Raw genomic sequence first — 57,671 nt, forward strand, 5'->3', positions numbered from 1 at the left:
ATAGGACTTATATTAATATTTTTAAGGGGAAGAAACTCTAAAAAAAATAGAATTAAAAAACAGACAAAAATCATTTTGATAACCAGTATTATAAGTTTTGTTTTGGGAGTAACAACAGATGTAGTTTTGCCAGCAATGGGTATCATCGTTTTTCCTTCAGCGGTTATAATGGGGTTAATAATAATTGTTGGAATTTATTATGCCATAAATAAGCATAGGATGATGGCTATTACTCCTAAATTTATGTCAGAATATATTTTTAATGCTGTTAATGAACCTATTTTTATTTTGGATGAGGGTTTTGTTATAAAAGATTGTAATCAGGCATCTTTAAATATAACTGAACATAATTATGAGGAATTGGAACAACAAAATTTCAATACATTAATTAATAACAAAAATTTCCAATTAAAAAATGTAATTAAAGAAGGTTATGTTAATAACATTGAAATTAATTTGCAAAAAAAGAGTAAGGATTATGTTGCATGTGAATTATCAGCAACAGTTATATACGATGAATATAAGGATATACTAGGGGTCATTATTTTATTACATGATATTTCTGAGAGAAAGCTAATAGCGGAAATGGAAAGAAATAATACTTTGAAATTAGAAAAATCAAATGCAACACTTAAAAATCAGATTAGGGATAGAATACGTGCAGAGGAACAAATACGTCACTTTGTATATTATGATGCTCTTACAGAAATTCCTAATAGAAAAAAAATGTTAGAAAATATTAATAAATTATTGGATAATGGAAATGAAAAATTTGCAGTTATTTACATAGATTTAGATGATTTTAAAAATATAAATGATAAATTTGGTCATCAAGCTGGGGATAATATTCTTAAAACGGTGGCAGGAAGATTAAAAAATATTATCAGTGAAAATGATACAGTTAGTAGAATAGGTGGAGACGAATTCATAATTATAGTAGAAAATTTAAATTCATCTTTACAGGCTGAGGAAATAGCAGCGGACATTGAAAGAACATTAAGAGTACCATTCATTTACAATGAAGAACATTTATTTATTGGAGCGAGCATAGGCATAAGTATATTTCCAGAACATGGCACAGATGCTGATACTTTAATTAAAAATGCTGATTTAGCCATGTATGAAGTTAAAAATAGTGATGGTTATGGATATACTTTGTATTCTTCAAAAATGAATGAAAAAGTTATGGATAAATTAGAGATGAAAATAAAATTAAATAAAGCAATGTTAAATAACGAATTTATAACTTATTATCAACCGATTATAGATTTAAAATCAATGAAAGTGTTAAATACAGAAGCTCTTATAAGGTGGAAACAAGGGGATATAATTATTACACCTATAGAATTCGTTCCAATTGCTAAGAGTATAGGTGAAATGGTAGCCATTGATAATTGGATGTTAGAAAATGCATGTATACAGTGTAAAAAATGGCATGAGCTTGGTATGAAAGATTTGTGTATATCAGTAAATACATCATATACACAACTAAAACAAATATATTTTGTTGAAATAGTGGAAAGCATACTGAATAAGAATTCGCTACTTCCAATGTATTTAAATCTTGAAATTACGGAGGACGAAGCTATTGAGGATCCTGAATCAATTATATATATATTGACACAGCTGAAAAAGCTTGGTATTAAAATTTCGTTAGATGATTTTGGTACCGGATATTCTTCTCTTAGCTATGTGAATAAATTGCCTATTGATATAATAAAAATTGATAGATCACTTATAATGAATCTAGAAGAAGATTCTAAAAATATATTGATTATTAAATCAATAATAATGATGGCACACGGTTTGAATATTAGAGTTGTTGCAGAAGGAATTGAAACAGAAGAACAATTTAATATATTAAATGATCTTCAATGTGACTTAATTCAAGGATATATAATTGGAAAACCTATGGATGCATCAGATTTTCAGAAAAAGTTCATATTAGGCATTTGAAAAGAAATAATAATTCAAATCACAATTGTGGAGTGGGTTATATTTTTATTTAAAATGGCTGCATCACATAGAAATTTTTACTATGTGATGCAGCCATTTTCATATTAATTTTTGGAACATTTTATTATGCAATAAAATCTTTATCAGAAGAATCTTTTATTTCTTTTTTTCTTTTTGATGATATATTTTCTGATAAAGAAATTAAAGCAGGAATAACTATTGGTAGAAGAATACAACTTAGCAGGAATAATCCTGTTACTACACAAATAGCGAGTTCCATTAATATGTGGATATTTGATGGATATAGTGTGGCAAAAGTACCTGCAAGTATCAGAGCCGCAGACATTACTACTCCCCCAATGTTTCTAGCTGCAAGGACTATAGCTTCCTTTGGATCTGTATCCGGATATTCTCTAAAACGTGTCATAAGGAATATGCTGTAATCAACCCCTAGGGCCGCTATTACTACAAAGGAGAAGAATGGTACATTCCAAGACATTCCACCTACATCACTAAATAATTTTGATGTTAAGAAGGAGGTTACAGAAATAGCGGTATAATAGGCTACTAATAAAGATCCTACTATATATACTGGGATCCAGAAAGATCTTATTACTAGTACTAGTAATATAAATATAGCTGAAAGCACTATTATTTGTGTAAATGTTATATCATGAGTTGCTATATTATTTAAATCATTAGTATTAGCAGTTGGACCAGATATTCCAAACTTAGCATCAGAAAGGCTAGTACCTTTTAATTGATTTTCAGTTATGGTATTCATTTCATCTATAAGCTTTATAGATTCTGGAGCATAAGGATCTGATGTTAGAGTTACAGTAAGTTTTGTTATCTTTCTATTCTTTGACATATATGCATCAAACATTTTATTTATATCAGGAGTACCTAAAGCTTCGTTAGGTATATAAAATGATTGTGTATTTGTTAATTGTGTTAAGAAGCCATTAGCTTTATTTATTCCAGTGTTTATTGTTCCTAGTCCATCACTGCTTTTGCCTATACCATCTTTAAGTTGTGTCATTCCACCACTTAGGGCAGTAAGGCCGGTATATAAAGTATTTTGACCATCTTTAATTTTTCCTGCTCCTGCTTTTAATTGAGCCATACTAGAAATTACTGTTTTTTGACCTGCGCTTCCTTGTCTAAGTCCTGAAGCTAGACCAGCTTCACCTGTTTCAAGTTGAGCTAATCCCGTTACTAACTTAGAATTTGGACCAGTAGCTTCTATGCTTTGTTCTAAACCACCATTTAGAAGAACTAGGTTCTTATTTAAATTATCATAATTACCATTTAATTTGTCAATATTTTGTGATACTCCACTCAGCAACATTGAAAGACCTTTTACTTGTCCTTTTAGTTTGGCAACATCTGGATCATTGGGGAGCTTAGCGCTAATTAAGTCTATTGTAGCATTTATTGAGTCAATTGAACCATTGATTTGGGCCACTACCGGTCCAGAAGTATCTATTATGGACTTATAACCCTGGCCAAGCTGAACATAACCTGATTGAACTTCAGTCATATTGTCTGATATTGTTTGTAAACCTGCATTTAGACTAGCTATGCCAGCTTTTACTCCAGCAATACCAGCAGTAAGTTTATCTGCACCACTCGCACCTTGATCTATACCAGCATCAATTTTAGTTAGTCCATCAGTAATTGATCCAATACCAGTCTCAAGAGTTCCGGTACCATTGGCAAGATCTTTAACACCAGAAAAATCAGGGGTATTAAGACTAGTGCCGATTTTCTTTAAACCATCGTTTATTTTGCTGACACCATCATTTGCAGAACCAAGTCCCGTTACCACAGTTTTAGTTTGAGTATTTGTATAAAAACTGTCTATGGGGTCTCCCTTTGGTTCAGTTACACTGGCAACTTGTTTAACTCCATCTAACGTTTTTAGTTTTTTTGTTAATGAATCAACAACTGCTAAGGATTTATTGTTATCCATTGGGGTTTTACTTTCTAGTACAATAGTAGTTGGCATAGCTTTTCCTCTGCCAAATTTATCTGAAACTAGGTTAAAGCCTTTTACTGAAGGTGTATCAGGACTTAAATCCTTAAGACTATCAAAGGATAATTTTGTGGTATTAAATAATATCACTGGGGTTATAATAGCAGCAACTACTAGTAAAGATATTGCAGGATGCTTTACAGAAGCTGAAGTTACATTTGCCCATATTTTACTCTCTTTGTGACCTGAGGAATCATGTGAAGGCCAAAATAATTTTCCACCAATAAGTTTCATTAGAATAGGTGTTAACGTTAAGAGTTCTAATAAAAGTACAGCTATTCCAATAGCTACAGCATTAGCTGAACGATAAATTGGAAATTGTACAAAACTAAGGCTAGCAAAAGCCATAAATACTGTCAGTCCACTGAAAAACACTGTTTTTCCAGCAGTTTTATAAGTAGTAACAATTGCATCTTCAATAGATAATCCATGACCTAATTCTTCTTTAAATCTATTAAATAGGAGTATGTTATAGTCTGTGCCTATACCAAATAATACAAGAATCATAAACATTTGAGTTAAACTGGTTATTGGGAAGTTAAACACATTTATTAAAATTCCTATTATTCCCAAAGAACATAGGTAAGCAATTCCAACTGCGAATAGGGATATAAAAGGTGTAACTACAGAGCGGAACATTATTATAAGTACCAATAATATAAATATAACGGTTAAAATTGCACTTTTTGAAACACCTTTATTTGTAGCTACTAAATAATCATTGTTTATTGCTAGTGCACCTGTTATATAGTGAGTTGTTTTAACGCCTTTTACTGCATTTGTAAATCCATCTATTATAGTTTCACTATCTCTAGTTCCTTTGTCATAGGTAACCTGAGTTATTAAGGTAGTACCATCTTTCGATATAAGTTGATCTTTAGCATCAGGAGTACTAAAAGGATCTACTATATTATTTATTTTTAGTGAAGATTTACGGTTACGAAGGGTTTCTATACCTTTTTGGATATCTTTCATACCGGCGTCAGATATTTTTTTGGGATCATTAAAAACGAATATTGCGGTATCACCCTTTGAGGTGCCCATTTTGTTTATCATATCAGCTGCAAGTAAGGATGGTGAATCTTCACTAATGGTAGCTTGACCCTTTTGGTTTAATATTTGTTTTAGGTTAGGTTGGTTTAATGCAAATATAACAGTAACTACTACCCATATAGCTAACAAAACCCAACGAATTTTTAACATTTTTCGCATATTCTTCTGCCCCTTTATTTTCCTCGATTTTTACTTAAAATTTCATCTATGGCTTTTTTTACTTCATCGCTTTTATAATTTATATTTAAAGCTTGAAGATTATAAATAGTAAGTGCATAGGCACAATCTGTAAGACTATTTGTGCTATTAGTTTGAAGCCACTCCATTATTACATTGTAAAGAGTTCCTATAAATGCTAATGAAAATATTTTTACATCAGGTGTACTTATATTGGAGCATTGCTGCATTTCTTGAAAATATCCTGCGGTGTAATTAACATATTTTTGAGTAACCTCGGCTCTTTTTCTTTCGAAATTTGGATTTAAGCCCACAGCCTCTATAAGTAGAATTTTTGCCAGTGGACTATTCAATTCTATAACTTTTAAGAAGAAAGCTATTGCTCTACTAAAACCCAAGTCGATTTCTTTATTTATGTTTTCCATGGCGGCGCAAAGTGCATTATTAAATAACTCTTCTGAAACCTCATCATAAAGTATCTCAAACAAATCTTCTTTGTTTTTAAAATAAAAGTAGAAAGTTCCTACTGATATATCAGCTGCTTCCACCACATCTTTTACCGTAGTAGCATGATAACCTTTTATGGAAAAAACTTTAATAGCAGTGCAAATAATATGTTTCTTTTTCAAATCTTTTCTTTCTTGTGTTGCTTTTGAACTTTTATAAACCATTGTATCACCTCGACTCAAGCGTAGAACGACGTCTCATTTTATATTTATTATAAAGTGATTCATTATAAATGTCAATAAGGTGCAAATGTTTATGATTAACTTAGTTATAAATAAATTTGTAAAGAAAGTGAATTGAACATAAAGCTTGACTATTACCTTGGGTAATACTGTATAATCATTATATACGTAATAAATTTAGAAAGGAATAGTAAATATGGGTAAACTAAGTAGTATTTTAAAGCTGAGGCCGTATATAAAAAAACACAGGTTAATTTTTGTGGCAGGGATTATAGGTATGTTATTAGGTTCAATTGTTTCCACTCCAGTTCCGTATATTATCGGAATCATTATGGATAAGGTACTCATAGCGAAAAAAGGATATAATCTTTTATATATGTATGCTAGTGTAATAGCCATATTATATATTTTACGTTATGTTATTTCAATTGCTTCAAATTACATGTTTGTTAAGATTAATAATTTGGTAGTCAATGATCTTAGGTGTTCTGTAATGGATAAGGTTATGGAATTACCAATGAATTATCTTGCTAATACTGAGAAGGGGTACGTTCAGAGTAGAATAGGAGAATGTAGTTCTGTTGGGAGTATCTTTTCACCAACTTACATAGGTATAATCTTGAGCTTAACCGATGCTGTACTTGCATTAGTAACAATGTTTGCTATAAATTATAAGCTTTCCATAGTAGTGCTTATATTGACGCCTTTGTTTTTCTTTGCCACAAAGATGTCTATGGGTAACTTCATGAAGAATACAAAAGAAATGTTAGAAAATAATGCAACGTTAAATGGAGAATGTTTTGAAATAATCAATGGCATTGAGGATATAAAAATACTTAATGGAAAGCAGAGTCATCTCAAAAAGTTTAATAAAAAATTATCTAAACTTGTAAAGAGTAGTTTAAAACAAAGCAAATCCACGATTATGTTCATGGGCAATATAACGGTTATTAATAATTTTGGCACTCTTTTAGTACTACTGGTTGCAGGAATTCTAATTTTAAAGGGACAGTTTACCGTTGGACTATATACATCTTTTTCTTTGTACATAGCTAAGGTTTTTAGTAGCGTTCAAGGAATAGGGACTTTAGGAACTATGATAAAACCAGTATGTCTAAGTATTGAGAGGCTTTACGAACTTTTAGATATGGATGATGAAAATACTGGTAAAAATCAATTTTTAAATGATAAAATCAATAATATCAAACTAGAAAATGTAGTTTTTAAATATAAAAACAATACAAAAAACGTGCTAAATAATATAAATTTCGAAATAAATCAGGGTGAAAAAGTTATTATTAAAGGAGAAAATGGTTCTGGTAAATCTACAATTATAAAACTGCTACTGGGATTGTATAAGCCAGATGAAGGTAAAATATTATGTAACAATATAGATATTTCTGTGATTAACAATAAAAGTTTAAGGGAAAGAATAGGAATTGTATCTCAAAGTATATTTTTATTTAGAGGAACTGTTTTAGATAATATATTGTATGGACAAAATGAAAAGAAACTTGAAGATGTGGAAACACTTATAAAAAAATTGGGACTTGTGGAGTATATAAATAGATTGCCGAAAGGGTTAGACACTGAAATTACACAAAATACTTCCGGAGTTTCAGGTGGACAAGCGCAGGTAATAGCTTTTATAAGAGTAATTCTTTCTAATAAGGATGTAATAATTTTAGATGAGCCCATTTCAAATGTAGATGCTCTAACAAGAGATTTAATTTTAGGTATTTTAAGGGATGAAGATTTTGAAGGAACATTAATTGTTGTTTCTCACGTGGTAGAAGGCATGGATTTTATTAATAGAGTTATTGAAATAAAGTAGAATTTTCAAGTATTTTAGTCTGACCAAGTGATATTGGGACGACTAAATTTTTTTATTTAAACAAAAACGTTATACTTTCGTTATAATTGCCTGGTAAATTATTAATTGTACACAAATTAATGATTTACGAAAGGGTGAATAAAATGCAAAAATATAGTTTAGAAACAAAAAACTTATGTAAACACTTTGGAAAGCAACAGGCAGTAAATAATGTTTCACTAAAAGTGCAAACAGGAACTATTTATGGATTGCTTGGACCAAATGGTGCAGGAAAGACTACAACATTAAAGATGATATCAGGTCTTCTACATTCAAGTTCAGGTGAAATATTAATTGACGGTGAAAAATGGGAACGAAAACATCTTGAAGAAATAGGTGCATTAATTGAAGCACCAGCTCTATATGGTAATCTTACAGCCAAAGAAAATCTTTTGGTTCATACAAAACTAATGGGTTTATCAAAAAAAAGCATTAATGATGTACTTGAAACAGTAGATTTGAAAAACACGGGCAAAAAACTGTCATCACATTTTTCAATGGGAATGAAGCAAAGGCTTGGAATGGCAATATCACTTCTTGGTAATCCAAAGTTACTCATACTAGACGAGCCAACCAATGGACTTGATCCAATAGGCATTCAAGAATTACGAGAAGTTATTCGTTCATTCCCCAACAAAGGTATTACAGTAATTGTATCAAGCCACGTATTAACAGAAATCTCTCAAATAGTAGACCATGTGGGAATAATAAGTGATGGACTTCTTAGATATCAAGGCGCATTAAGTCAGGAAGAAGACCTTGAAGCCTTATTTATGAAGGTTGTTAGGGAGGCACGAAAATGATAAATATAATAGAATCAGAATACATTAAATACAAAAGGACATTCACTAGAAAATTAATTATAATTGCACCGATATTTTGTATACTCATGGCATTGTGTATGCCATGGAAAATGTTTGTTCAACAAGCATATAGTTTGTGGGCAGTAAGCATTATACCTATTGGAATAGCATTATTTGCAGCAATAGCAGGGATGCAGGAAAAGAAAGCAGGAAATTACCGAAATTTATTAGTTCATAATATATCCCCAGCTCGTATATGGATAGGAAAAATTATAGTTATGTCAATTAATTCATTATTATCTATTATAGTTCTTAGTGTTGCAACCATTATTATATTTCCTATTGTGAATAAGGGTGGAATTCCATGGACTAAGATTTTGGTAGGAAGCAGCATTATGTGGTTAACTTCTCTTGCAATAATCCCTCTTCAACTCTTTGTAGCTACATTGAGTGGTATTTTGGGAAGTATGGCACTTGGTTTTTTAGGGCTTATTGCTGGAATTTTTGCTTCAGGTAAATCATACTGGATGTATGTACCATGGAGCTATGCTACCAGGCTTTTGTGCCCAACATTAGACGTTGGCACCAATGGAGTTCCTTTACAAGCTGGTGATCCTTTCCTAAATGCTTCTGTGATACCAGTTGGGATAATTGCTTCAATCATATCGTTAGTAGTATTTACTTGTATTACCGCATTATGGTTTAATAAAAGAGAGGTGCGATGATGACATTTATAAAAATATTATCTGCAGAGTGGCTTAAGACTAAACGTACACCTATGAGATGGGTAGTTTTTTTAGCACCTATTATATTTTCAATATTTTTCTTAGGGTATTTTTCTTTAAAAAAAATAACGCCTACCATTCAAATATCCATATTTCAGATGTTTTTTGGAACCTTTGCAACAATGGTTATACCGATTGTGGTAGGATTAATTTCAGGATTTATTATATATGAAGAAGAATTGGCTGGAAGTTTTAATGGCTTTTTAGGGTGTAAATTATCACGGCTAAGTTTGTATCTTGGGAAACTTATAATGCTAATAATGCTAACATCAGCAAGTATTATAATTGCAACATTTGTTCTTGTAGTTGGCTTAACTTTTTTTATGAATATAAAAGTATCATGGATGATTTTTATTAGAGCGGCATTACTTATGGAGATAGGTACAATTCCATTGCTAGCTTTTAATCTATGGCTAAGTTTAGCCTTTGGAATGAGCGCTTCACTTGGTTTTGGATCAGCGGGAATTGTTATATCAGGTATAGTAGCTATTGTTGGAGATAAGGTGTGGCAATTTGTTATATGGTCATGGCCTGAACGTTTATCTAGGGTGCAAATGTTTTATTTACCAAATGGAGGTATAAAAAGTCATACTTATATTTTCCATGAAACAATAAAGGGAATAGCACCAGTTACCGGCTCATTCATACTCATATTAGCCCTAGGATTAATATGGTTTAACAAGTGGGAAGGCAGGAAATCATATGATTGATGATGCCTAGCTAGAAGTTGGAGGTATATTATAATGAGTAAAATTTTGATAGTAGACGATGAAGAAGACATTATATCTTTATTAAAGGATTCTTTAGAAAGTAGAGGCCATGTTGTTTTCAGTGCTTCTAATGGGGAAGAGGCTTTAGAAAAAGCAAAGAAAATGCCGAAACTTATAATACTGGATATAATGATGCCTGGCATGGACGGATATGATGTTTGCAGAAATATAAGAGATAGGGTTCAATGCCCTATAATATTTTTAAGTGCAAAACAATCTGAGACAGATAAGGTAAAAGCACTAGCTTTAGGTGGAGACGACTATATAGTAAAGCCATTTAGCATTAAAGAACTAATGGCAAGAATTGATTCTCATCTAAGGAGAGAAAAAAGGGCGATTTTTCTTAACGAGACTGGAAAAAGAGTTCTAATTAATTTTGGAAATCTCACAATAGATTTAAAAGGGCGTCAGGTGCAAATTAATAATGAAGCGATAGCGTTTGCAAAAAGGGAATTTGATATAATCGAACTTCTTTCATTACATCCAGGACAGGTATTTTCTAAAGAACAAATATACGAGCATATTTGGGGATATGATGCTGAGGGTGATTATTCTACGGTAACAGAACATGTGAAAAAGATCAGGGCAAAATTAGCAAAAATAGACGCTAGTACTCAATATATCTCTACTGCATGGGGTATAGGATACCGTTTTGAAAAAATCAAGTAATAGTATGAAAAACTTTTGCTACATTTTGGGAGGTAACAAATGCTAGAGAAAAAACCTTTAAGAACGCAATTTAGAATAATCTTTATACTAATTATTGTGACAAGTATAATGGCAACAATTGTTACATATTGTACTGGGTTTGTTATTTATGGAATTATTCAATATAAAAAGATGTATCCATCCAACTACTATGAAAAGAAAATTCCGGATATAAAAAACTACATAAGAAAATACGGTATAGTAATTTTAAATCCTAAGGAAAAAATATCTCTTGATAAGGTTATTCCCACCCAAGGAATGAAGTATCAAGTTTTAGATGAAAATGCGCATATAATATATGGAACTGGTTATAAAATAATAAATAGTAAAGAGGAGCTATATACTAAAATAAATACTGATATCTCAATTGGGAATGAATATATTAAAATTATTCATATATTGGATTCAGAGGGTAAAGCAGCTGGAGCCGTTTCCTTATCATATACACTAAAAAATCATTATATGAGTTCATTGGACAAAATATGGATAATACCATTGTATATTGTGATTATTTTTTCTCCATTTATTTATATAGCAGTATTTACAGGGGTTTTCTCCAAAAAATTTGAACGGAATATAAGTAAGCCAGTGAACATGCTTATTGACGCATCTAAAAAGATTGAGCAAAAGGACCTGGATTTTAATATAGATTACAGTGCTGATAATGAGCTTGGAAAGTTATGCCAGGGTTTTAATGAAATGAAGTCTGAGCTTAAGGATTCCTTACGTGCTCAGTGGAGAATAGAACAGGAAAGGCAAGAAATGGTGGAAGCACTGGCCCATGATCTTAAAACACCTTTTTCAATTATAAAGGGATATGTTGAATCACTTCTAGATGGAAATTATAAAGAAGAACAAAAGTTAATTAAATATTTAAATGTAATAGATGAAAATACAAATAGGGGCTCAGAACTTATAAAAGAGATGCTTTATGCAGCTGAACTAGAAAGCCAGGATATAGAGATTTGCACTACTGAGTTAGATATATATTCCTTTATGAAGAGAAAAAAAGAAAATTATGAAATGCTTAGGGGGGATAAAAATATAGAGTTTAAGTTGAATATAAATATTGAAAAAAATGATAAAAAGACATATTCAGTTGATGCATATAAACTCGAACGAATATTGGACAATATCATATTCAATAGCATTAGATATACACCTGAAAATGGGCAAATAACTATCAATGTAGATAAATATTATGAAAGCATTAAATTCACAATACAGAATACTGGAAAGGAATTTAGTAGTAAAGATTTATCAAGTTTATTCAATAAATTCTATAAGGGAGATGGATCACGTAATTCTAAAAATGGTAACGCTGGGCTTGGACTTTACATAGTTAAAAAACTGGTGGAAATACAAGGTGGAAGTATAAGAGCATTTAATTCAGAATCTGGTGGTGCATGTATAGAGTTTGTTTTGTGAATTTTTGCTCTAGCTTAGCGGCAACAAACATTTCCTCCAATTTTCTTTCATATGCAACTATATAATTATAAATTTTTAATACAAAATTAATATGATTTTAATACAATTTTAATGTTGCAAAATATATAATTAAATGTTACTAGGAGAAGGAGGGTTAACTTATGATTAAAAACGTTCTTATTGTTTCATCAAATCATACTGGAAATGGACATAAGAGTATAACCGAGGCATTGCAAGAAAAATTTGCAATGAGAGAAAATATAAATATCCACGTGGTGGATGGATTTTCCCTTGGTGGTAAACCACTTATAGCCATAGGAAAATCCTATGGTCTTATTACTAGAAAGGCCGAGGGACTATGGGAACTTATATGGGATATATCCTCAGTTAAACCACAGCTGGTAAATGAAATAGTAGAAATAACTATAAAAGAAAAATTCTTAAAATTAGTAGGACAAATTAAGCCAGATTTAATTTTATCTGTTCACCCTAATTTTAATGGGTCTATAATAAATTTATTAGAAAAAAATAATTATAAAATACCTGTAGTAACTTTAATTGCAGACCTTACAAGTATATCTTCACTTTGGGTGGATAAAAGAGCTGAGTATATTATAAGTCCAACACTTGAAGCTAGAGACAAGTGTATAGAATTTGGAGTTCCTAAAAATAAAATAAGAATTATAAATTTACCTGTAAGATCAAGATTTCGCTATAATAATGTAACAAATCTAAAAGAGAACAAAGATGACAAAAGATTAAGTTGCCTAATTATGAGTGGCGGTGAAGGCGTTGGTAACATGAGAAAAATTGCAGACATCCTTCTTAAAAATTTTGATTGCACTGTAAAGATTGTAGCAGGAAGAAATAAACAGCTTAAAAATAAATTGGAACAGTCATTAACAAATAAGTTTGGGGATAGAGTTAAGATTTATGGTTTTGTAGATAATATTCAAGACTTAATGCTTACTTCAGATATTGTGTTCACCAGAGCAAGTCCCAATGTTATGATGGAGGCAGTTTCATGCAACGTACCCATTGTAATGACTGGAGAACTTCCAGGTCAGGAACAAGGAAACTCATCTTTTGCAGAAAAACATAACTTAGGTATATATTGCCATAATACAAAGAATATATATAATATAGTTTATGAACTTTTGCAAGATAACAATAAAAAACTTGAGGGAATAAGAAGAGATCAGAGGAAGTACGTTAATTTTAATAGTGCTGAAGAAATAGTTGATTTTCTAGATAATATAGATATTGAAAGTGGTAATATTCCAGCATTAAAGTTAGTGGAAAACTTAATTTAAGCATATTTGTATTAATCATTATTTTTAGGATGGACAAAAATGAAATTATTTATCTTATGTATAGTTATAACTTATGTAATAGTACCAAATTTATATTATAGAAAGTTTTCAAATAAAATAATAAAAAAAGTTTCATCAAAAGAAAAAATAATCGCACTAACTTTTGACGATGGACCTGATCCAAGATATACTTTAGAGCTTCTTCACGTACTTAAACAAAACAATGTAAAATGTACGTTTTTTGTTCTTGCAGAAAAAGCAGGAAAATATCCAAGCATAATTAAACGTATTGAAGAAGATGGTCATTACATTGAGCTACATGCTTATAAACATACAAATGATATTTTTAAACTTCCAAACAAAACAGAAAAAGATTTTTCAAAATCATTAAGGATCATGAATGGACTTGGGTTAAAGGTTGAATTTTTCAGACCTACTTGGGGAATCTTTAATCCAGTGACATTTCATTGTGCTAAAATAAATCATTTGAAAATTGTGTTATGGTCAATACACGCTATGGATTGGAGTAGGTGGGTAACCGTAGATTATATTAAAAATAGACTTATAAAAAAGGTAAAGCCTGGAGACATAATACTACTACATGATGGGAGAGGTGCGAAAAACTCTCCATTAAAAACAATTAAAGCATTAAAAGCAGTTTTGCCTGCTTTAAAGAAAAATGGTTATAGATTTGTTATGATTAATGAAGTATATTCAAATTTCAAGGTGTGATTAGGGTGGAAATACAAGAAATTTAACTCTTGTCCCTTTGTGGACAGGGGTTTTTTATATTTTTAGGGGGGAATAAGAAGTGTATTGATAGAGCTGAGGAGCTAAAACAAAAACTTCATAATCTTGATATAAGAGTTGAATTGGATTCTTCTTCTGAGAGAATAGGTTATAAAATAAGGTCTAGTCAGTTCGAAAAAATACCATACATGGTTATTCTAGGCAAAAGAAAAGTTAAGAATGGAGTGATATCTGTTCGTTCAATATTTACAGGCAGTAATTAATATTGACATAGTATTGTCATAAATAAAGATTAATATAGAAACATAAAGAGTACCCCTTTATATTAGCCATCTGGTTTATTCCAGATGCTATTTTTTATCCGAATAAATGAGGAATTCTGAAGCAAGCCACATATGGTTGAAAATTTGTGTAATAGGATAATTATGTGAAAAGTGAAAATAATATGTATAATATTATTGACAATACAATACATATAATATACAATTACTACTAAACAAATATGAAAAATATGTATAAAAGTTCTGACTGGAAAACCAGAGGACGTATTTCTAATTAATTTAAATTAGAAATACGTCCTCTTTTTTAGTTTCAGAAGAGATTTGTTGCTTTTATGGGGGGATTTTTTATGAGTAAAGTAAATATAAAAGCTCCAGAGGTTCAGGTAAGAGAAAAAAGGCTTGGTTCGATTACAGGATTTGAGGGAACTGCAAAAGAACTGGTGGAACGTGGTCGATGCAGAAAACTAAAAGATAGTTCAAGAAATTTTAGTCAATGTATTGGGTGTAGTTCAGGGCAAGCACTTTGCCAACTGGCAATGATTAAAGATGCAGCGGTAATTAATCATGCACCAGTTGGTTGTAGCGGAGATTTTTTTTGTTTTAATTTTGTATATAGAGTAGGACAAATGGATAGAGATTTACCTGCAATAAATGGAAGATATTTCAGTACAAATTTAGAAGAAAAAGATACGATTTTTGGTGGAATAAAAAAATTGGAAGATACTATTCGTGAGGTTTATAAAAGAGTAAAGCCCAATGCTATATTTATAACCACTTCTTGCGCTTCTGGAATTATTGGAGATGACGTTGAGGGATCTGTTACTAAATTATCCGAGGAATTATCCATACCTGTTGTTTCATGTTTCTGTGAAGGCTTTAAATCTAAAATTTGGACCACTGGATTTGATTCGGCTTATCATTCCATAGTGAGAAAAATAGTAAAACCACCTAACCAAAAAAGTAATAAGGTCAATATCATAAATTTTTGGGGTAGTCATATTTTTGATGATTTGCTAAATGAACTTGGCTATGAGGCCAAATATATTGTTCCATTTTCAACTATAAATGAACTAGAGAATATATCAGAATCCGCAGCAACAATACAAATTTGTACTACTCTTGGAACATATCTAGGGGCAGCACTTGAACAGGTCTATGGTGTTCCTGAAATCAAATCACCTCCAGCTTATGGTATTGCTGGTACAGATAACTGGATTAGAGAACTGGGAAGAGTTTTAGATAGAAAACAGCAAGTTGAAGAAATAATAGAAGAAGAACATGAAAGGGTAATGCCTAAACTAGAGGAGTACCGAGAAAAACTTAAGGGAAAAACTGCTTATATTACAGCAGGTGCTGCCCACGGACATGCAATTATTGCACTATTAAGAGAACTTGGTTTAGATGTTCAAGGGGCTGCAATCTTTCATCATGATCTTGTATATGACAATGGCGACTCAGCATCTGATGCATTAGCACATGATGTAAGGACTTATGGTGATATTAAAAATTACAATGTATGTAATAAGCAGGCCTATGAATTAGTTAATATTTTAAATCGAGTACGACCAGATATTATGATTGCAAGACATGGTGGCATGACAATTTGGGGGGCTAAACTTGGGATTCCTACACTTTTAATTGGAGATGAGCAATTTAGCTTTGGATATCAAGGTGTATTAAACTATGCAAAAAGAATTTTAGAAACGTTAGATAATAAAGAATTTGTAACAAATCTTGCTAAACACAGCAGCATGCCTTATACAAAATGGTGGCTAGAGCAAGAGCCTTTTACTTTTCTTGGAGGAGGTGCTCATGTTAAAAATTATTGAACAACCTAGATTCTCATGTGCACTAGCGGCGCAGCAAACCGTAGTTGCAATTAAAAGAGGTGTACCAATTTTGCATTCGGGTCCTGGATGTGGTGGAAAGGTAAGCAGCCTAATAGGTCAAGGTGAAGGCTATGCAGGAGGAAATACCATTCCATGTACAAATTGTAGTGAAACTGAGATAGTATATGGCGGAGAAAAAAAGCTAAGGAGTGTAATTGAAGGTGCTTTTAAGGTTATTGATGCTGATATATATGTGGTTTTAACAGGATGTACCTCAGATATTGTAGGTGACGATGTACCATCTGTAGTTTCAACTTATCAAAAACTTAATAAACCCATAGTATATGCAGAAACAGGTGGCTTTAAAAGTAATAATTATGTTAGTCATGAAGTTGTTGTCAATGCGATTATTGATCAGTATGTAGATGAATTTTTTAATGATAAAGGAGTTATTAAAGGTCTTGTTAATGTTTTTGCAACTATTCCATACCAAGATCCATATTGGAATGGAAATTTAGAAGAAATAAAGAGGATTCTTGAAGGAATTGGACTTAAAGTTAATATTCTTTTTGGCAATGAATCAGGTGGTATTGAGGAATGGAAAACTGTGCCTTATGCTGAATTGAATATTGTAGTAAATGCTTGGGTTGGGTTAAAAGTAGCAAAAAATTTGCAAGAAAAATATGGAACACCATATTTCCACTTCCCATACCTACCCATAGGAGGTAAAGCCACATCGGATTTTTTAAGGCAGGTTGGAGATTTTGCAAAGCTGGATAAAAAAATGGTAGATGAGTTTGTAGATAAGGAAGAAAAAAAGTTCTATTCATTTATCGAAAGAACTGCAGATTTTATGTTGGAATTTAGATATGGTCTTCCTAGAAAATTTTATACTATTTTGGAGTCTTCCTATGCAATTGGATTCGCTAAATTTTTGCTAAATGAATTGGGGATTATACCAGCAAAACAATTTATTGTGGATGATACCCCAGATGAATATAAAGCAGCTATTGAAAATCAGTTTAAACATATTTCTGAATTTAGGTCATGCGAGGTAACTTTTGCTGTTGATGGAGGAGAAATACAAAAAGATATAAGGAATGGGGAACACAAAAATAGATCACTTATTTTAGGGAGTGCATGGGAAAGAGATCTTGCAAATGAGATAGGGGCTGACCTACTTATTGTTAGCCCTCCTGTTGCATATAGATTAGTGCTTAATGGCACTTATGCAGGATATAATGGTGGACTTAGAGCTATTGAAGATATATATGATATTGTACTTAATACTTATAGATAAAATTAATCGGTGTGGAAGTCTATGCACTAGATATTATTGGGAGTGATAAAAATGGGAGAAAGCAATTATGGATTTGATACGTTAAAGGTAAGGGCTGGATATGATCCAAAGAAACATAATTATGCAGTATCAGTACCAATATATGAAACTGCATCATTTGAATTAGGAGACACAGATAGAGCAGCAAGGCTTTTAGGATTTTCTGAACTTGGTTTTATTTATACTAGAGTTTCAAACCCCACTGTGGCAGTTCTTGAAGAGAGAGTAGCAACACTTGACGGAGCAGCAGCTGCTGTTGCAGTAGGATCAGGAATGGCGGCGGTTACCTATAGTCTTTTAAATGTGGCGGAGGGCGGAGGAACGATACTAACAACAAATAAACTTTATGGTGGAACAATAGATAGTTTTAATAAATTATTTCCTAAATATGGTATTAATATACACCGAATAGAAGATTCAGATAATCCAGAAGCATTTAGAGCTGCTATTACTAAAGATACAAAGGCTATTTTTCTGGAAACAATTAGTAATCCCAATGCTGCTATAGCAGATATAGAGGCTATAGTAAGGATTGCACACGAAAATGATATTCCACTAATTGTGGATAATACATTTGCCACTCCATACTTATTAAATCCAATAAAATATGGAGCTGATATAGTAATTTACTCAGCAACTAAAGCATTAGGTGGACATGGCAATGCCATAGCAGGGTTAATTTTAGATAGTGGCAAGTTTAATTGGGGCAATGGTAAATTTCCTCAATTCAATGAAAAATATCACAATCTTAGAGATGCTAGTGGAAATCCTAGAAGCATCTTGGAAGTTTTCCCACAAGCCCCTTTCGCTTTTCGAGTACGTCTCAATTATTTAACATATTTTGGAGCAGCACTTAGCCCATTTGATGCATATTTGATTCTTATTGGACTAGAAACTCTTTCAGAGAGAGTACAAAAGCAGGTTTCAAATACAGAAAAAATCATTAAATATTTAGAGAGTAATGAGAAGGTAGGGTGGATTAAGCATCCATCTTCAAAAGAGAGCCCTTACAAAGAGTTAAAAGAAAAATATTTACCTAAGGGAGCTGGATCCACTTTTACTTTTGGATTTAAGGGAACACTGGAGGAAATTAATAGATTTATCGATGCATTAGAAATATTTAGTTATCAGGCTAATTTAGGAGATGCAAGATCTTTAATTATAAATTCACCAAAAACAACTCATGGAGAACTCACACCTAAAGAACAGAAATTAGCTGGCATAACCCCAGATACTATTAGACTTTCTATTGGACTTGAAGAAGCAGAGGATTTAATTTCAGATTTAAAGCAAGGATTTGAAAGAGCGTTTGTATAACACAAAAGTATGGAAAAAAATTTTTAAGGAGAAGGTAATTTATATTGAAAAATTTTTCGGAATTTTTTTATGAAGGCAATGATAAGGAAGAAATATATGCTAAGCACTGGCCATCTAAAAGAAAAAATACAAAAGCTGTTATTCAAATAGCTCATGGATTAGGAGAAACAGCAAATTATTACAAAGAATTTGCTGAGGTGTCAGCTGAAAATGGTTTTTCTGTGTATGTTAATGAAGCAAGAGGACACGGCAGAACTGCTGGAGATGTCTATCTACCTTCATATAAAGAAAAAGCTGGGGATATCGGGAATGATGGATTTACTAAAATGATGGAGGATTTATACAATTTAACAATTCTCATAAAAAACAAATATTCAAATATACCGGTATTTTTATTAGGACATAGTATGGGGTCGATAGTTGCTAGATTGTATGCCATTGAATATGGTGATGAAATAAATGGGCTTATAAGCACAGGGACGATTCTAAATTCAATTGAAATAGACAGCCTATTAGCTGCAGTGGAAAAAGAGATCAAAAAAAATGGCTTAAAAGCAGATTGTAAAGACACTTATACCGCTATGTTTGGAAAGGTTAATGATTGCTTTAAGCCCATTAAAACTCAGCTTGATTGGATAACAAGTGACAGAAAAATGGTGGAAGAATCATTAAACTCGCAATATACAAATGTTTTGTTTGATAATGAATTTTATAAGTATTTTTTATTAGCCATAAAGGATTTACAAAACACTGATATGTTAATGAATATGCCACATAAATTGCCTATATACTTGTTAAATGGAGATAAGGACAGTATCACTGGATTTGGTGGTGATACATTAGCACAGTATAAAATGTATAAAAAATTAGGAATAAATAATGTTAAGTATAAATTGTATAAAAATTTTAGACATAGTATTTTGAGAGAAGTGAATCGCCAGCAGGTTTTTTATGATATTTTGGATTGGACTAATGAAAAAATTTAAAGGAGTGATAATGATGAGGAGGAAGAAAGTACTATTGGCCACTTTGACAATAATTACTTTAGTCACAACAGTGTTTTCTCTAAGTGGATGTGGAAGTACGGGAGGTAAAAGTAATAGTACTGGCACGTTGCAGGCAAAAGGTGACATTAAGCAAGGAGGAACTTTAACTTTATCAACTAGTGAACCTGACTTTTTGGATCCATATCTAGCATCAGCAGCTGATACTAGATCAGTACTTTTTAACGTATTTGAAGGGCTTGTAAAAACAGATGAAAGTGGTAATTTCATTCCGGCAGTTGCTAGTAGTTACTCAGTAGCAAAAGATGGATCAAAATACACTTTTAAATTGAGAAGTGGAATTAAGTTTCAGAATGGTAAGGATGTAACGGTGGAAGATGTAAAATATTCCCTAGATAAAGCTGCAGGTAAGGATACTGGGAAACCACTTGAAACTGAGTTATCAAATATTAAATCTGTTGATATTAAAGGTAGCGACACTATTGAGGTTAACTTAATAAATCCAGATACGGAATTTCTTCCATATTTGACGTCTGCAATCATACCTAAGGATTACAAAGATGAAAATACTAAACCTATTGGAACTGGACCTTTTAAAATAGCCAGTTATGTGCCTCAGCAACAAATCATATTAGAAAAAAATAAGGATTATTGGCAAAAGGATTTACCACACTTAGATAAAGTAGTGTATAAGATTACAACGGATTCCAATGCAGTTTTGCTTCAGTTAAAAGCAGGAAGTATAGATGCAGCATTTATAACTAAAGATCAAGCTGAACAGTTGTCACAGAACTACAATACTTTGGAGGGGAGTGCTAACTTAATCCAATTATTAGCATTAAATAATGCACAAAAACCTTTTGATGATGTTAGAGTAAGGCAAGCCTTATACTATGCTATTGATACTCAAAATATAATTGATACAGTGGCAAGTGGTGTAGGAAAACGGGCGGGTACTAATTTCTTCTCTAGTTATAAAAAATATTTTCAATCAGGCCTTGAAAAAACTTATAATAAAAATATTACAAAGGCAAAACAGTTATTAAAAGAGGCGGGATATCCCAATGGATTTGAAACTACAATAACAGTACCTTCTGTTTATCAATTTCATGTGGATACAGCTCAAATAATTGTAGAACAACTAAAAGAAATAAATATAAAAGCTACAATAAAACCGGTTGAGTGGGGAGTTTGGCTTAGTGACACGTATAAAGGAAGAAAATATGATACAACAATTGTAAGTCTTGATGCAGATTATGTATCCCCAAGGGCATTACTTGAAAGATATGTATCAAATAATTCGGAAAATTTTGTGAATTTTAAGGATCCGAAATACGATGATTTATTTGCAAAAGCTGTTAAAGAAAAAGATGATACAAAAAAAGTTGAAGAGTATAAAGAGCTACAAACCATATTAAATAAAGATGCGGCTTCTGTATTTATTCAGGATCAAGAAAAAGTTGTTGTGCTTAAAAAGGGATTGGAAGGCTACAAGTTTTATCCATTATATGTGCAAGACTTAGCCTCGATTTATTATAAAAAGTAACAATTGGGTGTGGTAGTATTTTTTCGGATTTATAAAAAGAGGTGATTGTATTATGAAATATGTAGTTAGAAAGATTATTACATTAATAATTACTTTAGTATTTGTTTCTGGTTTCACCTTTTTTGCATTTAATGTTGTACCAGGAGATCCTGCACTTGTGATGCTTGGCACCAACGCATCACCACAAAAGCTTGAAAATCTAAGAGAGGAACTAGGCTTAAATCAAAGTTTAGTAAAAAGATATATAAGTTGGAGTGGTAATTTTGTTAAGGGGGATATGGGAAAATCAATACGATTTTCCCAGCCCGTTAAAAATTTAATAGTTAGTAGAATTCCAGTAACGTTTAGTCTTGCACTAATGTCATTATTATTAATTGTAGCTATTTCCATTCCACTTGGAGTTTATTCAGCAAAAAAAGAGGGAACTTTTATTGATGTTATTATAAGTACCACTAGTCAAATTAGTAGATCTATACCATCTTTTTTTATGGGTATTATTTTGATTTTGGTATTTGGTATTATACTACAGCTGTTTTCACCTGGTAAATATGTTGATTATAATCAGGATATAGTGGGATTTTTTTTATATTTGATTTGTCCATCCCTTGCTATAGCAATCCCGAATATTGCCACCTTAGTTAAGTTTTTAAGAGCAGGGGTTTTAAATGAAATGTCAAAGGATTATGTTAGAACAGCCTACAGTAAAGGAAATAAAGAAAACTCTGTTTTATATAATCATATATTAAAAAATGCCATTATAACAGTAATAACTTTAATGGGTATGATTATTTCTGAAATCTTGGCAGGAAGCCTAATAATAGAGCAATTGTTTGGTCTGCCGGGAATTGGAAGCCTCCTAATTATGTCAGTATCAACTAGAGATTTTCCACTAATTCAGGCACTTGTATTATACATTGCATTTATTGTTATATTTATAAATTTTCTGGTGGATATTCTTTATCAAATAATTGATCCTAGAATCAGGGTTAGATAAGGCATCTTCAAAAAAATAACAAGTCAGTATGCTAGTCTATTTTCTTGATTGTGCCTAAAAATGTTTTTTGGAGGCAGATATGAAAAAACGCTATAATTGGAATCTAATAGTTGGTTATGTATTAACAGGATTTATAATACTATTAATGCTTATTGATGTGTTTTGTGCACCATACAATCCAGATAAGATGAATGTAGCTGAAAGGTTTCAGGCGCCGAATATAAGGCATCTGTTAGGTACAGATAATTTTGGAAGGGATATTTTTAGTAGAATAATTAGTGGAATAAAGACAACATTTTTTGTTGCTATAAGCACAGTTGCCTTTGGTACATTCTTCGGCGTTATTTTTGGAGGGGTTGCTGGTTATATAGGTGGATGGATTGACGAAATAATTATGAGAGTTAACGATGCTATATTAGCATTTCCAGGGATAATACTTGCGTTAGTTATCGTTACCGTTTTAGGACAGGGTAAATATCAAATTGTGTTAGCACTTGGAATTATTTTTGTACCTAGTTTTTCCCGTATTGCTAGAAGTGAATTTTTACAGCTAAAGGATCAGGAATTTGTAAAAAGTGCTAAAGTGTTTGGTGCCAGTCCCCTTAGAATTATGTTTGTGCATATTTTGCCTAATACATATCCTGCACTTTTATCTGCTATAACCATAGGATTTTCTAATGCCGTATTATCTGAATCTTCATTAAGTTTTTTAGGTTTTGGAGTTAAACCACCAGACCCAAGTTTAGGTAGAATGCTTTCAGAAGCTCAGGGTTACTTGTTTAATGCACCCTGGTATGCTATTACCACTGGAGTAGTAATAGTTATAACTGTTTTGGGTTTTAACTTTATTAGTGAAGGAATAAGAAAAGTATATGAGAGGTGATTACAATGGCACAAGAATTACTTAGTATAAAAAATCTTTCTATAGGGATAAATGGAATTAATGAATGTAGCGATGTGGTAAACGGAATTTCCTTTGGTATAAAAAATGGTGAAATAATGGGTATTGTAGGAGAGTCAGGTTGTGGAAAGAGTATCACTGCACTATCTATTATGGGACTGCTACCTAAAAATGCAATGATTAGAGAGGGAAGTATTCTATTTAATGGTATTGAGCTAAGTGGCATTAATAAGGAAGAACTAAGAAAAATTCAAGGTAAAGATATATCCATAGTATTTCAAGAACCAATGACATCACTAAATCCACTTATAACTATTGGAAAACAGGTTGGGGAGGTTTTGAAAATTCATTTTAAATTTACAAAATTAGAAAGAAAAACTATGGTTATAGATACATTAAAAAAGGTTGGGCTAAAATCTCCAGAAGAATTGTATGATTATTATCCTCATCAATTGTCAGGTGGTATGAGACAACGGGTTATAATAGCCATGGCAATAATTTGCAGGCCGAAGCTAATTATTGCAGATGAACCTACAACGGCTCTTGATGTAACAGTACAGGATAAAATATTGGACTTATTAAAAGAGATAAATAGAGAATTTAAAACCACAATTTTATTTATATCCCATGATTTATCGGTTATAAATAAATTATGTGATAATGTTGTGGTTATGTATGCTGGGGACATTGTAGAAGAAGGGATTACAAGAAATATATTTAACAATCCAGTACATGAATATACAAAAGGCCTTATAGGTTCAATACCAAGTAAAGAGAAAAAGGGTAAAAGGTTAGTAAATATTAAAGGGAAAGTACCTTCTATAACAATTAAAAAAATTGGCTGTGGATTTGCGCCTCGTTGTGATAATACAACGGACCAATGCTTTTTGGAAAAACCACAAATTATAGAAATAGGATATAAGCATAAAGTAGCATGTTATTCTACTAAAAGGGACAGTGATATAAATAATGTGGGATGACTTAGTGCTAGAAGTGAAAAATTTATGCAAAATTTACTATAATCAAAACTCTTCAATTTTGGGTAAGGGTGAACCTAAAGAGATTTTAAGGGATATTTCTTTTAATATTAAGAAGGGGGAAATCTTTGGATTAGTAGGTGAAAGTGGTTGCGGAAAGTCAACTCTTGGAAGATCAATAGTTGGTTTAAATAAGGACACAGAAGGTCAAATTATTATTAACGGTGAAGAACAAAAACATATAAAAAATTTAAGTGAAAAGGTACAGATTATTTTTCAGGATCCATCCAGTTCATTAAATCCTAGCAAAAAAATAGGATGGATACTTGAGGAACCATTAAAAATTCATAAAATTGGGAATAAACAACAGCGAATAGTTAAAGTAAATGAGATTTTAGAAATTATAGGACTTGATAGTAGTTATAGAGATCGATATCCAAAGGAATTAAGTGGAGGGCAAAGGCAAAGGATAAGTATAGGAAGTGCTCTTATGCTTAGGCCAAATCTTATAGTTGCAGATGAGCCTGTTTCAGCATTAGACGTATCTATACAAGCCCAAATTTTAAACTTATTGCAGGACTTGCATGAAAAATTTAATTTAGCCTATCTTTTTATATCCCACAATTTGGATGTGATTTATTATATGTGTGATAGAGTAGCTGTGATGTATGCTGGTGAAATTGTGGAACTTGCTAAAGTAGAAGAAATTTATAATAATCCATTACACCCTTATACAAAAGCATTGGTGGGTTCAAGTACTCCTTTTATTTACCAAAATGACTTTTTGGTAAATAAAATAAACTCAGAAAATACAGTGACTGATGTTCTAGAAGAGGGTTGCAAGTATTTAAAAAAATGCCCTTATCATAAATCAATATGTAAAACAAATACTGTGGGTATGAAAAATGTTAGTTCCAGTAGTGAAGAAAAACATTTAGTAAGATGCAAAATGTTTTAGTGTAAGATGATTTAATTAGTATTAAGCATTTGGTTGATTCCAAGTGCTATTTTTTATTTATTCTATAATAAGATTCACATAAAAAATATTCAAAACTACCTTTATGATTACAATAGTATATAATATAATGTGTATAGTGATTAATGCATATGAAATATATAATAGGTAAAATAAGTAATGTTATACAATTTAGGAGTTGGGGTTATGTCAGAAAAAACTAGTATAAAAGAAGAACAGAAAATAGAAATAAAAAAACCTAAGATGTATAAGGTTCTTATGCATAATGATGATTACACTACTATGGAATTTGTTATTCAGGCGCTAACTGAAATATTCAAAAAAAGTGCTATTGAGGCTACACAAATAATGTATGATGTTCATAGAAAAGGCGTGGGAGTCGCAGGTATATATACATACGATATTGCAAAAACAAAATCAAATCAGGCAATGGATATGGCAAAGGAAAGCGGCTTTCCCTTTAAATTAAGTATGGAAGAGGAATAATTATGAAAATGGATGATTTATTAAATGAAATAATTACTGCAGCGTATAATGAGGCAAAAGATAAAGGTCATGAGTATCTTACTCCAGAGCACATTCTTTATGCTTCTTTGTTTTTTGACGAAGGAAAGAGATTAATCAAAAATTGTGGTGGAGATATTGAATTACTGAAAAATGATTTGAATAATTTTTTCAAAGAGAATATGGATATTCTACAAAATAGTGAACCGGTGCAGACAGAAGGAATACAAAACATTTTAAGTGAAGCAGCGGAGCATGTTTTATCAGCAGGTAAAGATGATATTAAACTAGGGGATATTATTGTAGCTATTTATGATGAAGAAGATTCCTTTGGAAGTTATTTTATTAAAAAACAAGGAATAAAAAAACTTGATATTTTAAACTACATTACTCATGGTATAAGTCTTGTAGAAGATGATGAAGAAATTGAAATTTATAGTGAAAATCTTGGAAAAGCACACGAAGAAGAGTTCAACGACAACAGAGTAAAAAACAAAGAGGATTTCCTTAGCAAATACACTGAGGATCTAACTGAAAAAGCAAGAAGAGGTAAAATTGATCCGCTTATAGGTAGAGAGGATGTTCTAGAAAAGACTATTCAGATATTATCAAGAAGGTTTAAAAACAATCCTATACACGTTGGTGAGCCTGGGGTAGGTAAGACAGCAATAACAGAAGGTTTAGCACAAATGATAGTGCAAGACAAAGTACCAAAGGCACTTAGGGGAAGTAAGGTATATTATCTTGATATGGGAAGTTTACTTGCAGGGACTAGGTATAGAGGAGATTTTGAAGAAAGAATTAAAAAGGTTTTGAATAGACTAAAAAAACAAGAAAATGTTATTGTTTATATTGATGAAATTCACACTATAATAGGAGCTGGTGCGGTTTCTGGTGGGGCAATGGATGCTTCAAATATTTTAAAACCATTTCTTTTGGATGGAAAGATTAAATTTATAGGGGCAACTACCTATGATGAGTATAAGAAGATTTTTGAGAAGGACAGAGCACTATCTAGGCGATTTCAGAAAATAGAAATATTAGAGCCTTCAGCAAAAGATACCTATGCTATTTTACTGGGACTAAAGGAGAACTATGAAAAGTTTCATCAAGTTAAATATACTGATGAGGCATTAAAAACAGCGGCGGAATTATCTGCAAAGTATATCAACGATAGATTTCTCCCAGATAAGGCCATAGATGTTATGGATGAGGTTGGGGCATATGTTAAACTACATAAAGAAAATGAAGATGATATAGGTATTATTGATGTGAAAGATGTGGAAAAAGTAATTGCATCTATGGCAAAGATTCCAGAGCAAAACGTTTCTACAAATGAAACTGAAAAATTGAAAAAACTTGAAAGCACTATTAAAAAGGATATATATTCACAGGATGAGGCTATAAAAATAGTAGTTAGAGCTATAAAACGTTCAAGGGCAGGTTTTAATGAGGATGGAAAAACTGTGGCAAATCTACTTTTTGTAGGACCCACTGGAGTTGGAAAAACAGAAATCTCAAGAAAACTTGCAGAGAATCTAGGAATACCACTTATAAGGTTTGATATGAGTGAGTATCAGGAAAAACATTCAGTATCAAAACTTATAGGAGCACCACCAGGATACGTAGGATATGAAGAAGGTGGAATTTTAACAGATGCAGTTAGAAAAAGACCTTATTGTGTTTTACTACTAGATGAAATAGAAAAGGCTCATCCAGATATTTTAAATGTTCTGCTTCAACTGATGGATTATGCAACACTTACAGATAATACAGGTAAAAAAGCGGATTTTAGAAATGTGATATTGATAATGACTTCAAATGCAGGAGCTGCAAAGCTTGGGAAATCTGTAATTGGTTTTGGAGAAAGAAAACAGCAAAGTGAGGAAATTAAAAAAGAAGTGGAAAAAACATTTTCACCAGAGTTTAGAAATAGACTTAATGATATTGTTGTATTTAATAATATGGATGAAAATATGGCGCTTCTTATTGCTAAAAAAAGTATAAGAGACTTTGAGGCGAAACTATTAACAAAAAATATAAAATTAGAGGTTACAGATGCTTGTTATAAGTGGATTGCAGAGAAAGGGTACTCTTCTGTTTATGGAGCAAGAGAAATTTTAAGGGTTGTTGAGCAAAACATTAAACCTCATTTTGTGGATGAAGTTTTGTTTGGAAGTCTATCTAACGCTGGAACGGCAACAATTGATATTAAAGATGGAGAAATAGTAATTACTAGTGAAGGCAATATCTCAGAGTAGCAAAAATATACCATTGATGCATGAGAGCAGTATGGCAAGGGATGTTCGGAGGCTTCTGGCCACGAGCATCCCTTACTTTGTAGATTTTTTAGAATATTTAAATTGAATAAACATTCTCATTATGGATTTCGATAGAATTATTAAAGGAAAACATAAAGACCTAAACTCAAAAGGAAATATTTCAGCATAGGATAAAAAAACTAAAGTTAATAATAAACATCCTACTACTAAAGAGCTTATTTTGTAGGATTTAACAAAACCCTTTTTATTTTCAATTTTAGTATTTGTAGTTAAAGCATATGCAAGCATATCAAAATTTGTTTCTGTTCTCGTTATTCCATACACAATAGTGCACAATCCTATTATAAATACTAACAGTGTAAATATATTATTAATAACATTCATAATAATACCACCCCATCTTAGTTTCTAATATTTTAAGCATTTAATAATAGCAGTTGCCTTTTAACTAAACCTTGCTTCAATTTTTACTATAAATATATCCTTATTCAATTATATACAATATTTACCTTAGCAGTCAATGGTGTAAACACCAACCTATTCATGCCGTATATAATAATCAATGATTACGTTTACAACAGCAAATATTAATGATATATTAAACAAGTATACTAATAATGCAAACGTTTGTCTAAATCTACTTGAAACGAAGATATCTGTTTATGAAGTATGCATAAAGTAAATATAATGGATAAAGTTAAAGGGGGTAGTTTTAAAAATGAAAACTAAGGTTAATTTATTATCAAAACAAGTGTTATTGTATTTGCTTATAATAGGGGTACTGCTTTGCCTTGTATTCTTTACTGTTAAAGAATACAAACCTATAAAAAACAAAACTCAAACGGTACATATTAGTAAAAACAGCGTTAAGGCTGGAGTAATATTTCACGCTTTTGATTGGTCATTTAATACTATAAAAAATGAATTACCTAGCATTGCATCAGCGGGATATAAATCTATTCAGGTTTCTCCAGTTCAGGGAACTAAAAGTCCAAGCACCGATGCTTCTACTTGGTGGCTACTTTATCAGCCTACAAATGAATCTCTTGGAAATTCACAGCTTGGAAGTTATGATGATTTTAAATCACTTTGCACCGTAGCAAAGACCTATGGAATATCAATAATTGTAGATGCAGTGATGAATCATATGGCCAATAATGGTAACCCAGATCAGCTTGACTCTTCTGTTGACTCAAGTTTTCAAAATTTAAGTTTATATCATAAGCAAGGACAGTGTAGTAATTGGAATGATCGTCATGACATAACACAAAAGGGTATTGGTATGCCAGATTTAAATACTCAAAGCAAGGTAGTTCAAAGCAAGGCAATCAAATTTCTTAATCAATGCATAGATGCTGGTGCTAGTGGATTTAGATTTGATGCAGCTAAGCACATTGAAACAAATATAGGGCTAGATGCCAATAAGTCTTGGGCAGGTAACTATTGGGATAATGTTCTTGGAAATTTGCATAACAAATCTAAAATATACATATATGGAGAAATACTACAAGATGAAACAGTAGATAATGTTGCAGCATATGAAACATTTATGAATGTTACAGCTAGCAAATATGGGTATAATTTAAGAGATGCAGTTACTTCAAACGACTTAAGCAAGGCTAGCGATATGGATGGACTTAAACCCACTAATTGCGTTGATTATGTTGAAAGCCACGACAATTATGAAGATGGAACAAGCAAAGATTTAACGGATTTGCAAAGAAAGATGGGATGGGCCATTGTTGCTTCACGCTCAGGAGCTACTCCTTTATTTTTTGACCGGCCTACTTCTTCTGTTGGTAGTGAAGGGGATGGACTTTGGAAAGATTCAGATGTGGTAGCTATTAATAAATTTCATAATCTTATGGATGGAAAAAATGAGCACCTAAGATGGACAAACAACAATGAAACCATGCTAATCCAACGTGGAACAGCAGGAGTAGTTATTGTAAATGATGGAACAAGTACAAACCTTAATTTAGTTACGAATTTGGCAAATGGCAATTATACAAATCAAGGCAGTGTAAGCTGTGAACTAACAGTTTCTAACGGAAGAATTAAAGGCGTTATTCCGGAAAACTCAATAATTATTTTAACAAAATAAAAAAATCTTTACATTTTATACCATAAGGTATAAAATGTAAAGAAAAGTGAACGGAGGTTCATAGGTGCAATACTTAAAAGAAGAAGTGAGAGATAAGATTCTTTCAATAGCCTTAGGTGAGTTTAAAAAAAATGGATATTTAGCTGCATCCATGAGAAATATTGCATCAGGTTCAGATATCGCATTAGGCAGTATTTATAGATATTTTACTAATAAACAAGCACTTTTTGAAACATTAATTGATCCAGTTTACAGTAAAATTTTCACCTATCTTTCAAAGATACAGGAACAAATTAATGAATCAGTACTAAGCAATAATTGTGCACCTATGCCATATGTAAATGATATTGTAAATGAATTAGTTGAAATAATCATGGAGTCTGATGCAGAAATTATGATAATATTCAATAAAAGTAAGGGCTCAAAGTACGAGAATGTTAAAGAAGAACTTGTAAATTTAATTAACGATATTAACGTGCAGTCCTATCCTAAAAGTATAGCCCGTGATGAAAACAATAGAACCATGATTTATGTTGTTTCCTATACATTAGTTGAGGGTATTTCGCTTATATTAAAGGAAGATTATGATGTAGATAGGATTAAGTTGCTTATAAATAAATTAATATATATATCTTTTAAAGACTTACATATAAGACTTGATGGGCTTAAAAGTGAAGATAACAATTAAATATTTGCGATAAACTTAATTTATTTTTTTATTTTAATAATGAACAATAGTTCACTATACAAAAGGAGGATTCAAATGTTAGCACTAAAAAAGCCTAGGATGAGGCTTATGTTACTGTCAATTGCAATTGGGTCATTTATGTCAGTTATGGACTCAAATGTTGTCAATGTGGTTCTTCCAGTTATTCAGAATTATTATCATGTAACTTTATCCATAGTGGAGTGGGTTGTCACTGCTTATCTGTTAATAGTAAGCAGTTTACTGCTCACATTTGGTAGAATATCAGATATCTTTGGACATAGAAAAATTTATCTAACAGGATTCATAATTTTTACTATTGGGTCATTTCTATGTGGGCTTTCTATTAGTATTCAGATGCTTATTGGATGTCGCATATTTCAAGCACTTGGAGCAGCAATGATGTTTTCCTGTAATTTTGCCATAATCACAGATTATGTTGCCCCTGAAAGTAGAGGAAGGGCATTCAGTGTTACTGCAATTGCAGTGGCAGTTGGAACTTGCAGCGGGCCGGTAGTTGGAGGAGCACTGGCAAGCTTACTAGGATGGCAAAGTATATTTTTTATGAATATTCCCTTTGGTATTGTGGGCATTTTTCTTGCATCTAAGAGCATACCTATGGATTCAAAAGGAACCCCCGTGTCATTTGATATAAAAGGCAGCATTCTCATTTTTCTAGCACTTTTTATAGTTCTGCTACCTCTTAATCTTGGGGGCAATAAAGGCATAAATTCCATACTATTTGCTACTATGATTGTTGTAAGTCTAATACTCTTCATAGTATTTTTTTTCGTTGAAAGAAGGTCAAAATACCCATTGCTTAATCTGGGATTGTTCCAAAATCGTGTTTTTTCATCAAATGTTGCAGCCGCTACATTCAACTATATGGCACAGTTCATTCTTGCGTTCATAGCTCCGTTTTATCTGGAAAAAGTCAGGATGCTTTCTACCGCAATGACTGGGCTTGTTTATATTCCAATGCCTCTTGCCATCATACTGGTTGCAATTAGCATTGGGAGATTATCTGATAATCATGACAATCGCATAATGGCCTCTTTCGGTATGGGCTTAATGGCTTTTGGTTTGTTACTTCTTTGCTTTTTAAAATCTGATACTCCCTATTGGTATATAATTATTTCTATGATTCTAACTGGAGCTGGTTCGGGAATGTTTCAAATACCCAATAATAGTACTATTATGGGTAATGCACCTAAACTTCAGCGTGGTGAGACATCAGGTATTCTAGGCACTATGCGCAATATTGGCATGGTCATAGGGGTGGCTATTAGCGGTGTGCTTTTTAACCATGTTTCTGCAACAGCCCAAACTACTTATGCAAAGCGTGGTCTGACTGGTTATTCCCTCACAAATCCATCCATTGTCAAGGGAATGGAAGCCACGGTTTCCGCCGCTGTTATTTGCGCATTACTAGCCATGGTATTTTCCCTAATGCAGGGTAAAAATCAAAAACACAAGGTATAAGTATATCCTTGATGATGCCTAATACAATTAGTATGAATAAGTTAGCTATTATGTGAGAGAATAAACTTGTATATGAATATTAAAAAAGATATTTTATCAATATATAAGGTAGGGATATTATGAGCAATAAGCTAAAAGTTACAAAAAAGAAAATGGCTTCATTAGGATTAAAAAAGGAGGAAGGTAGTGACTATGAGTATATAGAACCTTCTGAAAAAAACAAGTCAAAATACAAGCCAGTAAAAAAAGAGCCTAAATGAAGGTTCTTTTTTATTTTAATCTAATTTTAATTTTTTTGAGGATAATATACTATAATAGAGGTAAATACAACGTATCATAAAGAGGTGATTAAGGTTATGGAAGAATTTAAAATACTTATAATAGAAGATGAAAAACAAATGGCAATGTTTATTGAAATGGAGTTAAATCATGAGGGATATAAAACAAGTATTGCCTATGATGGAAATGACGGCCTAAGGAAAATAGAAAATGGTAAATACGATTTGATTATTTTGGATCTTATGCTTCCAGGGCTCGATGGCATTGAAGTTTGCAAAGAGGTAAGAAAATTTTCCAAGGTGCCGATTATAATGCTTACTGCTAAAAGTGATATAAGTTATAAGGTAAAAGGTCTTGATATTGGCGCTAATGATTATATGACAAAACCTTTTGTTATAGAAGAACTTCTAGCAAGGATAAGGGTACTGCAGAGAGATGATGCATCACAATATAAATATGAAGAAATAAAGCTAGGTGATATAGTTATGAATAATAATAGCCATCAAGTATTACGAGGAGGCAAAAAAATCGATCTAACCAAAAAAGAATATGATTTATTAGAAACATTACTTATAAATAAAAATATTGTGCTTACAAGAGAACAGCTCATTGAGAAGATTTGGGGTTATGAGTATGAGGGAGATACTAATGTGGTGGATGTATTTATAAGGTATTTGCGATGTAAAATAGATGATGAATTTGAAAATAAATTAATTACTACCGTTAGGGGTGTAGGTTATGTAATTAAGGGTGATAAATAATGAATATAAAGTTTTTTAAAAAGGCTAAAATTTCTGTTAAATTAACGATAATCTATGCTATTATGTTTTCACTTATATTACTGATACTTAATGCTTCGGTGCTCCTAGGAATAAAAAATTATTTTTATTCCCAAGGAAATAAACAGGTTGGGGATGTTAACAATATATTTATAAATAATGTGGGGAAAACATCTGGGAACATTGATGTATCAGATAAAAAGCTTTTATTAAATATACCTGCAAAAGAAAATTTATTTATAAAGGTAACACAAAATAATGGAAAAATTCTTAATGTTTCAGATAGATTTCACTATAAAATAGCGAACAAAGAGCCATATAATATAATACAACATCTAGAGGAACAAGATAGGCATTTATTATACGAAAACATAAAAATTAAGAGTAATAAATATGGTACTGTAAATTTACAAATAGTTAAAGATATGGATAGAGAATATGATTTTATGAAGATTTTGTTTGCTCTAATGGCAACAGCCGATTTTATAGGTATTATTCTTTCAATTTTCATAGGATATTTTATGAGTAAAAGGATGTTAAAACCTATTGATAATATTACTAAAATAGCTGAAAATATTAGCATTAATAATCTTAAAGAAAGAATAGATATAAAAGGACCTGAGGATGAACTAAAAAGACTTGGCAGCACTTTTAATACTATGATAAACAGGCTTCAAGATTCTTTTGACAGGCAGGCTGAGTTTGTATCAGATGCTTCCCATGAACTTAGAACACCCATTGCTGTTATTAAAGGATATGCCAATTTACTAGACAGATGGGGCAAGGACGACAGGGAGGCTTTAGAAAAATCAATTTATGCAATTAAGTTTGAAGCTTCTAATATGGCTGACATGGTGGAGCAGCTACCTTTTCTTGCTAAGGGAGATAGCGGTGCTTACAAAATGGAAAAATCTAATTTCATGCTTAATGAATTAATTGATCAGGTTCTTGATGAAAGCAGTCTCATTGCTAAAAATAAGGTTATAAGTAGCGATCAAAATGATATAACAAAAATTTTTGCAGATTATAATACAATAAAACAAATGCTAAGAATTTTTATTGAGAACAGTATTAAATTTACTCCAGAGCAGGGGAAAATAGTTATAAATTCTGTAGTACACAATAAATCTGTAGAGATAATGATAAGTGATACTGGTATTGGAATACCCAAAGAAGAAATAGAAAATGTTTTTGATAGATTTTACACTGTAGATAAATCTAGAGCAAAGGAAAAAACTGGTACGGGCCTTGGACTGTCCATTGCAAAGCGCATTGCGGATCTACATGGTGGAACTATAAAACTTACCAGTGAAGAGGGAAAGGGAACTAAGGTAAGTGTTAAATTAAATCTCAGTGTTTAGAGGATCATCAATTTAAAATTTGTATACTCATGATGATTTTGTTACAATTGAGTTGTTAAACATTTATGTTTATCTCATTAGTTATGTTTTGCCTAGTAACTTAATTATAACAGGATATTTTATAGGTGTTTTTCTTTTTTCCATCGTTGCAAAATCATTCAACGCAGTTCATTTCCAGTGTAGATTGCTGGAAATGAACAATACAACTCTAACAGACAGAGTAAAGGAGGAAACTCAAATTGGAAATACGAGTTTTACGATATTTTGTTGCGGTAGTGGAGGAAGGTAACATTTCCAATGCTGCAAAAATTCTTAATATAACACAGCCTACACTAAGCCGTCAGATAAAAAATCTAGAAGATGAATTGGGAGTAGAGTTGTTTGCAAGGGGGAATAAACAGATTACCCTTACTGAAGATGGAGTGTTACTTCATCAACGGGCTATGGAGATTATAGAGTTGGCCGATAAAACTGCTAGTGAATTCCAGGGGCAAAAAGAGAATGTTAGTGGTACTATTTCAATTGGTACTGTAGAATCTAATGGGGTACCATATATAATGGATATTTTGAAAGAATTTTCAGATGAATATCCGAAAGTTCAATTTTGTATATACAGTGGTTATGTTGATGATATTAAGGATAAAATTGATAAAGGACTGGTTGATATTGGACTATTAGTAGAACCAGTTGAAATATCAAAGTATGATTCCATAAAGCTTCCTTACGAGGATAGATGGGGAGTTATTGCTCCTAAAGATCATGAAATTGCTAGAAATAAGGTTGTAACAATTGAAGATATTGTTAAATATCCACTGATTATTCCAAGAAGAGCTATGATTGGTGGAGAGATAAAAAGCTGGCTAGATCCTTATGTTGGGAAAACGAGAGTAGTTGCAGCTTATAATTTGTTAGCTAATGCTACCTATCTTGTATCAAATGGAACTGGTATTGCAATAGCCTTGGATGGAGCCATGGGGGTAAATGAAAATAAAGAAAATGTATTTATATTATTAGAGCCCAGAAGAAGTGTAGGCAGTGTGCTTGTATGGAGGAAAAACCATATTTTTACAACAGCTTTAACTTTATTGTCAAAAATGATTAGACAAAGGTATTGTTTTGATGAAATACTCTAACATATGCCTTTAAAGTATAGAGATACGTAGAATATAGGCATTAGACATTGTGTAGAACCTTGAGTAAAATATACTCAAGGTTCTTTTGCATTAAGATAAAACAAAAATGGAGGAATTAAATATGAATAATTTAGTAATTTATGCACATCCAAATCCAAAGAGTTTTGGAATGGGAATAGTTAATACTGTAGTTAAAGCGTCTAAAGAGAAAGGAGCTAATGTTAGAGTTAGAGACCTGTATGAAATAGGATTTGATCCAATACTTAAACCATCGGATTTTGTAGATCTTCAAAATGGAATAGTAGCAGAAGATATTGCAGTAGAACAGGAGAATATTAAATGGGCAGATGTTATTACATTTGTTTATCCAGTTTGGTGGGCATCATTTCCTGCTATTTTAAGAGGATATGTAGATAGAGTATTTTCTAATGGGTTTGCATTTAAAAATGAAAGGGGAACTCCCGTGGGGTTATTAAAAGGCAAGAAGGGATTGTTATTTTGCACTACGGGCACTCCGAGTGAATTTTATTCTGCAAGTGGGATGCATAATTCAATGATACAGACTTCAGATGAAGCTGTATTTAATTTCACAGGTATAGAACAAGTAAAACATGTTTTTTTTGGTTCGGTACCTTCTGCTACTGATGAAATACGTAATGATTATCTGGAAGAAGTGAAAAAAATAGTAAAAGATACCTTGAAATAAACAAAGATATCACCTGATTATATTAGTAATGTTTCAGTGGCAAATGTGATGAAGAGAATTAAAATTGTTTATGCTGCTACTAACTTTTATTGAATAAGCATAACAATAACAATGAAACCATATTTGGATATAAAAATATGGCTCCATTGTAAATATGCGGGCAACTTCATAAATGTTATTCCACATGTTTAATATGAGAAAGGGAATAGTAGATCAATACGAGTTGGTTAGAAATTCATAAAATTATAAAAAATACCTATCTACGCATAGTCACGGGAGAAATTAACATAGTGTATATAAAAAATAATACTACTTGATAGGAGAAATTATTGTATGCTTTCAAATGAAAAAAGTGAATCTGAGATTGTTTTAGATTTCCTAGTAAAATTAGCACCTACACTCCAAAAGTTAATACCTTTAGATTGCATTATTGGCATAGCTGATACAGAAAAGTTTCTTTGCAGTATCCCAGGAGAAAAGATAAGATTACCAATAAATACGATTGGAACTGCTATTTCAGAAGAAGTTCCAATAGGTAAAGCTATTAGGTCTGGAAAACCTGAAAAAATGATAGCGCCTAAAGAAGCGTTAGGAATTAGTTTTCAAGCGACAGCCATTCCTATATTTGATAATCAAGGAATGGTAATTGGAGGAATCGGATTAGGTATTGGGTTGGAGAATCGAGAAATTTTAATTAATAATGCAAATTTAGTAGAAACATCATCAAAACAAACGTTAGCTACTATAGAAGAACTTTCTGCGTCAGCATTACAGTTATCAACACAACAATCATATCTCCAAAACTTAGCGAAAGAGGTAACTGAGCAAATAAGGGAAACAGAAAAAATAATTGAACTAATAAGAGGAATAGCACACACTTCAAATATACTTGGTCTAAATGCATCTATTGAATCAGCTAGAGCCGGAGAATATGGTAAAGGCTTTTCAGTAGTGGCAACAGAAATTCGGAAAATGGCCGAGAATAGTTCAAGCGCAGTAAAAGATGTTGAAAATATTTTAAATAAAATTAAAGAAAAGATAAAAGTAATTGATGAAAAGATTGATGAAACCTCATCTATAGGAAGGCAACAGGTGGCTGCTACTAAAGAAATAACAAGCACTATGGAAAAATTAGCAGAATCAGCAACTAACCTCAAACTAGCTTCTAGTATCGTAGTTGGATAAGTGTTGTAATACTAATGAGACAATTTTGAATTAGAATAACACATGCTTTTCAGGCATAATTACATATAGAATATAGGTATTAGACATTACGAAAGATCTTGAGTAAAATATACTCAAGGCTCTTTTTTACAGCAATCAAACCGATTTATCAGTCATCGTGTTCCTAAAATGTCAAAACAAAAAAATATAAATTATATGCGTCGGAGAAGACGAAAAAGGAGAAATAAATGAAAGTAGTAGTAATAACAGGAAGTGCACATAAAAAAGGAACATCTGCATTACTTGCAGATAAATTTATGGAAGGAGCAACAGAAGTAGGACATGAAGTATTCCGTTTTGATGCAGCTTTTGAAGAAGTAAAACCATGTTTATCATGTGATTATTGTTCAGCACATGATTCAAATTGCGTGCATAAAGATTCTATGGAAAAATTAAATGGTGAATTAGCTACGGCAGATATGGTAGTATTTGCAACACCAATATATTACTATACAATGTCAGCGCAGATTAAAGCAGTTATTGATCGTTTCCATGCAAAGAATGCAATATTTTTAGGAAATAAAAAAGCAATTATGATGGCGACTGCCTACGGAGATGCAGATTGGACAATGGATGGTCTTGATAAAACATTTGAATTAATGTTAGGCTTTCTTAATTGGAAAAACGCTGGAACTTTATATGCAACAGGATGTCCTGCAAGAGAAGTAATAGAGCAGACGGATTTCCCAAAGAAAGCATACGAAATGGGTAAAAATATTAAATAAATTTAATAAAAATAATAAAAATAAAAGGAGAATTTATATGCCAGTAATAACGTTAGAAGCAGCAAAATTAAACAAAGATCAAAAAAAACAGTTGGTAAATGAGTTTACAGTAACAGCTTCAAAGATTATGAATATACCAGAACAAGCAATATTCATTTTCTTGAAGGAAAATTCATTGGAAAATATTGGAGTAGGCGGACAGCTTTTATCCGATAGAAAATAAATAAATAAATTATGTTGTCAGTATGAAGAAAATTTAAACTGCCAGTATTTTATATTTTTATAAGTGTTTTATCTAATGAGCTCGTTAGAGAGAAATATAGTAAGGAGTAACAATATGAGACATATACTAATAGTTTCATCAAGTCCACGAGTAGGTGGCAATTCTGATTTACTTTGCGATGAACTAGCAAAGGGTATAGTAAGTAATGGAAACACATATGAAAAAATGAATTTGGCAAAGATGAATATAAAACCTTGTCTTGCTTGTAATATATGCCAAGGTAATGGGGGAAACTGCATTCAAAAAGATGATATGAGTAAAATTATTGAAGCTTATAAGCGTGTTGATGCAGTTGTATTTGCGACTCCATTATATTTCTTTAATATAAATGCACAGTTAAAAATTATTATGGATAGAACTTACTGTGAATATCAGTATGAAAATGAATATGTAAAATTTAGTTTTCATAAGGCAGCATTTATTTCTACTTGTGGAAGACCGAGTGAAGTTTCTTTTGACACTGCTATACGTGGATACAAAGAGTATATTAAGTGTCTACATGATGTTACTGATGTTGGAATGGTATTGGCAACAAGTGTTTTGAATAAAGGTGATGTAGTAGAAAGTAAATTTATGAAAGAAGCATATGAATTAGGTAAAAAATTGTAATAACATAATTAATTTTAATAATTAAAATTATAGGAGGAACAATCATATGGAAAATAATAATAAAATACCACGTATAGCATTAGGTACTTGGTCTTGGGGCGTAGGTTTTGCAGGGGGAGATCAGGTTTTTGGAAATAATCTTGGAGAGGAAGAACTGAAACTAGTTTTTGAAACAGCAATGAAAAATGGACTCAACCTTTGGGACACAGCTGTTGTTTATGGTATGGGGGCTTCTGAAAAAATTTTGGGAGCGTTTGCTAAAACTTATCCCCGTGAGAGTTTGATTTTATCAACAAAATTCACACCTCAAATAGCGGGTGATTCTGCCGACCCTGTAGCAGATATGTGTGCTGCCAGTTTGGAACGTTTGGGTACAGATTATATCGATATCTACTGGATTCACAATCCGGGTGATGTGGACAAATGGACAAAATATTTGATTCAACTTGTGAAAAGTGGGAAGGTAAAGCATGTTGGTGTTTCTAATCATAATTTAGAGGAGATCAAGCGTGCGGAAAGTATTCTGGCTAAGGAGGGCGTACATATTTCTGCAATCCAGAACCACTACAGTCTTCTTTATCGTTCCTCAGAGGAAGGTGGAATTCTTGATTACTGCAAGGAAAACAACATAACATTTTTTGCTTATATGGTATTAGAGCAGGGAGCATTAAGTGGTAAATATGATACTAAACATCCACTTCCAGAAGGCAGCCAGCGTGCTATGACATATAATCCTGTATTACCGGAGATTGAAGCACTAATTGATACTATGAAAAATGTTGGTAAGAAGTACAATGCTTCTGTGTCACAGATTGCAATGGCATGGGCTATTGCTAAGGGCACGACACCTATAATCGGTGTAACTAAGCCATCACACGTTGAAGATGCAGCAAAGGTTACTGAGATTATTCTTACAGCAGAAGAAATAGGAGAATTAGAAAGTATGGCGTCAAAAACAGGTGTAGATACGAGAGGTTCATGGGAACATCCTATGGTATAATTTGATTCCTCTCATGGAGTGAGAGAATTATCACTGGGCTCAACAATATTAAATGAAAATAAATAGAGCCACTTGTATTTCATATAAATAGTTATGAAATACAAGTGGTTTTCTGTCATGAAGAAATGCAATCCCCTAATTTTTTGTTTTTATGAATATCTTCTGTCCCAGCGGCCAATGAAGTCTTGTAATACCAGCATTTATGGTCTATGATCTCCATTGTTTTTTTCAGTTCTTTCATCTTTGCTTCTACAACATCTTTTCGTTCCATGAACATGTCATATCTCTGCTGCAAGGTGGAATCTCCATCCGAACACCAATCAATGAAATTTTTGATATACTTGATGGGCATTCCGGTAGATTTTAAACATTCAACTATTTTTAATGTTTCTAAATCGGAATTCTTAAATAATCGAGTTCCGTTTGGGGTACGTTCTATAAAAGGAATCAAGCCCTCTTTGTCATAGTATCTAAGAGTATATGCTGTAATATTCATCTTTTTTGCAACTTCGCCAATAGAATATGTCATAATTCACCTCCTTACCTAATGGTATAGACTTCGAGTTAAGTCTATACTGTAAGAAAATCTTATCACGGTATTGGCTAAATGTCAAAGTGAACTTAGCCAAGTAACACCCATGTTTTACCGGGTGCAAAATGTATAAGTTTACGCTCTTTTAATATTGTTTTAATTTGTTGTTTTCAGGTTTGAAATAATCGTTGTATGAGATTCAGTTTATTTTATAACAATAATTTCATATTCCTTAATCACGCCTGTTTTAAAAAATATTGGTTGATTTCATGCATTCTTGAAACCTGTTTTACATGGAAGGGACAGTGTGATTCACAATGTCCGCAGGACATACATGCATCTGCTTGTATGTTCAGTTTGTGGTAATGACCTTTAGCCATTTCGTCACCAGCTAGAGCTAGATCATAATATTTGTTGATCATACCAACGTCGATACACATTGGGCAAGGTTGGCAGTGATTGCAGTAAACGCAGTTTCCTTTAGCATTCTGTGCTGTGAAGCTACCGATGACGGAGTAATCCCGTTCTTCTGGTGTAGCATCAAGTAAACCGAGAATATCTTGTAGGTCTTTACGGTTTCAGATACCAGGAAGGCAGGTAAGTACGCCAGGTCTGTCCAGAGCATACTGTATGCACTGATATCTGGTAAGTTCACGTTTGAATGGTGAAGTTTTAGGGTTGAGCAATTGACCACCACCGAAAGCCTTCATCACAGAGATTCCTATACCATCTTTTTCGCAGTCACGGAATAGAGATGCACGTTCCTCAGAATAACATGCTTCACCACTTTCAAAAGAAAAATCATAAGCAGGGTTGATGCTGAACATAAACATATCCATCAAATTGGTTTCCAGAAGGCGTCTAGCCATACTTGGTGAATGAGATGAAAATCCAAGATGTCGAATTACACCTGCACTTTTTAAATGTTTCATATAGTCCCAAAGACCAGAGGATATCACGTCATTATAATCACTCATTTCATCAATGCAGTGAATATAGCCCATGTCTGAATAATCAGTTTCATACAGTTTTAGTTGGATCTCAAAAGTATGTTTGATAGTATTAAGATTACGAGTCCAGCCGTATTTTCCTGTATTTCATATAATTGTCCTCCAATATAATAAACTCACTGTATACTGTTTATTATAAAACATAGAGTTAACTGTAGGTCAATAGTTTTTTTGATTTTTTGAAATAAGGTATTGACTTACAGTTGACTCTAGCCCTTATGATAAAGTTGTAAGCAGAGTTAATTATGATTAATAAGTACTCAGTGGAGAAAATGGGTGCTTTATGAATCATACGACTAAACAGGTCACAAAAAATGGAGATTACAGTTTCTATAATGATTTACCATGAGAACTACTTCAAAAAATTAAAATAAAATTATTTAATAGAAAGAAGGATACATTATGAAAATAGTAAAGCAGCAGTTGCTAACAGGTGAAAGAGCATTGTTTAAAAGTCAGGATTTGAAAATTTCATATTCTACATTTGCAGATGGGGAGTCACCATTGAAAGAAAGCCATGATATTGAAATAGACCACAGTATGTTTAAGTGGAAATATCCATTGTGGTACTGTAAAAATATTGTGGTAGAGGACAGTACTTTGTTTGATATGGCACGCTCAGGAATATGGTATACAGAAAATATTACCATATCGAATAGCACCATTCAAGCACCAAAAACATTCAGGCGTGGAAAAAATATTACATTAGATCATGTTACGATGCCAAATGCTGGTGAGACTTTATGGAATTGTGACCAGATTTCCTTAAAAAATGTAACAGCAAAGGGAGACTACTTTGCTTTGAATAGTACTAATATTGTGATTGATGGTTTTGATCTTGTAGGTAATTATTCATTTGATGGAGGGAAAAACATTGAAATACATAATGCGAAAATATTGTCAAAGGATGCGTTTTGGAACTGCGAAAATGTAAATGTTTATGATTCGTTTGTTTTCGGAGAATATCTTGGATGGAACTCTAAAAATCTAACTTTTGTAAACTGTACAATTGAGAGTCTGCAGGGAATGTGTTATATTGACAATCTTGTGATGAAAAATTGTACTTTGATGAACACTACATTGGCCTTTGAGTATTCAACTATAGATGTTCAGATTGACAGTTTAATTGACAGTGTCATAAATCCTATCAGTGGTATAATCCGTGCAAAGAAGATTGGGGAAGTTATTATGGATAAAACAAAAATAAACCCAAATAAGACACAAATTATCACGGAGGAAATGAAGGATGCAATATGATTTTTCAAATTTAAATGACAGACGTCACACCAATTCCTTAAAATGGGATGTAAGCGAGGGTGAACTGCCTATGTGGGTGGCGGACATGGACTTTAAGACTGCACCAGAAATCATTGAGGCACTTCAAGAAAAAGTAGGAAAAGGTATATTTGGATATACGATCGTACCAGATGAATGGTACGAAGCAATCAGCGGTTGGTGGCAAAGACGTCACAAGTTTAAAATAGAAAGGGAATGGCTGATTTTTTGTACGGGTGTGGTTCCTGCTATCTCTAGTGCGGTGAGGAAGATGACAACAGTAGGAGAAAATGTGTTGGTGCAAACACCTGTTTACAATATTTTTTTTAACTCTATTGTGAACAATGGAAGAAATATTGTGGAAAATAAACTATTGTATGACGGAAAAGAATACAATATAGATTTTGTGGATTTGGAGAAAAAGCTGGCTAATCCACAGACAACTATGATGGTAATCTGTAATCCGCATAACCCTGTAGGAAAGATATGGGACAAGGAAACACTGGAAAGAATAGGAGAACTATGCTGGCAATATCATGTACTTGCCCTTTCTGATGAAATTCATTGTGACCTTACAAATATGAATTACAATTATATTCCATTTGCCTCAGTTTCTGAAAAATGTGCTAAAAACAGCATTACCTGCATTGCTCCAACAAAAGCTTTTAATATTGCAGGGTTGCAGACAGCTGCAGTAATGATTCCAAATGAAGTTATTAGGCACAAAATGAATCGAGGATTGAATACTGACGAGGTTGCTGAACCTAATGCATTTGCTATTGAAGCGGCAATTGTCGCGTTTACTTTCGGAGAAGCATGGCTAAATCAATTGCGGCTTTATTTGGAAGAAAATAAAACGATAGTAAGGGCATTTATAAATTCACAATTGCCGGAATTATATATAGTGCAGTCCCATGCAACTTATTTGCTATGGATAGACTGTAGCCGTGTTATACAAGATACCACATGTTTGTGCCAGTTTATACGCAGGGAAACCGGCCTTTACCTTTCTGAAGGTGGAGTATATGGAGAAAACGGAAAGAGTTTTATTAGAATGAATCTAGCATGCCCAAAGGAGCGCTTGCTAGATGGATTACAGCGTCTAAACAATGGTATTGGGTTATATGAAAAATCAAAAAAAATTAGGGCTCTTGGAAGTAAGATAAAAGAAAGGAAGGTACATTTTTGTGACTAAACGAAACAATGTATATATATTTATACTAACTTTTGGGGTTTTCGCTATCATAAACACTGAAATGGGCGTTGTTGGGATACTTCCTTTGATTGCTAAAAGTTTTCATATCAGTGTATCTCAATCAGGGCTGCTCGTTAGTCTCTTTGCATTAGGTGTCGCTATAGCTGGGCCAACAATGCCACTATTATTCTCTGGTATAAATCGAAAAAAGGTAATGTTACTTGTACTAAGTGTTTTTATTTTGGGTAATATTATCTCAGCATTCACAACAAATTTTATAGTTCTATTAATTGCTCGTGTGATTCCGGCTTTTTTTCAGCCAATTTATTGCTCATTGGCTTTTACAGTAGCGGCTGCTTCTGCTGATAGTAGGGAAGAAGCTACAAAGGCTGTTTCTAAGGTAATTATGGGGGTATCTGCTGGAATGGTACTTGGTGTACCGATTACTAGTTTTATTGCAAGTGTAACCTCTTTAAGAGTAGCAATGTTGTTTTTTGCTTTGGTAAATATTATAGCGCTTATTGCTACACTTATATTTGTACCATCTATGCCTGTTAATTCAAGACTTTCTTATGGAGCACAAATAAGTGTGTTAAAAAAATCAATTACCTGGCTTTCAATCGCAGCTGTTATTTTATTAAATGGAGCAGTATTCGGGGTTTATAGTTATCTTTCTGAATATCTTGGGACTGTTACAAATATTTCTTATAAAATAATCAGTTTAATACTCCTAATATATGGGGTTGCGAATATTGTTGGAAACATTATTGCAGGAAAGCTACTTGTTAAAGATGCTAGAAAATTTGTTGCTTTTTTCCCTTTTGCATTAGGAGTAGTTTACATCATATTATTCTTAATGGGACAATTCACTGTACCCATGGTCTTAATAACTTTGTTTTGGGGAATATTAGCTGGTGCAGGGGCTAATATTAATCAATATTGGATTGCATCTGCAGCTCCGGAGGCTCCTGATTTTGCTAATGGATTATTTTTAACATCGGCTAACTTAGGAACAACAATTGGTACAACTATATGTGGATTATTTATATCAGGAATAGGTACAAAATACGTAGTATTAGGCGGATTGCCGTTTATAATATTGAGTTTGATATTTATTTTACTAAGAAATAATAAAAGTAAATGATTATAAATTTTAATATAGGAGAAATTTATTATGAGAAAAATAATTGTGTTGTTATTTACGCTAATAATGGGCATATCTCTTTCTGCCTGTGGAAACAAGAATGATTTCTCTAGCAATACTCCTTCGCTACAATCCGGCAAAACAGACAAGAACAGTAAAAATGTGCAAAAAAGCACAGTGCCTAAGAAAACATCTTCAACAATGGAGAGTGTTTCTGCTCAGGGTGCCAGAGTTAAGCTGACATTTGATGGTAAAGAAGTTATGGTGAAAATGTATGACAATCCCAGCAGCCGAGATTTGTTGGCGCAGCTTCCGTTAACATTAAACTTTAAAGACTATGCAGGTGTAGAGAAAATTGCATATCCTTCAAAGCCAATAACAACAAAAGATGCAGCGTCTGGTGCTGATCCTAAGCTAGGTGATTTAGCGCTATACTCGCCTTGGGGGAATCTTGTAATTTACTACGGAGACAGCGATTATGCCGACGGATTGATTATACTGGGTCACATTGAATCTGGTATAGAACAAGTAGGTGTTATGAACAAAGATTTTACCGTTAAAATTGAAAGAATGGATTGATAGAAAACACAGCTCAATATTTTTTTAATTTTTTGAAATAAGGTATTGACATATAGTTGACTCTAACCTTTATGATAGAGCTGTTAGTAGAGTTAAGTATCATTAACAAGTATTAAGTTAAGAAAAGTGTGCTTAATCAAATGAACATATAATAACCAAATCAAAATAAAATGATAATATAAGGAGGAATAAACAATGTTAGGAAATTTTAGTTATTGTAACCCAACTAAATTATATTTTGGAGAGGATGCCATGAGCAATCTTTCAGAGGAATTAAAGAATTATGGCAACAAAATTCTTCTCGTATATGGAGGAGGATCCATTAAGAAAAATGGAATATACAATAATGTAATTACAATTTTAAATGAGTGTGGAAAACAAGTGACAGAGCTTTCAGGTATTATGTCAAATCCTAAACTAGAAAAGTTATATGAGGGAATTTCGCTGGCTCGTGAAAAAAACATTGATTTTATATTAGCAGTTGGTGGAGGTTCAGTTGTTGACTATTCAAAGGCATTATCCGCATCTGTTCACTGCATAGAAGATCCATGGGAGAAATTTTATCTTAGAATGGAAGATCCTGATAATGAGGCTGTTCCTATAGGAGTAATTCTTACGATGGTAGGAACAGGAAGTGAGATGAATGGTGGTGCAGTTATTACCAATACAAAAGATAAGTTAAAGATTGGTAAGGTATTTAATGAGAAGGTATTTCCTAAATTTTCTATAATGAATCCAAAGGTTACCTATACTCTTCCAAGATACCAAATGGTAGCAGGCTTTTTCGATATTATGTCACATATTTTAGAACAGTATTTTTCAAATACAGATGATAATACTTCTGATTATGTAATGGAAGGATTGCTTAAATCATTAATTCACAGTTCACTGATTGCTGTAGAAAATCCAGAGGACTATGAGGCAAGAAGTAACATTATGTGGATTGGTACATGGGCATTGAATACCTTTGTAGCAAAGGGAAAAGCAACAGACTGGATGGTACACATGATAGGACAGCAAGTAGGTGCCTATACAAATGCAACTCATGGCATGACTTTGTCAGCAGTATCTATGCCATATTACAGATTTATCATGCAGGATGGACTTGGTAAATTCAAGAGATATGCAATCAATGTATGGAACGTAAATCCAGATGGTAAAACTGATGAGCAGGTTGCAAATGAAGGTCTTCATGCAATGGAAGAGTATATGAATAAATTAGAACTTGTAATGAAAATCAGTGAGATAGGTGTAAAAAAAGATATGATTGCTGATTTAGCTAAATCAATCTATATTCTTTCTGGTGGCTATCGTGTGCTAACCGCAGAGGAAATCGAGACGATATTAAAACAATGTATGTAAAGAAGGTTGATTATAAATAGTTTATGTTCCCTCAAATTTTAGATTTGAGGGAATTTTTGCGTTAGGAGTAGAAGTTATCTCCTTTTGCAGGAATTCACCCTGTGTATTATCATTAAGGTACCTGGGGTATAGTAATAAAGGTGTTTAACAATGAGCTATATTTTTGTGTAAATGAAAAAGTTTATGCTCTTGAATTGCGTTCAGCACATGTTACTTCATCAAAGAGCTTTGATCTTGCGATGATTCTCAAAGTTCCTAAAGAGCGCTACATACCACATATGAATCACCCATGAAGGAAAGCATCATTCTTTCAATTTTCATAGGATATTTCATGAGAAAAGGATGCTAAAACATATTGATAACATTACTAAAATAGCTGAAAATATTAGCATTAATAATCTTAAGGAAAAAATAGATATAATCAGCCTGTTGTTGATGAAAGCAGTCTCATTGCTAAAAACAAGGTTATAAGTAGCGAGCAAAATGATGTAGCAAAAAATTTTGCGGATTATAATACAATAAAACAAATGCTAAGAATTTCTATTGAGAATAGTATTAAATTTACTCCAGAGCAGGGGAAAATAGTTATAAATTCTGTAGTACAAAATAAATCTGTAGAGATAATGATAAGTGATACTGGTATTGGAATACCAAAAGAAGAAATAGAAAATGTTTTTGATAGATTTTACACTGTAGATAAATCTGTAGCAAAGGAAAAAACTGGTACGGGACTGGGACTGTCCATTGCAAAGCAAATTTCGGATCTACATGGTGGAAATATAGAACTTACCAGTGAAGACGGAAATGGAACTAAGGTAAGTGTTAAATTAAATCTCATTTCATAAATAAAGTGACGATAATCTAAGAGCTAGAGAGATATAAACAGTATTCACATTTGGATATGGACTAAGTTATACAAGATTTGAATATAGCAGTCATGAAGTTGATAGGAAGAATTTTGTAAATAAAGATGGAAATTGGGCATTAACGAACGGTATATGTTTTATATGCTGAATTAGTTGGTCAGGGGTTAAAATACCTTCTGACGCACCACGTAAACTATGTGAAATCAATTTTTTACATGGTTTTTGTAAATTTGTTTAACCTTTAGAAGATTTGTAAAGTAAAAAACAGGTATCTATTTGATTTGGATACAAATATGTAGTGTAATGTGTACAATTGTGGACAAGTGTTAAATTTGTAGATATCATTTTGTCTATTAATTATAATTAAAATGAAACACGATAGCAGAGAGTTTATCTGCTGAAAATGAAGTGGTTGCTGGAATTATGAATAATAAAATTAGTTCACAAGGAGGATATTTATGGCAAAATCATTATACAAATTAGGTGGGTGGATTTATAAAAGACCTAAAAGAGTTATTTTAGCATGGGTATTGTTTATAATAACATTAGCCGCTGTAACTTTAAGTGTAGGTATGAAATTTAGTGATAGTTTTTCTATTCCAGGTAGTAAATCTGAAAAAGCAGGTAAAATGTTAGAAAAAGCTACTTCAACGAATAAAAGCACTGATACATCATCTATAAGGCTTGTTTTTAAAGTTGGGCAAGGAAAAAACTTAATGGATTCATCAGTAAAAAATGCAATAGATAAAGTAATAGCTAAAATACAAGAGGACGATAAAAAGGTTGGGACTGTAACAGATCCTTATAGGATGGGTACTATTAGTAAGAATAAGAAAATCGCTTATGCGGATATAACATATAAAGTTAAATCAGAGAAAGTCACGCAAGAATCTAAAGATAAAGTATTAGAAGACATTAAAATTACTAGAAAAGCAGGTATTCAAACTGAATTAGGTGGAACAGTTAGTTTATCAAAAATTGAAATTGTTGGAGCTTCTGATGCAGTTGGAATTATTGCAGCATTTGTTATTCTTGTAATTACCTTTGGGTTGTTTTTAGCAGCTGGATTACCAATGATAACAGCTGTTATAGGATTATTGTCAGGATTAATGTGCATTTTCATATCATCAAATTTTGTAGACACACCAGTCTTTGCATTATCTTTAGCAGCCATGATTGGATTGGCTGTAGGAATTGATTATGCACTATTTATAATTTCCAGATATCGTCAAAATCTTAGTGAAGGTTATGGATTGAAAGAATCAGTTGCAAGGGCAATGGCTACGGCAGGGAGTGCAGTTGTATTTGCAGGTGCAACTGTTGTTATAGCACTTAGTGGCCTTTCATTAGTTGGAGTTCCATTTTTAAAGGTTATGGGACTAGGTGCTGCAGCTGTGGTACTACTTGTAGTAATGGTTTCACTTACAACAGTTCCAGCAGTTATAAGTATTTCTGGAAATCGTATAAGTCCAGAGCGAAAGAATAAGATTTTTACTATGATAAAATCAAAAAATAAAAAAGAAAAATCTAGTTTTTGGGGTAGCGTGGTAAGCAAATACCCCGTGATTATAGTTATTTCTGTTATAATAATCACTGCGTTATTTAGTTACCAAGCTCTTCATTTGGATTTAGGACTTCCAGACAATGGGTCAAAACCAGTATCATCTACAGAGCGTAAAAGTTATGATATTATGGCAGAAGGTTTCGGCAAGGGTGTTAATGGAACACTCATAATTGTAGCAGATGCTTCTAAAGTAAAAGGAAACTATTTAAGAACTCTTCAAGATGTTACTAAAGAAATTAAGGGGTTATCAAATATAAAATCTATTTCACCAGCTATTCCAGTTGGTAGTGGAAAGCTGGCAATGATAAATATAATTCCTAAAAGCGGGCCAAATGATAAAGAAACTAAAGATTTGGTTAACGATATTAATAAAAAAGCAGAAAGTATTCAGAAGGATAAAAAAGTTGAAATTATGGTAACAGGTTCCACCGCAGTTAATATAGATACGGATAATACACTCAGTAAAGCTATGCCTAAATTTATTTTAGTTATTGTTGGACTTGCTATAATTTTAATGACTTTGGTTTTCAGGTCTATATTTGTGCCTATTAAAGCTGTTTTGGGATTTATAATGACTATATTTTCAACATTAGGCTTTGGAGTTATGGTTTTGCAAGATGGACATTTATCGAGATTGTTTAATGTAGCTGCACGTGAACCTGTATTATGTTTCTTACCTATACTAGTTACAGGAATTTTATTTGGATTAGCAATGGATTATGAGGTGTTTTTGGTAAGCCGCATGCGAGAGGAGTTTATAAAAACAGGTAATGCAAAGGAAGCTGTTATTTTAGGAATAAAACATAGTGGTGTAGTAGTAGCTGCAGCAGCACTAATAATGACTTCGGTTTTTTTAGGATTTGCTTTTAATGTGGATGCTAATGTTAAATCTATGGGAATTACGCTTGCCTTCGGAGTTCTGTTTGATGCATTTATTGTGAGAATGACATTTGTCCCAGCAGTTATGCTATTGCTAGGGGAAAAAGCTTGGTATATGCCAAAGTGGTTGGATAAAATTCTTCCTAGAATTGATATTGATGGACAAGGTATAATGAATCAAGATGAAGTTGAAGATGAAGAAAGGGTTGGCTAAAATACTTAAAGAATAATAAACACAAAATCTACAGTATTTAAAATTACAGTAAAAGTTATAGCTTTTACTGTAATTTTTACATATAGATTAATATATACAATTGTGTACAATTGTTAAGTTTGTAGAAATAACTTTATTTATTCATTATAATTAAGACAAATTACGATAGTAGAGAGTTTCTCCGCTAAAAGTGCTATTCAGCTTCCATAGAAGATTTATCTAATTGGAAATATGAAGAAACTATTTATGCTACATAATCCATCATACAGAAATCTTTTCCGCCTTCTTTGTCATGGGAACCATAAATATATATTCTGTTCATCGCAATACACATGGAAGTATAGGACAAGTTGATATTACCTCTTGTGGATTGAATGGTAAGCCGCTAAATTGAAAAGGTAAATATCCTGCTATTATTGCATGTAACCTGACAAATTGTGAAATGCCACATTTAATGCAAAATAAAACGTTGAGTGAAATTCCCCAAATTACCAATATAGGAGAGGAACGATTTATTACTAAAATTAAAAATGGTACAACAATTGGATACAAATTTTTTGATTTGAATCAAAAAGGAAGTATTTCTATTAGAATTAGAGGAAATGGCAATAGATTAATGAAGATCGGTACAGAAATTGAAAATAATTATATTGCTAAATTGGAAGTTAATCCAAATAAGATTTCAAAGTTGTTACATCTCATTATACTATGGCACCAGGGAAAATGCATTGTATTTCCAATTTGTTGGAGAAGGTAAAATCGATTTTATAAGCTTTGAACTTTTATAAAAATATAATGTAGGGATTTTAGTTTATAATTTATCTATTGGAAATTAAAATCCTTTTAGCATTAAGCTTTATAGAAGACAAAGAATTATGTCGGTAAAAAAATACCTAATAAGCTGAATGGTATATGATGTAGGTTTTGTATTATTTTTTTCTTCTGGTTAAAAATCTTCGAAACTTATGATCTTATTTTAAAACTCCCAAAAGCACCTTCAACTTGAATCGATCTATTAGTTCTTAACATTACGCCAACTGGAATTGTTATATTTTCTAAAAATATTGACCTTTTTTAGAAATTTCTGATATAATTCTTTTGTACAATTTGATTATTCATTATATCTAAATTATATAAAACAAGCAGACTCTTTTGAGCCTATTTTTTGTTTTTTGATAGAAAGAAAGCTATTTCAGAATAGAATTTAAATTCTATTTTGAAATAGCTAATTAAGAAGCATCGAAAATAAAAGGTCTACAGCATACTGTAAGCAGAATAGCTAATTTTGTTATAACTTATCTAATAAACAAAACATATACCAAAAGCTAAAGAGAGTACAATTAAATATTAGTGAAAGTGTTAAAATAAAGCTGGAGTTAAAGGTTTACATAAGTAGTGAAAGACTATTCAATTATGTAATACTTAATAAAATATCATGGGAGGATAATGAAATGAAAAAGGTATTAATAACGGGGGCAGCTGGGGGATTGGGACTTGTTACTACAAAATATATGGTAGCAAATGGCTGGAGAGTTTATGCAACTTATAACAGGCATGGACTGGAAAAGATAAAAGAGAAAAATATTATTCCAATTCAAGTAGACATTACTAATAATGAAAGCGTTAATAATGCAGTTATGGAAGTTTTTAAGACAACAGATACTTTAGATGCTGTAGTTAATTTTGCAGGGATTATGGTAATGGGCTCAGTCATTGAAAGTGATGTGGAAATGATGAGAAAAATCCTTGATATAAATTTACTTGGAATGTATCGTATTAATCAAGCTTTCTTTGAAATGATTCAAAAAGGTAATGGAAGATATGTAAATGTTTCTAGTGAATTTGGGGCGTTAAGTGCCGTACCTTTTAATGGATTTTATACTGCTTCAAAACACGCCGTAGAGATTTATTCAGATTCATTAAGAAGAGAATTAATGTTTCTGGGAATTGATGTAATCAAAATTAGACCGGGGGCATTCAAAACGAATATGCAAGGTGGAACCAACGCTGTGTTTGACAAAATGTTATCTGAAACCACTCATTATAAGACTATTATGGGTAAAATGCGCATATTGATGGAAAAAGGAACTGGCATGGCAAAGGAACCTATCATCTTAGCTAAACAAGTATATAGAGCTTTAACGGATGAAAAGCCAAAATTGGTTTACAGTACAAATCTTAACAAGAGTCAGAAATTATTATCATGCCTTCCTGAAAGGATCCAAGACAGAATTTTTAAAAATACATTTAGGTAAATAGGGGTACGGCAACATAGCATCAAGCTTTATAGCGTGTGTAATCACATGATTTACAAAATTATTCATAAAAAACCTCCTCTATCTTAAAGTGGCGGCGCCAACTAAAAAATTTGTATACATCTGTTATTTAATTTGCCGATAAATTCAGCAACCTCTTTTGGACTTTGCTTCATGTCGTTTTTAAGAAAGTTTTGAATAATGCCTATAATGCCGTTGGATATAAAAATAAAAAGAAGTTCAAGTGATTCTATAGTCGCTTCAGGCGCAGAGGATTGATACTCTAAGATACTATTATCGTGAGCTAAGTTTAGAATGCGCTGTATAAAATCTTTATCACCGTTTACGCTAAAAAGTATTTTACACAGCGCGCTATTTTTTGTTGTGTATTCCAATATTTCAATTAGAAAATCGTAATCTGTACCTACTATGAGTGCTTTCTCAAGTACTCCTTTAATTTCCATAAATAGTTCATTTTCTATTTTCATTAGCAGGTCATATGAATCTGTGTAATAGGTATAAAACGTACCACGATTGATTTCAGCACGTTTACATATGTCAGTGACAGTAACTTTGCTTAATGGCTGTTTCTCCAACAGTTCAAGAAAAGCTTGCTTAATTACCATTTTCGTGTATTTTATTCTGCCATCAGTTTTTTTACTTTCCATTGATGAAACGCTCCTATTCTAGCTTAAATTTTTATTAGTTAGTGTACATATATACAAAAAGTGTCGTTTTTCTTACATTATCTAAAAATCTGATTATTGAAAAACAAACATAATGTAAGTATACTTTAATTGTGAAAGATAATCAACACTATGTCTATAATAGGTGAAATCAATCTGTTATTTTCTGATAGGCAATACAAAATTTTTTAGCATGAAAGGAGAATAATATGACACAAAAAATTTTTTTAACGGGTGCTTCTGGCAATATGGGTTCTATGGGGTTAAAGGAACTATTGAAAGAAAAAAATAACACAATAGTTGTTCTTGTTCTCCCCACAGAAAAAGATCGTGAGGTTATGAAGATTTATGAAAATAACCCACGTGTTGAAATCCATTGGGGTGATCTGACAAATTATGATGATGTTAAAGCTTGCGTTAAAGGAGTGGATATCGTCCTTCATGTTGGAGCCTTTGTTTCTCCTGCGGCAGATTATCATCCTGATATGGCAATGAAAGTAAATTACGGTTCAACGGTTAACATTATTAAAGCAATCAAAGAGCAACCCAATAAAGATAATATCAAACTTGTATATATAGGAACAATAGCTGAAACTGGTGATAGGATGCCTCCCATTCAGTGGGGACGTGTTGGGGATCCTTTAAAACCAAGTGTACATGATTACTATGCGGTTTCTAAAATTGCTGCTGAGAGAGAGGTAATTGAATCTGGCCTTAAATATTGGGTATCTCTTAGGCAGACAGGCATCCTTTCTAAAAGAATGTCTGAAATTGAAGATAGCATCATGTTCCATAATTGTTTAGATAATGTTCTAGAATATGTTACTGATAAGGATTCTGGTGTTTTACTTGGTAATATATGCAAAAATACTCCTGATGATTTTTGGTGCCATGTATATAATATTGGTGGAGGAGCTTCGTGCCGTGTCAGCTGTTATGATATGTTTAAGGAGATGTTCGGACGTATTGGAATCACAAATCTTGATTACGCTCTAGAGGGTAATTGGTTTGCAACTAGAAATTTCCACGGGCAGTATTACCTTGACAGTGATAAGCTGAATGATTATCTGAATTTTAGGAGCGGAGACATTGAGTATTTTTATAAATTCTATTTGGAAAACCTTGGTTCTACAGCTACTCTTGCAAAAGTGCTTACAAAGATTCCTGGTGGTCAAAAATTAATGGGATTGTTTATGCGTAAGAGATTTTTCAAACTGGCAATGGGTGAACGTGGCACCATGAATTTTATTACAAATAAGAGAACAGATTTTAGTGATCCTTTCTTTATTTCAGAAGAAAAATGGAAAGAAATTCCGAAAATCAGTGAAATGGAGCATTTTAAAGATTGGGATAAAGTTATACGTATAGAGCATGGTTACGATGAAAGTAAAGCGGAATCACAACTTACCTTGGAAGATGTAAAGGGCGCAGCGAAATTTCGTGGTGGAGAGTGTTTATCAAGTCCAATGACTAAAGGGGATATGAAATCAAAGCTAACATTCAAATGTTCATTTGGCCATGAGTTTGAGGCAAGTCCTCGATTGATTCTTGAAGGTGGTCACTGGTGTCCTCAGTGCGAGAGTGAAAGCTGGAATTATCATGAAATTGCTAAGGTAAATCCATTCTTTGCACAAGTCTGGTATCCACTTCATGATAAAAATGAACCCTCAAGAGTCTATAAAAAAGTAGTATCCCAGATTGATGTTAAACTTTGATATGAGTTAGCAAAACAGCGCACAATCAGATTATTAAAAAATATTCCAATTATGTATTCTTAATGAAATTCAATGTAGAGGTTAAAATTGTATACTACCATTAAATATGAGGAGGTTTTTTTAATGAAATTCAGTAAGCTATTTAGTCCAATAAAAATAAGAGGGTTAGAGTTAAAGAATAGAATAATGTTTCCTGCTATGGGTACCAAAATGTCTACTGAGGATAAATTTGTAACACAACAGATTATTGATTATCAAGTAGCTAGAGTAGTAGGAGGCTCGGGACTTAACTTTTCAGAAGTGTGTTCAGTGTACGAGAAAGCTGCACCAAAAAAATTCTTATCTATAGGTAGAGATGAGTATATTCCTGGATTAAAAAAATTAACAGATGCAATCCATGAAGTGGGTGGAAAGGCTGGTGTTCAGCTTTGGCTTGGTGGACTTGCCGCTGGTAGTGATCCAACTGCAATGATTATTATTCCTAGTGAAATGCCTGTTCCAGAAACAGAGTATACTATACCAGGTGCTAGCCTTGAAACAATAAAAGAATCAGTTAAAGCTTTTGGTAGTGCAGCTAAAAGGGCGGTTGAAGCTGGTTTTGATACTATAGAATTTCATGCGGGTCACAATTATACACCTCATTCATTTTTGAGTCCATTTTTTAATAAGAGAACAGATGAGTATGGTGGAGATTTACAAAATCGTGGAAGATTTTTAATTGAATGTATAGAAGCAATACGTGAGAATATTCCTAAAGATATGCCTTTGTTTATGCGTATCGATGCACAGGATGATTATTTAGAAGGTGGACTAACCATTGAAGATGTTATAGAATTCTGTAAATTATCTAAAGAAGCTGGAGTGGATGTAGTGGATGTATCTCGTGGAAACTTCTCTAGTGCAGCAATTAAATATGAAGTTCCACCAATTGATTTGCCAAGAGGCTTTAATGTAGAAAATGCGGCAAGAATAAAGAAAGAGACAGGAATGGTTACCGTTGCAGTAGGAAGAATTAACGATCCTGCTCAAGCGGAAGAAATAATTGAAGGTGATAAGGCTGACATGGTTGTAATAGGTCGTGCTCAACTTGCAGATCCTGATTTTTGTAACAAAGCTAAACAGGGGAAAGAAAGCAGTATAGTTAGATGCGTTGCTTGTAATCAAGGCTGTTATGATGGTTTTGTATCCCCAGATGTGCCATTCATAACTTGTATGAGAAACCCAGCACTAGGCAGGGAGGCAGAGTATAAGATTGTGAAGACAAATACTCCAAAGAGGGTTTTAATAGCAGGCGGTGGAGTTGCAGGACTAGAAGCTGCTATGGTATTAAAGCTCAGGGGACATAACCCAATAGTATGCGAAGTTTCTGATTCACTTGGAGGACAATTTGTACTCGCAGGTGTTGCTCCTAGAAAGGGAGAAATGAAAGAAGCTGCAATAATTATGGGAAGGCAGGCTTTAGAACAAGGTATTGAAGTAAAGCTTAATACAACTGTTACTACAGAGTTAATAGAAGAAATAAATCCTGATGAAGTTATTATAGCTATAGGTGCGTCTCCAATGAAATTAAACATCCCTGAGGGAGACCTACATCATGTAACGAATTCCCATGATGTACTTTCTCGAAAGACAACTGTTTCTGGAAAAGTTGTAGTTGTAGGAGGAGGTCTTGTGGGACTTGAAGTTGCAGAATACCTTCATGGAAAAGCAA

General features: G+C 32.5%; 51 protein-coding genes and 2 pseudogenes (2 of these 53 cut by a window edge). 46 read left to right on the forward strand and 7 right to left on the reverse strand.

Features of this window, described 5'->3' with window-relative positions; translation table 11 throughout:
- Positions 1–1,956 carry the 3' portion of an EAL domain-containing protein gene (locus tag BR66_RS0102835; protein ID WP_084156294.1) on the forward strand. The gene continues 480 nt to the left of window position 1, outside the view, so 1,956 of the gene's 2,436 nt are visible here — the last part of the coding sequence; the start codon falls outside the window, past its left edge; it ends in the stop codon at positions 1,954–1,956.
- 124 nt (positions 1,957–2,080) lie between these two features.
- Here the strand turns inward: BR66_RS0102835 and BR66_RS0102840 are convergent, their stop codons facing one another.
- Together BR66_RS0102840 and BR66_RS0102845 are read right to left on the reverse strand one after the other, a co-directional pair.
- Positions 2,081–5,206: an MMPL family transporter gene (locus BR66_RS0102840; RefSeq protein WP_026881532.1), complete on the reverse strand. Its 3,126-nt coding sequence runs from the start codon at positions 5,204–5,206 to the stop codon at positions 2,081–2,083.
- Between the two features lie 14 nt (positions 5,207–5,220).
- Positions 5,221–5,895 (reverse strand): TetR/AcrR family transcriptional regulator, encoded by a 675-nt coding sequence (locus BR66_RS0102845; RefSeq protein WP_026881533.1) that lies wholly within the window; start codon positions 5,893–5,895, stop codon positions 5,221–5,223.
- A gap of 214 nt (positions 5,896–6,109) precedes the next feature.
- Between BR66_RS0102845 and BR66_RS0102850 the strand changes: the two genes are divergently transcribed.
- The 20 genes from BR66_RS0102850 (at position 6,110) to clpA (ending at position 28,272) form a co-directional block, all read left to right on the forward strand.
- Positions 6,110–7,747: an ABC transporter ATP-binding protein gene (locus tag BR66_RS0102850; protein ID WP_026881534.1), complete on the forward strand. Its 1,638-nt coding sequence runs from the start codon at positions 6,110–6,112 to the stop codon at positions 7,745–7,747.
- Between the two features lie 143 nt (positions 7,748–7,890).
- On the forward strand, positions 7,891–8,589 hold the full coding sequence (locus BR66_RS0102855; RefSeq protein WP_026881535.1) for a lantibiotic protection ABC transporter ATP-binding protein: 699 nt from the start codon (positions 7,891–7,893) through the stop codon (positions 8,587–8,589).
- On the forward strand, positions 8,586–9,314 hold the full coding sequence (locus BR66_RS0102860) for a lantibiotic immunity ABC transporter MutE/EpiE family permease subunit (protein WP_051624077.1): 729 nt from the start codon (positions 8,586–8,588) through the stop codon (positions 9,312–9,314). The genes BR66_RS0102855 and BR66_RS0102860 overlap by 4 nt, the downstream gene beginning before the upstream one ends.
- Positions 9,314–10,084: a lantibiotic immunity ABC transporter MutG family permease subunit gene (locus BR66_RS0102865; protein ID WP_242841096.1), complete on the forward strand. Its 771-nt coding sequence runs from the start codon at positions 9,314–9,316 to the stop codon at positions 10,082–10,084. Before BR66_RS0102860 ends, BR66_RS0102865 begins: the two co-directional genes overlap by 1 nt.
- Before the next feature lie 30 nt (positions 10,085–10,114).
- On the forward strand, positions 10,115–10,813 hold the full coding sequence (locus BR66_RS0102870; RefSeq protein ID WP_341350059.1) for a response regulator transcription factor: 699 nt from the start codon (positions 10,115–10,117) through the stop codon (positions 10,811–10,813).
- Positions 10,814–10,852: 39 nt separating this feature from the next.
- Positions 10,853–12,280: a sensor histidine kinase gene (locus tag BR66_RS0102875; RefSeq protein ID WP_026881539.1), complete on the forward strand. Its 1,428-nt coding sequence runs from the start codon at positions 10,853–10,855 to the stop codon at positions 12,278–12,280.
- Between the two features lie 161 nt (positions 12,281–12,441).
- On the forward strand, positions 12,442–13,593 hold the full coding sequence (locus tag BR66_RS0102880; RefSeq protein WP_026881540.1) for an MGDG synthase family glycosyltransferase: 1,152 nt from the start codon (positions 12,442–12,444) through the stop codon (positions 13,591–13,593).
- 39 nt (positions 13,594–13,632) lie between these two features.
- Positions 13,633–14,325, forward strand: a complete 693-nt coding sequence (locus tag BR66_RS0102885) for a polysaccharide deacetylase family protein (protein WP_026881541.1) — start codon at positions 13,633–13,635, stop codon at positions 14,323–14,325.
- Positions 14,326–14,354: 29 nt separating this feature from the next.
- Positions 14,355–14,606 (forward strand): His/Gly/Thr/Pro-type tRNA ligase C-terminal domain-containing protein, encoded by a 252-nt coding sequence (locus BR66_RS0102890; RefSeq protein ID WP_026881542.1) that lies wholly within the window; start codon positions 14,355–14,357, stop codon positions 14,604–14,606.
- A 365-nt stretch (positions 14,607–14,971) separates the two neighbouring features.
- On the forward strand, positions 14,972–16,453 hold the full coding sequence (locus BR66_RS0102895) for a nitrogenase component 1 (RefSeq protein ID WP_026881543.1): 1,482 nt from the start codon (positions 14,972–14,974) through the stop codon (positions 16,451–16,453).
- On the forward strand, positions 16,437–17,753 hold the full coding sequence (locus BR66_RS0102900) for a nitrogenase component 1 (RefSeq protein WP_026881544.1): 1,317 nt from the start codon (positions 16,437–16,439) through the stop codon (positions 17,751–17,753). Before BR66_RS0102895 ends, BR66_RS0102900 begins: the two co-directional genes overlap by 17 nt.
- Positions 17,754–17,804: 51 nt before the next feature.
- Complete coding sequence (locus BR66_RS0102905) at positions 17,805–19,109, forward strand: O-acetylhomoserine aminocarboxypropyltransferase/cysteine synthase family protein (protein ID WP_026881545.1); 1,305 nt, start codon at positions 17,805–17,807, stop codon at positions 19,107–19,109.
- A 44-nt stretch (positions 19,110–19,153) separates the two neighbouring features.
- Positions 19,154–20,095 carry an alpha/beta fold hydrolase gene (locus BR66_RS0102910; RefSeq protein WP_035795351.1) on the forward strand — a complete coding sequence of 314 codons (942 nt, stop codon included), beginning with the start codon at positions 19,154–19,156 and terminating at the stop codon, positions 20,093–20,095.
- 13 nt (positions 20,096–20,108) lie between these two features.
- Positions 20,109–21,659, forward strand: a complete 1,551-nt coding sequence (locus BR66_RS0102915) for an ABC transporter substrate-binding protein (protein ID WP_026881547.1) — start codon at positions 20,109–20,111, stop codon at positions 21,657–21,659.
- Positions 21,660–21,711: 52 nt separating this feature from the next.
- Positions 21,712–22,653, forward strand: coding sequence for an ABC transporter permease (locus tag BR66_RS0102920; RefSeq protein WP_026881548.1), 942 nt, complete (start codon positions 21,712–21,714; stop codon positions 22,651–22,653).
- Positions 22,654–22,732: 79 nt separating this feature from the next.
- Positions 22,733–23,536 (forward strand): ABC transporter permease, encoded by an 804-nt coding sequence (locus BR66_RS0102925; RefSeq protein WP_026881549.1) that lies wholly within the window; start codon positions 22,733–22,735, stop codon positions 23,534–23,536.
- A 5-nt stretch (positions 23,537–23,541) separates the two neighbouring features.
- Positions 23,542–24,534, forward strand: a complete 993-nt coding sequence (locus BR66_RS0102930; RefSeq protein ID WP_026881550.1) for an ABC transporter ATP-binding protein — start codon at positions 23,542–23,544, stop codon at positions 24,532–24,534.
- A 4-nt stretch (positions 24,535–24,538) separates the two neighbouring features.
- Positions 24,539–25,489 (forward strand): oligopeptide/dipeptide ABC transporter ATP-binding protein, encoded by a 951-nt coding sequence (locus BR66_RS0102935; protein ID WP_242841097.1) that lies wholly within the window; start codon positions 24,539–24,541, stop codon positions 25,487–25,489.
- A gap of 204 nt (positions 25,490–25,693) precedes the next feature.
- On the forward strand, positions 25,694–25,993 hold the full coding sequence (locus tag BR66_RS0102940; protein ID WP_026881552.1) for an ATP-dependent Clp protease adaptor ClpS: 300 nt from the start codon (positions 25,694–25,696) through the stop codon (positions 25,991–25,993).
- Between the two features lie 2 nt (positions 25,994–25,995).
- Positions 25,996–28,272 (forward strand): ATP-dependent Clp protease ATP-binding subunit ClpA, encoded by a 2,277-nt coding sequence (clpA, locus tag BR66_RS0102945; protein WP_026881553.1) that lies wholly within the window; start codon positions 25,996–25,998, stop codon positions 28,270–28,272.
- Positions 28,273–28,344: 72 nt separating this feature from the next.
- Here clpA and BR66_RS0102950 read toward each other — a convergent pair whose 3' ends face one another.
- Positions 28,345–28,677, reverse strand: coding sequence for a hypothetical protein (locus tag BR66_RS0102950; protein WP_026881554.1), 333 nt, complete (start codon positions 28,675–28,677; stop codon positions 28,345–28,347).
- A 334-nt stretch (positions 28,678–29,011) separates the two neighbouring features.
- On the opposite strand from BR66_RS0102950, the pseudogene BR66_RS23035 reads away from it, so the two are divergent.
- The 13 genes and pseudogenes from BR66_RS23035 to BR66_RS0103015 all read left to right on the forward strand — a co-directional run.
- Positions 29,012–30,388: pseudogene (locus BR66_RS23035) on the forward strand (alpha-amylase family glycosyl hydrolase); the annotation flags it as partial.
- A gap of 73 nt (positions 30,389–30,461) precedes the next feature.
- On the forward strand, positions 30,462–31,085 hold the full coding sequence (locus BR66_RS0102960; protein ID WP_026881555.1) for a TetR/AcrR family transcriptional regulator: 624 nt from the start codon (positions 30,462–30,464) through the stop codon (positions 31,083–31,085).
- A 108-nt stretch (positions 31,086–31,193) separates the two neighbouring features.
- Positions 31,194–32,585, forward strand: a complete 1,392-nt coding sequence (locus BR66_RS0102965; protein ID WP_242841098.1) for an MFS transporter — start codon at positions 31,194–31,196, stop codon at positions 32,583–32,585.
- A gap of 119 nt (positions 32,586–32,704) precedes the next feature.
- The gene (locus BR66_RS26100; RefSeq protein ID WP_169738164.1) at positions 32,705–32,845 is read left to right on the forward strand and encodes a hypothetical protein; all 141 of its coding nucleotides are present in this window, start codon (positions 32,705–32,707) and stop codon (positions 32,843–32,845) included.
- A gap of 96 nt (positions 32,846–32,941) precedes the next feature.
- Positions 32,942–33,625 (forward strand): response regulator transcription factor, encoded by a 684-nt coding sequence (locus BR66_RS0102975; RefSeq protein ID WP_026881557.1) that lies wholly within the window; start codon positions 32,942–32,944, stop codon positions 33,623–33,625.
- Positions 33,625–35,004 (forward strand): sensor histidine kinase, encoded by a 1,380-nt coding sequence (locus tag BR66_RS0102980; protein WP_026881558.1) that lies wholly within the window; start codon positions 33,625–33,627, stop codon positions 35,002–35,004. The genes BR66_RS0102975 and BR66_RS0102980 overlap by 1 nt, the downstream gene beginning before the upstream one ends.
- A gap of 239 nt (positions 35,005–35,243) precedes the next feature.
- Complete coding sequence (locus BR66_RS0102985; RefSeq protein WP_026881559.1) at positions 35,244–36,137, forward strand: LysR family transcriptional regulator; 894 nt, start codon at positions 35,244–35,246, stop codon at positions 36,135–36,137.
- 121 nt (positions 36,138–36,258) lie between these two features.
- A complete protein-coding gene (locus BR66_RS0102990; protein ID WP_026881560.1) occupies positions 36,259–36,843 on the forward strand; it encodes an NAD(P)H-dependent oxidoreductase in 585 nt (194 codons plus the stop codon).
- A 333-nt stretch (positions 36,844–37,176) separates the two neighbouring features.
- Positions 37,177–38,028 (forward strand): methyl-accepting chemotaxis protein, encoded by an 852-nt coding sequence (locus BR66_RS0102995; RefSeq protein ID WP_026881561.1) that lies wholly within the window; start codon positions 37,177–37,179, stop codon positions 38,026–38,028.
- Between the two features lie 227 nt (positions 38,029–38,255).
- Positions 38,256–38,792: a flavodoxin family protein gene (locus BR66_RS0103000; RefSeq protein WP_026881562.1), complete on the forward strand. Its 537-nt coding sequence runs from the start codon at positions 38,256–38,258 to the stop codon at positions 38,790–38,792.
- Between the two features lie 37 nt (positions 38,793–38,829).
- Entirely contained in the window at positions 38,830–39,015 is a 186-nt protein-coding gene (gene dmpI, locus BR66_RS0103005; RefSeq protein ID WP_026881563.1) for a 4-oxalocrotonate tautomerase DmpI, read from the forward strand.
- 114 nt (positions 39,016–39,129) lie between these two features.
- Positions 39,130–39,684, forward strand: coding sequence for a flavodoxin family protein (locus BR66_RS0103010; RefSeq protein WP_035795355.1), 555 nt, complete (start codon positions 39,130–39,132; stop codon positions 39,682–39,684).
- A gap of 46 nt (positions 39,685–39,730) precedes the next feature.
- A complete protein-coding gene (locus tag BR66_RS0103015; RefSeq protein ID WP_026881565.1) occupies positions 39,731–40,684 on the forward strand; it encodes an aldo/keto reductase in 954 nt (317 codons plus the stop codon).
- 115 nt (positions 40,685–40,799) lie between these two features.
- Here the strand turns inward: BR66_RS0103015 and BR66_RS0103020 are convergent, their stop codons facing one another.
- The 3 genes from BR66_RS0103020 to BR66_RS24690 all read right to left on the reverse strand — a co-directional run bounded on the left by BR66_RS0103020 (position 40,800) and on the right by BR66_RS24690 (position 42,274).
- Positions 40,800–41,213: a MerR family transcriptional regulator gene (locus BR66_RS0103020; protein ID WP_207641221.1), complete on the reverse strand. Its 414-nt coding sequence runs from the start codon at positions 41,211–41,213 to the stop codon at positions 40,800–40,802.
- Between the two features lie 239 nt (positions 41,214–41,452).
- The gene (locus tag BR66_RS26770; RefSeq protein ID WP_423219377.1) at positions 41,453–41,773 is read right to left on the reverse strand and encodes a 4Fe-4S dicluster domain-containing protein; all 321 of its coding nucleotides are present in this window, start codon (positions 41,771–41,773) and stop codon (positions 41,453–41,455) included.
- A 21-nt stretch (positions 41,774–41,794) separates the two neighbouring features.
- On the reverse strand, positions 41,795–42,274 hold the full coding sequence (locus BR66_RS24690) for an aldo/keto reductase (protein WP_084156300.1): 480 nt from the start codon (positions 42,272–42,274) through the stop codon (positions 41,795–41,797).
- A gap of 354 nt (positions 42,275–42,628) precedes the next feature.
- Between BR66_RS24690 and BR66_RS0103030 the strand changes: the two genes are divergently transcribed.
- The 10 genes and pseudogenes from BR66_RS0103030 (at position 42,629) to BR66_RS0103070 (ending at position 53,559) form a co-directional block, all read left to right on the forward strand.
- Positions 42,629–43,483, forward strand: a complete 855-nt coding sequence (locus tag BR66_RS0103030) for a DUF3737 family protein (protein ID WP_026881568.1) — start codon at positions 42,629–42,631, stop codon at positions 43,481–43,483.
- Entirely contained in the window at positions 43,473–44,696 is a 1,224-nt protein-coding gene (locus BR66_RS23045; protein ID WP_051624080.1) for a MalY/PatB family protein, read from the forward strand. The genes BR66_RS0103030 and BR66_RS23045 overlap by 11 nt, the downstream gene beginning before the upstream one ends.
- Positions 44,689–45,840, forward strand: coding sequence for an MFS transporter (locus BR66_RS0103040; protein ID WP_026881569.1), 1,152 nt, complete (start codon positions 44,689–44,691; stop codon positions 45,838–45,840). The genes BR66_RS23045 and BR66_RS0103040 overlap by 8 nt, the downstream gene beginning before the upstream one ends.
- 45 nt (positions 45,841–45,885) lie before the next feature.
- Entirely contained in the window at positions 45,886–46,419 is a 534-nt protein-coding gene (locus tag BR66_RS0103045) for a cyclophilin-like fold protein (protein ID WP_242841100.1), read from the forward strand.
- 195 nt (positions 46,420–46,614) lie between these two features.
- The gene (locus BR66_RS0103050) at positions 46,615–47,781 is read left to right on the forward strand and encodes an iron-containing alcohol dehydrogenase (protein WP_026881571.1); all 1,167 of its coding nucleotides are present in this window, start codon (positions 46,615–46,617) and stop codon (positions 47,779–47,781) included.
- A gap of 95 nt (positions 47,782–47,876) precedes the next feature.
- Positions 47,877–48,071, forward strand: a pseudogene (locus BR66_RS26775) (ISNCY family transposase); the annotation flags it as partial.
- Positions 48,072–48,299: 228 nt separating this feature from the next.
- Complete coding sequence (locus BR66_RS0103055; RefSeq protein WP_278246796.1) at positions 48,300–48,626, forward strand: sensor histidine kinase; 327 nt, start codon at positions 48,300–48,302, stop codon at positions 48,624–48,626.
- A 479-nt stretch (positions 48,627–49,105) separates the two neighbouring features.
- A complete protein-coding gene (locus BR66_RS0103060; RefSeq protein ID WP_026881573.1) occupies positions 49,106–51,304 on the forward strand; it encodes an MMPL family transporter in 2,199 nt (732 codons plus the stop codon).
- Between the two features lie 454 nt (positions 51,305–51,758).
- Positions 51,759–52,061, forward strand: a complete 303-nt coding sequence (locus BR66_RS0103065; protein ID WP_026881574.1) for a hypothetical protein — start codon at positions 51,759–51,761, stop codon at positions 52,059–52,061.
- A 694-nt stretch (positions 52,062–52,755) separates the two neighbouring features.
- A complete protein-coding gene (locus tag BR66_RS0103070) occupies positions 52,756–53,559 on the forward strand; it encodes an SDR family NAD(P)-dependent oxidoreductase (protein WP_026881575.1) in 804 nt (267 codons plus the stop codon).
- A gap of 104 nt (positions 53,560–53,663) precedes the next feature.
- On the opposite strand, the gene BR66_RS0103075 is transcribed toward BR66_RS0103070, so the two are convergent.
- Positions 53,664–54,227: a TetR/AcrR family transcriptional regulator gene (locus BR66_RS0103075; RefSeq protein ID WP_026881576.1), complete on the reverse strand. Its 564-nt coding sequence runs from the start codon at positions 54,225–54,227 to the stop codon at positions 53,664–53,666.
- Between the two features lie 227 nt (positions 54,228–54,454).
- Between BR66_RS0103075 and BR66_RS0103080 the strand changes: the two genes are divergently transcribed.
- Together BR66_RS0103080 and baiCD are read left to right on the forward strand one after the other, a co-directional pair.
- Complete coding sequence (locus BR66_RS0103080) at positions 54,455–55,960, forward strand: NAD-dependent epimerase/dehydratase family protein (RefSeq protein WP_026881577.1); 1,506 nt, start codon at positions 54,455–54,457, stop codon at positions 55,958–55,960.
- Positions 55,961–56,083: 123 nt separating this feature from the next.
- Positions 56,084–57,671, forward strand: partial view of a bile acid Fe-S flavoenzyme BaiCD gene (baiCD, locus tag BR66_RS0103085; protein ID WP_026881578.1) — the 5' portion only. Its footprint extends 350 nt past the window's final position; only the first 1,588 of its 1,938 coding nucleotides appear in the window; its start codon is at positions 56,084–56,086; its stop codon lies beyond the right edge, outside the window.

Source organism: Clostridium akagii DSM 12554, assembly GCF_000686725.1.
GTDB classification, from domain to species: Bacteria; Bacillota; Clostridia; order Clostridiales; family Clostridiaceae; genus Clostridium_I; species Clostridium_I akagii.

Coding starts and splice junctions, on each gene's coding strand:
- BR66_RS0102840 (WP_026881532.1), bottom strand. CDS start 5,206: ATGCGAAAAATGTTAAAAATTCGTTGGGTTTTGTTAGCTATATGGGTA.
- BR66_RS0102845 (WP_026881533.1), bottom strand. CDS start 5,895: ATGGTTTATAAAAGTTCAAAAGCAACACAAGAAAGAAAAGATTTGAAA.
- BR66_RS0102850 (WP_026881534.1), top strand. CDS start 6,110: ATGGGTAAACTAAGTAGTATTTTAAAGCTGAGGCCGTATATAAAAAAA.
- BR66_RS0102855 (WP_026881535.1), top strand. CDS start 7,891: ATGCAAAAATATAGTTTAGAAACAAAAAACTTATGTAAACACTTTGGA.
- BR66_RS0102860 (WP_051624077.1), top strand. CDS start 8,586: ATGATAAATATAATAGAATCAGAATACATTAAATACAAAAGGACATTC.
- BR66_RS0102865 (WP_242841096.1), top strand. CDS start 9,314: ATGACATTTATAAAAATATTATCTGCAGAGTGGCTTAAGACTAAACGT.
- BR66_RS0102875 (WP_026881539.1), top strand. CDS start 10,853: ATGCTAGAGAAAAAACCTTTAAGAACGCAATTTAGAATAATCTTTATA.
- BR66_RS0102880 (WP_026881540.1), top strand. CDS start 12,442: ATGATTAAAAACGTTCTTATTGTTTCATCAAATCATACTGGAAATGGA.
- BR66_RS0102885 (WP_026881541.1), top strand. CDS start 13,633: ATGAAATTATTTATCTTATGTATAGTTATAACTTATGTAATAGTACCA.
- BR66_RS0102895 (WP_026881543.1), top strand. CDS start 14,972: ATGAGTAAAGTAAATATAAAAGCTCCAGAGGTTCAGGTAAGAGAAAAA.
- BR66_RS0102900 (WP_026881544.1), top strand. CDS start 16,437: ATGTTAAAAATTATTGAACAACCTAGATTCTCATGTGCACTAGCGGCG.
- BR66_RS0102905 (WP_026881545.1), top strand. CDS start 17,805: ATGGGAGAAAGCAATTATGGATTTGATACGTTAAAGGTAAGGGCTGGA.
- BR66_RS0102915 (WP_026881547.1), top strand. CDS start 20,109: ATGAGGAGGAAGAAAGTACTATTGGCCACTTTGACAATAATTACTTTA.
- BR66_RS0102920 (WP_026881548.1), top strand. CDS start 21,712: ATGAAATATGTAGTTAGAAAGATTATTACATTAATAATTACTTTAGTA.
- BR66_RS0102925 (WP_026881549.1), top strand. CDS start 22,733: ATGAAAAAACGCTATAATTGGAATCTAATAGTTGGTTATGTATTAACA.
- BR66_RS0102930 (WP_026881550.1), top strand. CDS start 23,542: ATGGCACAAGAATTACTTAGTATAAAAAATCTTTCTATAGGGATAAAT.
- BR66_RS0102940 (WP_026881552.1), top strand. CDS start 25,694: ATGTCAGAAAAAACTAGTATAAAAGAAGAACAGAAAATAGAAATAAAA.
- clpA (WP_026881553.1), top strand. CDS start 25,996: ATGAAAATGGATGATTTATTAAATGAAATAATTACTGCAGCGTATAAT.
- BR66_RS0102950 (WP_026881554.1), bottom strand. CDS start 28,677: ATGAATGTTATTAATAATATATTTACACTGTTAGTATTTATAATAGGA.
- BR66_RS0102965 (WP_242841098.1), top strand. CDS start 31,194: ATGTTACTGTCAATTGCAATTGGGTCATTTATGTCAGTTATGGACTCA.
- BR66_RS26100 (WP_169738164.1), top strand. CDS start 32,705: ATGAGCAATAAGCTAAAAGTTACAAAAAAGAAAATGGCTTCATTAGGA.
- BR66_RS0102975 (WP_026881557.1), top strand. CDS start 32,942: ATGGAAGAATTTAAAATACTTATAATAGAAGATGAAAAACAAATGGCA.
- BR66_RS0102980 (WP_026881558.1), top strand. CDS start 33,625: ATGAATATAAAGTTTTTTAAAAAGGCTAAAATTTCTGTTAAATTAACG.
- BR66_RS0102990 (WP_026881560.1), top strand. CDS start 36,259: ATGAATAATTTAGTAATTTATGCACATCCAAATCCAAAGAGTTTTGGA.
- BR66_RS0102995 (WP_026881561.1), top strand. CDS start 37,177: ATGCTTTCAAATGAAAAAAGTGAATCTGAGATTGTTTTAGATTTCCTA.
- BR66_RS0103000 (WP_026881562.1), top strand. CDS start 38,256: ATGAAAGTAGTAGTAATAACAGGAAGTGCACATAAAAAAGGAACATCT.
- dmpI (WP_026881563.1), top strand. CDS start 38,830: ATGCCAGTAATAACGTTAGAAGCAGCAAAATTAAACAAAGATCAAAAA.
- BR66_RS0103010 (WP_035795355.1), top strand. CDS start 39,130: ATGAGACATATACTAATAGTTTCATCAAGTCCACGAGTAGGTGGCAAT.
- BR66_RS0103015 (WP_026881565.1), top strand. CDS start 39,731: ATGGAAAATAATAATAAAATACCACGTATAGCATTAGGTACTTGGTCT.
- BR66_RS0103020 (WP_207641221.1), bottom strand. CDS start 41,213: ATGACATATTCTATTGGCGAAGTTGCAAAAAAGATGAATATTACAGCA.
- BR66_RS0103030 (WP_026881568.1), top strand. CDS start 42,629: ATGAAAATAGTAAAGCAGCAGTTGCTAACAGGTGAAAGAGCATTGTTT.
- BR66_RS23045 (WP_051624080.1), top strand. CDS start 43,473: ATGCAATATGATTTTTCAAATTTAAATGACAGACGTCACACCAATTCC.
- BR66_RS0103050 (WP_026881571.1), top strand. CDS start 46,615: ATGTTAGGAAATTTTAGTTATTGTAACCCAACTAAATTATATTTTGGA.
- BR66_RS0103060 (WP_026881573.1), top strand. CDS start 49,106: ATGGCAAAATCATTATACAAATTAGGTGGGTGGATTTATAAAAGACCT.
- BR66_RS0103065 (WP_026881574.1), top strand. CDS start 51,759: ATGCAAAATAAAACGTTGAGTGAAATTCCCCAAATTACCAATATAGGA.
- BR66_RS0103070 (WP_026881575.1), top strand. CDS start 52,756: ATGAAAAAGGTATTAATAACGGGGGCAGCTGGGGGATTGGGACTTGTT.
- BR66_RS0103075 (WP_026881576.1), bottom strand. CDS start 54,227: ATGGAAAGTAAAAAAACTGATGGCAGAATAAAATACACGAAAATGGTA.
- BR66_RS0103080 (WP_026881577.1), top strand. CDS start 54,455: ATGACACAAAAAATTTTTTTAACGGGTGCTTCTGGCAATATGGGTTCT.